Genomic DNA, 57,671 nt, shown 5'->3' with positions numbered 1-57,671 from the left:
CCGGGAATTCGCCGTGGATACGAAGTGCCACTACCTTGCGGAGTGTGATCCATATGTACAAAGATCGCTACATTATCCTGCAAGCATCCACCTTCACCGAAGAGAAAGTGGATCCCGACCTCTTTTTCGACCGTTTTCGCTGGGCCGAATTATCCCTGGGTTTTTCCTACACCGGCGATTCCGACGGAAAGGTAATCCCTCTTAGCCTTTGGGAAATTAATGATGCTACCCACGACACTATTGAAGATCTGCAGACTATTCGCGCACACTTAACCGTGCGATCGAAAGAGGATCGCTTCCCTCTTCGCCCGTTATTTGCCGTGTGGGACTCCGCATTGCCAAGTTCCGCGCTCTCAGCTCTCCACTCCATCAGTATGAGCGCGATTTCCGACTTCGGCATACCTTCAGTTTCCGATATCGAAGCTATCTCCGCTTGCGAGCGAAGCGTCAACGCATATGAACAGGACGAACCTTGGGCCAGCTCCGTCAAATCGCTCGAACAGACCATCTCTCGTCACCACATGAAGCAACGAGGGAAGATCACCGCATTCTCCGGTGGAAAAGAGGTTTCCAAGGAGGCGTACTACGCGGAAAGCTTTCGCCCCGCACTAATCTCCAGCGCCTTTGAAACCATCTTGCACGCCCTCCCCCAGGGAGAGGACTGGCGAATCACCGCCACTTCTTCAACGACGAACTCAGCTTAAACTGCTAACGGTTCCAGCGGGCACTGTGGCGTCTTAAAACCTCAATAATCCGATCCGCGTCGCGCGCGATCTGCTCGGTCGAGGCAATGACGGACACCGAGGCCACCGCCACCCCCTGGTTCTCGACACGCACGGCCACACCATCCGCACCGTTCAAAGCCACGCCGGGGGCCACGCATTCGCCGGTCGCGCGCATGTCTGGGTACCAGCGCTGGAACTTATTGATGGTCTCCTGCGAGCTCTCGGACGCCGCCAGAATCCCCCACACTTGCTCGTGCCCCAGCCCGGAGAGGATCGCCCATCCCGCCGACGTCTCGAGCGGCGGGCGCTGCAGCCGGTTTTGCGCCAGGTACTCGAACTCGGGATCCGACAGCGCATAGTCGAGGTAGTAGACATTATCGCCTACCAATGACGCCAACACGGCGATATAGCCTGTCTCTTCCACCACGTCTTCCAGCATCTCGTGGGTGACCTGATCCACAGGGCGGCTACCGGCGAGGGTGCTCAGCAGATACGGGGCCAGCCCCAGCCGGAAGGCTTTATCCCGTTCCTCCAGGTAGCCGGCCGCGACCAGGCCATTCACCAGGGATTGGGTGGAACTTACCGGCGCGCCGATGGCCTTGGAAATATCCGTGAGCCCGCGCGGCTGCGGGTTGCGCGCCACGAACTCCAGGATGTCCGCAATACGGTCTACGGTGCGGTGGTGGGACCTACCGGGCTGCTGGTCGATGGGAAAGGGGAACCGCGGCGCGGACTCGGGGTGGGGCGCGTCGGGCATTGGGGGTTCCTTTCGGCTTGGGGCGGCGGTTAATTATGACGATAGTAGAGGAATTTTTCGAAAAAGCCTTTCGGAACGAAACAACTTCCCCTACACTCAATACTACGCAAATCAGTATCCCGCTACCTATATACGTAAGGAAAAGACTGGCATGACTTCCTCCCCGCTTGACCTCACTTCCTTCAACAGCCTGCTCTCCGACGAAGAGCGCATGCTGCAAGAAGCCATGGCGGACTTCGCCAACAAATCCCTCAAGCCCAACGTGCAAGAGTGGTTCGAAAACGGCACCCTGCCCGCCAAGGAGCTCGGCCCGCAGTTCGGACAGCTCGGCGCACTGGGCATGCACCTGGAAGGCTACGAGTGCCCCGGAGCCTCCGCCGTCGCCTACGGCCTGGCCTGCATGGAGATCGAGGCCGTGGATTCCGGCCTGCGCTCCTTCGTCTCCGTCCAGGGCTCCCTGGCCATGTTCGCCATCCACCACTGGGGCTCCGAGGAGCAGAAGGAAAAGTACCTTCCGAAGATGGCCGCCGGTGAGTACCTGGGCTGCTTCGGCCTAACGGAGCCCGATGCCGGCTCCGACCCGGCGTCCATGAAGACGCGCGCAACCCGCGACGGCGACGAGTGGGTCCTCAACGGCACCAAGATGTGGATCACCAACTCCCCTGTCGCCGACGTGGCCGTCGTCTGGGCCCGCACCGAGGATGGCTTCGCCGGCTTCATCCTGGAGAAGGGCATGGAGGGCTTCACCGCCCCGGAGATCCACAAGAAGCTCTCGCTGCGCGCCTCCATCACCGGCGAGATCGTGCTGGATAACTGCCGCGTGCCGGATTCCCAGCGCCTACCGAAGATCGACACCCTCCGCGGTCCGCTGACCTGCCTAAACGAAGCCCGCTACGGCATCATCTGGGGTGCCCTGGGCGCTGCCCGCGACAGCCTGGAAACCGCCATCGAGTACACCGAGACCCGCGAGGTGTTCGGCAAGTCCCTATCCAGCTACCAGCTCACCCAGGCGAAGCTGGCCAACATGTCCGTCGAGCTCAACAAGTCCGTCCTGCTGGCCCTGCAGCTCGGCCGCCTGAAGGATAAGGGCGAGCTCGCCCCGCACCAGGTCTCCGTCGGCAAGCTGAACTCCACCCGCGTGGCCCTGGAAATCGCCCGTGAGTGCCGCACCCTCCTAGGCGCTTCCGGCATCACCCTGGAGTACTCGCCGCTGCGCCACGCCAACAACCTGGAGTCCGTGCTGACCTACGAGGGCACCGCCGAGATGCACCAGCTGATCATCGGCCAGGCCCTCACCGGCAAGGGCGCATTCCGCTAAGCCCCACGCACCCCAGCCCCCACCCACTCCTCCCCCACCCCAACCCAACCTTCCCCAACCAGAAAGGAACCTATGGGCCCCCTCGAAGGCATCGTCGTGGCCGATTTCTCCCGCGTCCTCGCCGGCCCCTACGCGACCATGATGCTGGCGGACATGGGCGCGCAGGTCATCAAGATCGAGCGTCCGGGTGTCGGCGACGACACTCGCTCGTGGGCGCCCCCCGTCAACGCGCAGGGCATGTCCACCTATTTCGCCGGAGTAAACCGCAACAAGAAGTCCGTGGAGATCGACCTCTCCACCGACGAGGGCCGCGAGCAGGCCCGCCGCATCGCCGCGGAAGCCGACATCCTGGTGGAGAACTTCCGCCCCGGCACGATGGAGCGCATGGGGCTGGACTACGAAACGCTCCGCCAGCACAACGAGGGCCTGATCTACGCCTCCCTCTCCGGCTTCGGCTCCGGCAAGGGCGCGGACATCGGCGGCTACGACCTGATGGTGCAGGCCGTCGGCGGCCTCATGTCCATCAACGGCGAGGAGGGCCACCCCGTCAAGGTCGGCGTGGCGCTGGTGGATGTCCTCACCGGCCTGCACATGGGCATGGGCATCCTCGCCGCCTTGCATTCCCGCACATCCTCCGGCAAGGGCCAGCACATCGAGATCAACCTGCTGCACACCCTGCTGTCCTCCCTGGCCAACCAGGCCAGCGCGTTCGTCGGCGCGGGCGTCATCGGCAAAGCGATGGGCAACACTCACCCTTCCATCGCCCCCTACCAGGTCTTTAAGACGCAGGAGGGCGACCTCGCCATCGCCGCGGGCAACGACTCGCTGTACCACCGGACCTGTCGAGTGCTGGGGCTCGAGGAGTTTATTGATGACGCCCGCTTCGCCACCAACAGCGACCGTGTCGCTCACCGTGCCGAGTTGGCGGAGATCATCGAAGGTGCGTTGTCTAAGTCCGGCGCCCAGGAGTGGTTCCAGAAGCTACGCGCTGCCGGGGTACCCGCCGGCCCGGTGAACAACATCAAGCAGGCCTTCGAGTTCGCAGAATCCTTAGGCCTGGATCCCATCGTCGAAGTCGAGGGCATGCGCAGCGTTCGCAACCCGATCAACTTCTCCGATACCCCAATCGAGTACCACACTGCCCCGCAACAGCTCGGCAATCCTGCTTTCCAATAGGGGAGTTCCAATTCACAGGTTCGGGTGCGACAATGAGGAACAACCGACCGGCCCCTCACCCCGGTTGCCTCAGCCCGCCCCTGTAGAACAAGGAGACTTCGAGTTCGTGGCACGCCACTCTTCGTCCGACGAATACACCTTCGCAGAGTTCCTCGCACTCATTGAAGAACACCGCCACGACCTGGTCCAGCTCACCCACGCAAAGCTGCACGCAATGGATCCCAAGCCCATGGCCGTGCACTTTCCGCACGTCGCGGGCGCCGAATACGCGAACCCCACCCCGGATTTCTCCCAGACGATGGCGCTGGACGAGGCCTACCTGGACCGCACCATCCGCTTCGTCCTGCGCGGCATCACCCACGGCGGCGAGTTCGCCTCCGACCAGGCCGAGTTCCTGGTCGCTACTGGCAGGGATTTCCGCAAGTTCGGCGTGGGTTCTCAGCATTATGAGGCGCTAGAGTCCGCGTTGGTGGAGGCTGTTGGGGAGCATATTGGCGTCACAAAAAAGCTCAGCAACACAATCAACCTCGGATGTAGCCTGCTTGCCTACGGTGCACTCGAGGACGAGGAGGCCGGCCTGCCTGCGACCTCGGCCGCGCAGGTGCTCGAGGTGCTTCATCCTTGTGACGCCATCGCCGTGATCCGCACGCAGATGGATCCGCCGTTGCCGTATTGGTCCGGCCAGCATGTGGAGGTCCGCACTCCGCATACTCCGCAGCTGTGGCGGGCGCTTTCCCCGGCGATTCCTTTCAACGAGGACGGTCTGGTGGAGTTTCACGTCCGCGCCGTCGGGCCGTTTTCGCGTGCGATCGTGGAGGGCTCCCAGCCCGGCGAGCAGTGGGTGGTAGCCAATCCATATGGCGACCTACAGATTTCGGGCGAGAAGCCGGTGGTGATGGTGGCTGGTTCCACGGGTCTGGCGCCGGTGCGGGCGATCCTGCTGGACCTCATCCAGTCAGAGGAGCGCCCGCCGATGGTGCAGCTGTTCTTCGGCGCGCAGAACCCGGACGAGCTCTACGAGTGGAAGGGCCTAGTGGGCTTCGAGGATGCCTTCGATTGGTTGGATTTGTACCTGGTGGTGCAGGAGGATACGCCCGCTCCGGAGGGCTTCGAGGCCTACACCGCCCGCGGCTTGGTGGGGGATGTGGCCGCCGAGCGCGGTTCGTGGCGCGATGCCGAGGTGCTGATCACGGGTGGTCCGGAGATGAAGCGCCACACCGTGGAGGCGTTCCTCCGCGCTGGCGCGAACCGCAAGCAGCTGCGTTTCGACGTGCCCTAGCTGCTTCGGCCGCTCCTGCTACTTCAGCGGCTGAGCTTCCTCCACGTCGCCGACCAGATCGACCCCCACGCCGAGCTCACGGTCGGTGTGGTGGCCTTCCAGTACGGGCAGGTTCTTGCGAACCTTGTCCACGTAGTTCGGGTCAATGTCGATGGTCAGCACCTGGGCTGCGTAGCCGGTCTCCGCCAGCCGGGCGCCGTTCGGACCAATCGCCACAGAGTGGCCGATTCCGGTGGGGCCATCCGCAGTACCGTAGCGCTCCGGCGAGCCCGGGCGTGCCATGCCCGCGGCGATCAGGTAGCTGGCGGAATCCAGCGCGCGGGCCGCGGTGAGCTCGCGCCACTGCTCCAGCTTGCCCGGACCATCAGCCCAGCTAGAAGGCACAACCATCACCTTCGCGCCCGCGGCAGCCATAGCCACGAAGTGGCCGGGGAAGCGGATGTCGTAGCAGGTGGCCAGGCCCACGCCCACGCCACCGACGTCGATGACTACCCGGCGCTTACCCGGCTTGACGGTATCGGACTCGCGGTAGCCGAAGGCATCGTAGGTATGAATCTTGTCGTAGTGCGTCACGTAGTCCGGCCCGGCGACCAGCAGGGTGTTGTTCACACGGCGGAACTGGTTGGCCTCCGGGGAGTCGCTGGGCTGTTCCTCCACCAGCTGCCCACTCGGGGTGCGGTAGACCGTGTCGGCCGGGGTGAACATGCCGACGACGGCGGTGGTGCCGTGCTTCTTGGCCGTGTCGATAATCGCCTGGGCAAACGGCCCATCCAGCGGTTGGGCGACGGTATCCAGCCGCCCGCTATCGAAGGGGAACATGGCCGCCTCGGGGAAAACGACCAGGTCGGCACCGTTTGCCGCGCCGGACGCGATGTACTTCAGGATGCGAGCCAGGTTGGCTTCCACGTCCGGTTCGGCCTTCATCTGGATGACAGCGATACGCATACAGTCCACCCTAGCGACATTGCCGACATCGCGCCCCCTTTTCATAAGGGCATATCGCTGGCCCTGTGGATAAAGCTGAGTTATCCACAGCCCCGAAGAATTTTTCTTTTTTGACGCCCCTAGCCTCCCTACACTCACTCCCAGAAAGCAGGTCGCGATCTCCAGGGGGTAAGCACGTGAACTATTCGACGATGGGATTTTTGGACTATTTGGACACGATGGCGCTGGATACAGCAGCAGTCCACGGGCGCTGCGAGGTGATTAACGAGGACGGAGTGCAGTGTGCCTCAGCTGGCTATTCGGTGGCCAACGCATCCGCACCGGACATTCCGGGCGGCGCCACCACGCGGGCCATCGATACGGCCGCCGACCGGCTCCACGCGGCCTTCACGGGGTTCGGCCGCCAGCTGTCGAACATGGGCCGCACCATCGGCGTGTATGCCGACAACGTAAACACCGCCGACACCGACGGCTCCGATGCCTTCGCGGGGGCCGGCCGATGATCAGTTCAGCAACCAGCACAGTCACCGTAGACGCCCTAAAGGCCGCAAACGTAGAGGCCCTGCGCTCCGCCGCCGACCTCTTCACCCGCAATGGCGACAAGACATCCCGCCACGCTGCGAACGCCCGGGAGCAGGCCAAGTGGGGCGCGGACTGGTCCGGCCAGGCCGCGGACGCCGCCGGCCACGCCACCGATTCTGCCGCGAACCAGCTGGATACCGCCGGCTTCAGTAGCAGCACCATCGGCCAGCTGGCGGGCACCCACGCCGACGTTCTGGGCCCCACCCGGTCTGTGGTGCGCATGACCGTGGGGCTGGCCCGAGGAGCATTGATGTCGGTGCACCAGGACGGGGAGGTTTCCGCCCGCCACCTGGCCTTGATCCCCGGCATTGGCGAGGCCGCGCAGAACCTGGCGCTGGTGCTGACCAATACTCTGCGCGGGGCTCTCCAGCTGGCCAGTGTGCTGGATCGGGTGTCCGGCACCGCAATCTCCGCGATCAGTGGCACGGTCGCGCCACCCCGAAGTGATGTTGGGGTCGGTGAGGTCGAGGGGGCGTCTTCAATAAAAGGTCCCCAGAACCTGCCTCCGGTGCAGAGGGTGGATACGCAGCACGGGCCGGTGGTGACCGTCGGTGATGCCGAGGGCGCCGACGAGGTGATTACGCTGGTCAGCGGCGTGGGGTCGAGCAATGCGGACGCGCTGTCACGCACCGAGGCGTGGGCGCGGGCGACGGCTGTGGATGCCGCGGCGCACGGCAGGAACGTGGCGGTGGTGGCATGGCATGGCTACTCGGCTCCGGGGGATCTGCCCGGCGCGATCTCCCGGGCGCCAGCGCAGGAGGGCGCCACCGCGCTGCGAGAGCACCAGCGCCAGCTACGTGAGCGGAACCCTCACGCAAAGCTGCAGGTGGTGGGCTATAGCTACGGTTCGGTCGTGGTCGGGGAGGCCGCGGCGAAAGGCAGCGAGGGGCTCACCGCCGACGAGGTGCGCTTCTGGGGCAGCCCCGGTGTGCACGCACAGCACGCCGAGGATCTGAAGCTGATTGCACCGCCGGATGAGTCGCCGGATGGGCACAGTAGCCACGGCCAGGTCATCAACGAGCACGTGCCCGGCGACATGATCCGGCTGACCACCACCCCGGGGTTTGGGGTGCACGGCAAGGATCCCGCTTCGCCAGACTTTGCCCCTAACTCCGGCGCTTCAGGATCCGGCGCTTCAGACTCCAACAGCTGGAGCAGCTACGGCTGGGGCCGAATCCTGGACCTCTACCTCATGAGCCGCGGGGAGACCGACGCCCACAGTTCCTACATGTGGTCCCCGGAGGTGAATGTGCGAAACTAACGCGCGAAGTTGCCGCGCGCAATTAACGCGCAAAATCAGAGAGCGCGCTCCATCTCCAGCAGCGCCCTCTTGGTCTCCGTGCCACCCCGGTACTCGCCGAGGCTCCCGTCGCTGCGGATAACCCGGTGGCAGGGGTACAGAATCGGCAGCGGGTTGCGTGCGCACGCCGAGGCGGCGGCACGCACGGCCCGTGGATTGCCCGCCAGAGCCGCCAGCTGGGCATATGTAATGGTCTCCCCGTACGGGATCTGCGCCAGGGCCTGTGTCGCCCGGCGCCGGAAGGGAGTAGTCACGCCACCGAGGTCAACGGGCACGGTGAAGTCCCGCCGCTCCCCCGCGAGGTACTCCCCCAGCTGCCTCACAGCCTCCTCCAGGTGCTGAGCGGCCGCACCCTCGGCAGGTGGCAATTCTCGCCCCTGCCACTCAGCCGCGCCACTGCCCTGCCGTAAGTGTGCAAACTCTATGGCCACCAAGCCCCGCTCCGTGGCCAGCGCCAACAGCTCACTTCTGGGGAAGACCTCAGACTTCAGGGCATCAAACTTCAGCACTACCCCGCCTACCCCGGTCTGTTCCTGACCTGTCAGATCTGCCACTAGCCTTCGCCACCCAGCTCGCCCGTCAGGCGCGTATGGAAGGCCGAGGAGAACTCGTTCATCCCCACAAACTCTACCGTCTTTCCACGCTGCCGGTACTTGTTCTCAATGGTGTCCAGCGCAGCCACCGAAGAAGCGTCCCAAATGTTGGACTTCGAGAAATCAATAACAACCCGATCTGGGTCCTGCGCGTACTCAAACTGCGTGGTGAGGTCGTTGCTAGATGCAAACAGCAGCTGTCCCTCGACCGTGTAGCGAACCAAAGCGGCGGCGTCATCAACCTCGCGACGCACATCAATCAGGTGAGCCACGCGGCGCACGAACATCACACTGGCCATCATCACGCCTACCACCACGCCGATCGCCAGGTTGTGGGTGGCCACAACCACCACAACGATGAGCACCATCACGAAGGTTTCGCTCTTCGGCATCCGCTTCAACGTCGACGGCTTAATCGAGTGCCAGTCGAAAGTGCCCACAGAAACCATCACCATCACCGCAACCAGCGCTGCCATCGGAATGATCGCCACAATGTCCCCCAGCACCAGCAGCAGGAAGAGCAAGAAAACGCCCGCCATGAAGGTAGAAATGCGAGTCCTCGCGCCCGACGCCTTCACGTTGATCATCGTCTGGCCGATCATCGCGCAACCGCCCATTCCACCGAACAGGCCGGAAGCAATGTTTGCTATACCCTGACCGAAGCTCTCGCGGGTCTTGTTGGAGTGGGTATCGGTGATCTCGTCCACCAGCTTCGCCGTCATCAGAGACTCCATCAGCCCCACCAGCGCCATCGCGAAAGCTACGGGCGCGATGATCTGCAGCGTCTCCCACGTCCACGGCACCTGGGGGATGAACAGCTCCGGCAGGTTGCGTGGCAGCTCACCCTTGTCGCCCACCGTCGGCACGGAAATGGAACAGGCCACCACCAGCACCGTGACGACCACGATGGAAACCAGCGGCGCCGGAATGGCCGTAGTTAACTTCGGGAAGAACACCAGCAGCAAGATCCCCAGCGCCACCAGCGGGTAGACCAGCCAAGGCACATCAATGAGCTCCGGGATCTGCGCCGAAAAGATAAGGATTGCCAGGGAGTTTACGAACCCGACCATCACGCTCCGCGGGATGAAACGCATCAGCTTCGCCACCCCCAGCACCGCCAGCACGATTTGGAACACGCCCGCCAACAGCACGGTGGCGATCAGGTAGTCCATGCCGTAGTTCCGGGCAATCGGCGCGACCACCAGCGCCACTGCACCCGTCGCTGCGGAGATCATCGCCGGGCGCCCGCCGACAAAGGCAATAGTTACCGCCATGATGAAAGCCGAGAAAAGCCCTACCTTCGGATCCACGCCCGCGATAACCGCAAAAGAGATCGCCTCCGGGATCAGCGCCAGCCCCACCACCAGCCCGGCGAGCATCTCCCGAACCAAGATCCGCGGGGTCGTCAGCGCAACCTTCACCGACGGGTCCGGCCGATAACGCTCCGGATCTTCTTTGCTCCCTATTACTGCAGCCGACAAACCAAGCACCCCTCTTAATCACGTCAGAACAATCATTGTTATACCGGCTGCGCTTTCCGCCCCGCCAGCCCAGCTCTGCCAATCCAACCCACCCCCCAACTAGTTGATACATCAACTATCTTGACGTACATTAGCACCATGAAAGCCTTCGGATTCCTCAGCTTCGGCCACTATTCCCTCAACCCCCAGCCCACGCATCCGCACATGCTCAGCGCGCGCGACATGCTGCACCAGTCGATCGAGCTCGCAGTAGAGGCCGACCGCCTGGGCGTGAACGGCGCCTACTTCCGCGTCCATCACTTCGCGCCCCAGCAGGCCGCCCCCCATGCCCCTGCTTTCCGCAATCGCCGCCCGCACTAAGAACATTGAGGTCGGCACCGGCGTGATCGACATGCGCTACGAAAACCCTCTTCACCTCGCCGAAGAGTCCGCTGCGCTGGACCTCATCGCCGACGGCCGCATCGCCCTCGGCGTTTCCCGCGGAGCCCCCGAGGCCGTCGAACGCGGCTGGGAAGCCTTCGGCCACACCGGCTCCACCGACCCCCGGGGCGCCGACATCGCCCGCGAGCACTTCCTGCGCTACCTTGCCGCCATCCGCGGGGTAGGCATGGCCACCGCCCCCTCGGCAGAGAAGCAATACCCGCACATGTACCAGCCCGGGGCCTCCATCCCCGTACTCCCGCACTCCCCCAACCTGGACCGCCGCGTCTGGTGGGGCGCGGGCACGCGCGAAACGGCCAAGTGGGCGGGGCAGGTGGGCGTCAACCTCATGAGCTCCACCCTCCTCACCGAGAGCAACGGCGACAGCTTCGGCGACCTGCAGGCACAGCAGCTCCAAGTCTTCAAGGAGTCCTTCGCCAGCAGCGGACACGGCTGGACCCCGCGCACCTCCGTATCCCGCAGCATCTTCCCCATCACCAGCGCCGAGGACCGGGCGATCGTCGGCACCCATGGCATGACTCGCGACCACTTCGGCGTGATCGATGGCTACCGCTCCACCTTCGGCCGAACCTATATTGGTGAACCCGACCAGCTCATCGAGGATCTTCTTAATGACGCCGCAGTGGCCGAGGCCGACACGTTAATGCTCACTATCCCGAATCAGCTGGGCGTAGAGGCCAATGTTCACCTACTGAAGAACTTCGCCACCCACGTCGCGCCTGCACTGGGTTGGGAGCCGAGCACAGCCGAGAACAACTAGCGAGAGCTAACGCCACAAAACCGCAGCAGGTTGGCCTAACCAACGAGCACGTTGTACGGTACTAACCGTGAATATCTCTAATAATGGGGGTACCCCATCTACTCAGGGGGCTGCCAAGGTTTATCACCCGCAGGCCTCCACTGCTGAAGTGCTGGTCAAGGACGACCCACGCACCGTCCACATGGGCACGCTCGTCAGCCTGATCATCGGCTCCACCGTCGGCGCCGGAATTTTCGCGCTGCCGCAGAACATCGCGTCTGTCGCCTCGCCGGGTGCTGCACTGATCGGCTGGGGCATCACCGGCGTGGGCATGCTGTGCATCGCCTACGTCTTCCAGGCCCTGGCGCTACGCAAGCCGCACCTGGATTCCGGCGTGTACTCCTACGTGCGCGCCGGCCTGGGCGACTTTGTGGGCTTCGCCTCCGCGTGGGGCTACTGGCTGGGCACCATCATCGCCCAGGTGGGCTACGCAACGCTGTTCTTCAGCTCCCTGGGCTTCTTCTTCCCCATTTTCGGCAGAGATCATCCTCTGGTGCAGTCGATCTGTGTATCGGCGCTTACCTGGGGAATCTTCCTGGTGCTTTCCCGCGGCGTGCGCCAAGCGGCGATCATGAACGTCATCACCACAGTGGCGAAGATCCTGCCGATCCTGGCGTTCCTGGTGCTGGTGGCCTTCGTCGGCTTCAACACGGACGTCTTCACCTCCGACTTCTGGGGCCGCGCCGCCACCTTCGGCGAGAACCAGGATCAGGCGCTTTCCCTCGGCGACCAGGTCAAGGGCATGATGCTGTTCACCGTGTGGGCCTTCATCGGCGTGGAGGGCGCCTCCACCTACTCGAAGCGCGCACGCCGCCGCAAGGACGTCTCCCTGGCCACCTTCCTGGGGTTCGTCTCCGTGTTCTTCCTGCTCACCGCCGTGAGCTTCCTGTCCTTCGGCGTGGTCTCCCGCGAGGAGCTCGCCGCGATGGGCGATAACTCCATGGGCACCGTCCTGGAGCACGTCGTCGGCCCGTGGGGCGCTGGCCTGATCTCCGTCGGCCTGTGCATCTCCGTGCTGGGCGCCTACGTCTCCTGGCAGATGCTGTGTGCCGAGCCGATCACCCTGATGGCTCAGGACGGGCTGCTGCCGAAGGCAGTGGGACGCACCAACGACATGGGCGCCCCGTACGTCTCGCAGTTCCTCTCCGCCGTGGTTATCCAGGCGTTCATCATCGTCTTCTACCTGAACGAATCCACCTACACCACGATGGTGCAGCTGGCCACGTCCCTGTACCTGGTGCCTTACGTGTTCTCCAGCCTGTACCTGCTGTTCCTGGCCACCCGTGGCCACGGATTCAAGCACCCGGACGCCGGCTCAAAGTTCGACATTTCCGGCCCGGAGGTCAGCAAGAAGACCAACCGCGGGCACCTGCTCATCAGTGCCGTGGCTTTCGGCTACTCCCTCTGGCTGCTGTACGCCGCCGAGCTGCAGTTCGTCCTGCTCGGCACGCTGCTGATCGTGCCCGGCCTGGTGGTCTACGTCGCCACCCGCATCAAGGCCGGTGGGCGCGTATTCAACACCTTCGAGTGGATCATCAGCGCCCTCGTCGTCGCCTCCGCCATCGGTGCTTTGTACCTGATCGTCACCGGGCAGATCAGCCTCTAGTTACCGCCGCTGCAGCTAGCACAAGCTACCGCCGCTTCTGCCGGTCCCACAGGACCACAGAGGTAGAGCGCGGGACGTGCACAATCTCACCGCGGGAGCGCCCGCCCGCGCCTGCGCCCTCGCCCCGCTCCACGCGAGCCTGCATCTCCGCCAGGCGGCGGCGCAGTGCCGCGTTTTCTTCTTCCAGCTCGTCCAGCCGGTTCTGTTGGGCGATGATCGTCTTGATGCCTGCCAGGTTCACGCCCTCCTCGTGGGAGAGGCGCTGGATCTCCTGCAGCTGCTCAATGTCCTCGCGCGAGTAGCGGCGGCCGCCGCCGCTGGTGCGTTGGGGCGTCACCAAACCCATCCGGTCGTAAGTGCGCAGCGTCTGGGCGTGCATTCCGGTGATCCGCGCGGCGACGGAAATCACGAAAACCTCGCGATCGCCGCCGTTCTTGCCGTTACTCATCAGTTACCCTCCCATCCTTCGCGGGGGTCGAATCCGGAGCGCTTTTCCTCTTCCGAGTACTTGCGCAGCGCGCTCATCGCACCCTCGTCCAGGTTCTTCGGCACGGCCACCTTCACGGTCACCAGCAGGTCGCCGCTAGCGCCGTTGCGCTTGTTCACACCGTGGCCGCGCACGCGCAGCGTGGTGCCGTCTTGCGTACCGGCGGGGATGCGCACCCGCACCTTGGAGGCCAGGGTCGGCACCGTCACCGCACCGCCGAGCACCAGCTCGGGGTAGCTCACCGGCACGGTCAGCTTCAGGTCGTCACCGTCGCGGCTGAACACCTTGTCGGGCTTCACGTGCACCGTCACGAACAGGTCGCCAGCCGGCTTGCCGCGCTGCCCCGCCGAGCCCTGCCCGGCCAGGCGCACCTTCTGCCCGTCGACCACGCCTGCAGGCACGCGCACGGTAATCGTGCGGGACTGAGTAGTCCGCCCCGTGCCGGAGCAATCCGGGCACTTGTCCTTAATCACCGAGCCAGTGCCGGAGCAGTCCGCGCACGGGCGGGAGAACCCGAAGGTTCCCCTGTTCTCGCTGACCATGCCACTGCCGCTACAGGTGCCGCAGTTCTGCGGCGAAGTACCCGCCTTAGCACCGGAGCCGTGGCAGCTTTCACACGGCTCGGGCTTGGTCAGACGGATCGGCACGGTCACGCCCTTGGTGGCCTCGCGGAATTCCAGGGTCAGCTCCGTCTCCACGTCCGCCCCGCGGCTGCGCTGGGTGCGGCGTCCAGCCCGACCACCCCGGCCACCGAAGCGGCTGCGGGAGGCGCCAGCGGTCGGATCATCGCCGAAGAGTCCGCCGAAGACATCACCGAATCCGCCACTGGTGGCGTCATTTCCAAAAAGATCAGAGACATTAAAGCCGCCAGTACTACCAAAGCCAGTACCGCCTGCACCGCCAAAGCTCGAGTAGGCTCCGCTAGCAAGCATCTGCTTCAGCTCGTCGTACTCCGCGCGCTTTTCCTTGTCCCCCACCACGCTGTACGCTTCGGAAGCCTTCTTGAACCGCTCCTCCGCCGCTGTGTCTCCCGGGTTCGCGTCCGGGTGATTCTCGCGGGCGATCTTGCGATAAGCTTTCTTGATCTCCTCTGCCGATGCGGTGGAGGACACGCCGAGGTCTTTGTAATAATCCTTCTCGGCCCATTCACTGTGCGCCATGTGTCGCTCCTTCCTTATTGCGCTGTGTTTACTGCGCTTAGTTACTGCGCTGTTCACGCGGGGTATCAATACTCAACCTTGAGTCTACCGCGCTGAACTTTCGTTATCTAATCTTCTTTAACGACGCCCCCACGTATTTATTCCCTCCCCACATCACTTCGGGCCTTGCAGCGTGCATTGCTGGAGACTTGCCAGCCCGAAACTAGCTAGGGTGGGGGTCATGGCACCTAAGAAGCGCAACTGGTTTAGCCGACTCTTCGGCTCGCATGACGCATCGCACGACACCCCACACGGCACCGCACCTGCGCCCAATTCGCCAGCAAGCCCCAGCGCGCCGCTTGCAGAGCCCGGCCCACAGGACCCTCCGGTGCCGCTGCCCCGCCTGGATCTGCACCAATCGACGGCGCTGATTCGGCAGATCGTGCAAGCGCTCAACGAATTGGGCTACGGCGCAACCCCCACGCCCGAGGTCGTGTACTACAGCAAGCCCGAACACATTCAGAAGCCGCTGAGCTACCCGGGCCCCACGCCCGGCCCCTATGGCGGGCGGCTCCCCGCGCCGGACTACGGCGAGGGTTCGCAACTGGGGCTCGAGAACATCACTAAGCAGTGCGCCAATGCCGAGGATTTCGGTCGGGATATGCCTGTGCTGGTAGAGCATTTCGTCAATAGTCTGCTCGGGCCGGCTGCCAGCTCGGAGCGGGATTTGCTTTCACTTCCGGATGCGGAGTTCTACTCCCGTTTGCGGGCGCGCCTAATGGCGATCGATCTTCTGCCGGAGCAGTCGCGGGCGGATGCGCTAGAGTTCAACCCGGATTCGCCAATTCGACCCTATTCGGATGACCTGTGCATCAACCTGGTTCTGGATACGCCAAACTCCGTTTTGGCGCTGAGCCCAGGTTCGCTGAACAATCGCGGTCCGATTGAGGACTTGTTCCGGATTGGCTACCGCAACCTGTGGCAGGAGCTGATCGATTCCGGCCTGGATGTGCAGCCTGTTCGAGCGAGCGAAGACCGCCCCAACGAGCGCTTCTGGGCGATCGAAAGCGGCTCTTACTATGCGGGATCAGTACCCCTGCTCATGAACGAGATCCTCGAGCGCTACCTGCCGCAGATCGATCCCAGCGAAGGACTTGTTTTTTCCACGCCGCATCGCCACATCACCCTGGTTCGAGAGATGAGCGAAGGCACCGACATGCTGGGCTCCGTCAAGATGATGGCGGCCGTGACCGCCCAGGAGTTCTCGCGGCAGGCGGGCGCGCTGAGCCCACGCCTGATGTTTTCGCACATGGCTGAGATCACCACGTTCACCGACATCAAGGCGAAAGGTGACGGCAGGGCGGAGATCGACATCCAGCCCCCGGCGTACCTCATGGAGAGGATCAACCAGGGCAAGCGCTAGGGCGGCGGCGCTAGAACGCTGTCGCTAGAACGGCGGTTGCGCTCCTAGAACGGCGGCTCGTCCTCCAGGTTGCGCTTCTGCTTCCGCTGGTTGTGCTCCACCACCTTCCGCGCTCGCTTCACTGCTCGGTGCCGGAAGGTGATTCTTCCCAGCGGGCCGTTTGGCGTGGTGATCACCGTGTGGCCGTCTCCGAAGCTAGTCCAGGTTTCCTCCCCGTCGGGGTTGATGGTCACGTCCCAGGCTCCCGTCGTTTTCGCATTGTGGTGTTTGGCGCAGAGGCAGTGGAGGTTTGAGGTGTCGGTTGGTCCGCCGTTCGGGGCGCCATGCACGAAGCGTTTGACGTGGTCTAGCTGGCATTTGTGCGCTGGGGTGTCGCAGCCCGGGAAGCGGCAGGTCCCATCCCGACCCTCCACGCTCGCGCGAATGAGGGGCGTCGGGGTATAGCCGGCGGTAGCGGCCTTCCCCGGGGCCTGCAGGTGGGTTATCCGCTCCATCCACTCCTTCGTGGCCAGCGGGTTGAGCCAGCTGCCGGCGGCCCAGATCTGCGCCTCCGGAGCATCCACCTGGCGGTACAGGTTGAGGTTCACCTCCGCAGTCACACTCCCCCGCACCAGACTCAAAAGCGCCCGCACCCTGGAACAATTCTGCTTGTTCCTCACGCTGTCGAGCGCCTGGATCAGCTCCAGCGCCTCCAGCTTCGGAAGGGTCAGGTAGAACTCGGTGTAGTCGGCCGACCGGTCGTCGATAGCTAGCCGCGTTGCGGCGCCGAGGACGGCCAGGTCTTCGGTACTGACGCCCTCTACGTCTGAACCCGTGCCGTCTGCGCCATCTGTACCGTCTGCCCCGGCTGCGCCATCCGTACCTTCGCCCGCTGGAGAGGTTAGTTCGGCGGGATCGATCGGGCAGGCCAAAGGCTCGTGATCCATGACGATCTTCTTCAGGCGTTGGCGGATCGTACTCTGCCCCAATATCGCCTGGTTAGGCCGAGTGGGTGAAAGTGCAGTGTAGACATCGGCTTCTACAGCGGAGATGTGGGCGTCACTAACAGCAACAAGGCTATGAGCGACGATCCGCCACAGCTCGATAGAGTAAGCCCCGGTTTCCGCCAGCTCCACCAGCGATGGGAAGCGGCGGAAGGTGGTTCCGACGTCGACGAGCTGGACCACTCGGAACTCCGGGAGACCCAGGCGCGCGCCCAGGCGGGTGGTCACGTCAGTGATGCATTCGTCGTCGTGCGGCGTGCACGCCAAGGCGAGGCGCGCGTGGTTGCGGTTGATGTCGCAGATCGCTGCGCTCATCGGGTCGGTGGGGTCGGTAACTTTCCAGAACGGCCCCTGTGGTTGGCCTTGTGGTTGGTTATGCGGTGGGTCTTGCGGTGGGTCTTGTGGTGGCCTGTCGGGTGGTGCGGGCTGGTCAAACATCATTCCCCTTCAATGATGGAAGTCCCCAGTGTGTCGTGGCTCGTGTGCCGTGGTTTTCCGTACGCGATTAGCATAGAAAACGCCCCGGACAACCCCTCCAAGAAAAACTCAATTAATCGAACACTTGTTCTAGTTTTTAGCTCCTACCTGCCCCTTCACAGATACCTCCCACAAATACACCCCACCACACAAAAAAGAGAGCCCCACAGCAAAAGCCGTGAAGCTCTCTGGATCTCACGCCACCCCTGGCGCTAACCCCTAATAACTACTGCGGATCGCCGATGATGACCATCGCGTTGCGCAGCACGCGGTCGCCCAGGCGATAGCCGCGGCGGAGGATGGTGGCCAGCACCTTGTCGTCGCCACTGCTCGTGTCCTGCACGGCCTCGTGGCAATTCGGGTCGAACTCGTCGCCTTCCTCGCCAAACTTCTCCACCTTCATGGATGCCATCACAGACTGCAGCTTGTCCGACATGGATTTCAGCGGCCCGGTAAGGTCGCCGTGCTGTTCTGCCATTTCCAGGTCGTCCAGGATCGGCAGCAGCTCGGCGGCCACCTCGGCCTTCGCGCCGGTGATCACGCTCGCGCGGTCACGCTCCACGCGGCGGCGGTAGTTGGTGTACTCCGCCGTCACGCGCTGCAGGTCCTCGGTGCGTTCGGCCAGCTCGGCTTCGATGCTGTTGTCTACCTCGGCCGTCACCTCGGCAGCTTCGGCCTCGTCGATATTGACGCCCTCAGCATCAGCAGCAGCGGCTTCAGCATCGGCCAGACCCTCGTCCACACCCTGCGCCTCCGCGGCTTCCGCAGCGGCAGCTTCGGCACTTTCGGCCGAGGTTGCCTCCGGGTCGGTGTTCTCCGGGGCGCCCGGGTCCTGATTCAGATCTTCAGCCATTACTTCTTATCATCCTCTGCGGAAGTGTCCTCGTCGACAACCTCGGCGTCCACAACGTTCGGGTCATCGTTTGCGGCGGAGCCTGCGTCCGCACCAGCACCAGCACCTTCAGCACCAGCGGCTGCCTCAGCCTCGTAGATGGCCTTGCCCATCTCCTGGGACTCGGCGTTCAGCTTCTCCACTGCATCCTTGATGGCCTCGATGTCGTCACCCTTCAGGGCCTCGTCAACAGCCTTGGCTGCTTCCTCGACCTTGTTCTGGGTGTCCTCGTTGACCTTTTCCTTGTTGTCCTCGACGAACTTGCGGGTCTGGTATGCCATGGACTCTGCGGAGTTGCGGACTTCCTGCTCCTCGCGGCGCTTCTTGTCCTCCTCCGCGTGGGTCTCGGCATCCTTGACCATGCGGTCGATCTCCTCCTGGGACAGGCCGGAGCCTTCCTGGATCTTGATCGTGTTCTCCTTGCCGGTCGCCTTGTCCTTTGCGGAGACGGAGACGATGCCGTTGGCGTCAATATCGAAGGTGACCTCGATCTGCGGAACGCCGCGCGGTGCCGGAGCGATGCCCGCCAGCTCGAAGGAGCCGAGCAGCTTGTTGTGCGCAGCCATCTCGCGTTCGCCCTGGAAGACCTGGATCTGCACGCTGGGCTGGCTGTCCTCAGCGGTGGTGAAGGTCTCGGAACGCTTGGTCGGGATGGTGGTGTTGCGCTCGATCAGCTTGGTCATCACGCCACCCTTTGTCTCGATGCCCAGGGACAGCGGGGTGACGTCCAGCAGCAGCACGTCCTTAACTTCGCCGCGCAGCACGCCGGCCTGCAGGGCAGCACCCACGGCCACAACCTCGTCCGGGTTTACACCCTTGTTGGGCTCCTTGCCGTTGGTCAGCTCGGTGACCAGCTCGGAGACGGCAACCATGCGGGTGGAGCCACCGACCAGCACGACGTGGTCGATCTCGTCCACGCTAATTTCCGCGTCCTTCAGCACTGCCTGGAACGGGGTCTTGGTGCGGTCCAGCAGATCCTGGGTGATCTTCTGGAACTCGGTGCGGGTCAGGGTCTCGTCCAGGAACAGCGGGTTCTTGTCCTCGTCCACCGTGATGTACGGCAGGTTGATGGAGGCCTGCTGGGAGCTGGACAGCTCGATCTTGGCCTTCTCCGCTGCCTCGCGCAGGCGCTGCAGGGCCATCTTGTCCTTGGTCAGGTCCACGCCGTGGCTTGCCTTGAACTTGTCGGCCAGCCAGTCGACGATGCGCTGATCCCAGTCGTCGCCGCCCAGCTCGTTGTCGCCGGCGGTTGCGCGAACCTCAACCACACCGTCGCCGATCTCCAGCAGGGAGACGTCGAAGGTACCGCCACCCAGGTCGAATACCAGGATGGTCTGCTCCTTGTCGCCCTTCTCCAGGCCGTAGGCCAGGGCGGCTGCGGTCGGCTCGTTGACGATGCGCAGGACGTTCAGGCCGGCGATCTGGCCGGCATCCTTGGTTGCCTGGCGCTGTGCGTCGTTGAAGTAGGCGGGGACGGTAATGACTGCGTCGGTTACGTCCTCACCCAGGTAGCTCTCCGCGTCCCTCTTCAGCTTCTGCAGGGTACGGGCGGAGATCTCCGGGGCGGTGTACTCCTTGTCGTCGATGGAGACCTTCCAGTCCGTGCCCATGTGGCGCTTGACGGAGCGGATGGTGCGATCCACGTTGGCTACCGCCTGGTTCTTAGCGGACTGGCCAACCAGCACCTCGCCGTTCTTGGCGAAAGCCACGATGGACGGGGTGGTACGGGATCCCTCGGAGTTGGCGATAACCTTTGCCTCGCCGCCTTCCAGTACAGACACCACAGAGTTGGTGGTGCCCAAGTCAATTCCTACTGCGCGTCCCATATCAGTTCCTCCTATTACTTCTGGGGCGAATAAAATCTATCGAGCCTTAGTCGAACGGACTCAACTTCACCCGTCTCTGCCAACCAGTATCCGCGTTTTTCGCGTCTAGTCAAGCTGACTTGAGCTTGTCTCGCTCAACTTACTCACACCCCTTCCAACTCATCCCTGCTCAAAGTTGTTCCCACTCGGCTCAACTTTTTTTAAAAAAGCTAGAATTGTGCCCATGTCTTTCCTCAAACGCCTGGTTGGCCGTTCTTCCGGAACGGGTAATGACGCCACCTCCTCCACCCCTCCCGCCCCAGCCGAACCGCCGCATTCCCTGCGCCAACACTTTGCCGTCAGCGAACGCACAGAGGGCGATTCCGGCGAATTCACCGTCTACTCGGTAGCACCCATGGAGTTTGGAGGCGCGGGCGACACGGGAGATTACGACCCGCACACCGCAGCGATTAAGGAGCTCTCCCCCGCGCAAGCGGCAACAAAGTCCGTGCTGTACGTACTGCCCGGCGGGTTCGTGAACCCGATCAAGCAACGCAACTGGGACTTCGTCGCCCAGCTGGCGGACGCGGGCGTGCGGGTGGACATCCCCCTCTACGGACTACTGCCCGAACACAACCACGCGGAGGCACTGCCGCTAATCCGCCGCTGCTACGAGCAACTGGTGACGGAACATGGTGCCAAAAGCATCACCATTATTGGGGATTCAGCGGGCGGCGGGCTGGCATTGTCCGCCCTCGCTACTACCCCCGAGCACACCCAACAACTAGAGCCACCGGCGCGCCTCATCTTGAATGCCCCGTGGCTGGACATGGACCTCGCCAACCCGCGCATCCCCGAGTTTGAGCCGAAAGATGCAATCCTCAACCCCGTGCAGCTGCGCCGCCAGGGCGCGCTGTGGGCGGGCGAGATCCCCACGGAGGATCCGCGGGTGAGCCCGCTGCACCTCACCGCCAACCAGCTCCGGGCAGCTTTCGGAGGTTCCGAAATCGCGCTCTACTGCGGCGACCGCGATATTTCACTGCCGGACATGGAGGAGTGGGCGTCAACAATAAAGGAACAAGGACTCACCGCTACCATCAACGTCGCGCGTGGCGAGCAACACATGTACCACCTCGGCAACACCCGCACGGGCAAGGCGGCGAGGCGCGAGCAGATCGGGATCGCCAGCCGCATTTAAGCAACACGAATGTTGCCTATTTCGGCAGGTCAACGCTAGGTCCACCCCAGGTTCGCGCCAGATCCGCCCGGAATTAGAAAAGTTCAAATAAAGCCCCACTCCCTGATAATCTGCCCCAGTAAGTAATTACTTCATACATAACTGGACTTGCGAGGAGCTTCACATGTACCTGCTGGCAGCAGGGCAGGCGACGTCATCCGATATCCCCTGGGGCATAACCGTCCCACTGGGCATAATTGGCGCACTGCTATCCCTCCCCGCCTGGGTGTTCTTCATCCGCGGCGCGGCGCAGATCTTTACCACGATCCGACTGGGCCAACCGGCACTGAAGAGGACAGATAACCCCGCCGGCCGACTGATGAACCTGATCAAGGAGATCATCGGTCACACCAAGATGGCCAAGAAGCCGGGCGTGGCAATCGCCCACTGGCTCGTCATGGTCGGCTTCCTGCTGGGAGCCATGGTGTGGTTCGAGGCCTACATTCAGATCTTCAACCCTGAAGGCGGCTGGCCCATCATCGGTGACTGGGCCGTGTACCACTTCGTGGACGAGCTGCTGGGCCTGGGCACCGTCATCGGTATTATCACGCTGATCATCATTCGCCAGAAGATCGGCGACAAGGACAAGAAGGCCCGCTTCTACGGCTCCAACTCCGGCGCGGCTTACTTCGTTGAGGCCGTCGTGCTGATCGAGGGCCTGGGCATGATGTTCGTGAAGGCATCCAAGATCGCCACTTTCGCCAGCTACGAGGGCGGCCATGCGGCCACCGACTTCTTCACCATGCAGCTGGCCAAGATCCTGCCGGAATCCCCGCTGCTGGTCTCCATCTTCGCGCTGATCAAGCTGCTGTCCGGCATGATCTGGCTGTTCATCGTCGGCATGAACATCAAGTGGGGCGTTGCCTGGCACCGCTTCATGGCGTTCTTCAACATCTTCCTGAAGCGCAACGCCGACGGCCGCAACGCACTGGGCGCAGCGAAGCCGCTGACCTCCGGTGGCCGCATGCTGACCATGGAAAACGCAGACCCGGAGGAAGACTCGATCGGCGTTGGCAAGATCGACGACTTCACCTGGAAGGGCTGGATGGACTTCACCTCGTGTACCGAGTGTGGCCGCTGCCAGGAGCAGTGCCCTGCTTGGAACACCGCGAAGCCGCTGAGCCCGAAGCTGCTGATCACCAACCTGCGCGACCACGCCATCGAGTCCGCACCGTACCTGAAGGCCGCCCGTAGGGACGAGGCTCACGCAGGTGGCATGTTCTCCGGCGAAGGCGCCACCGACACTGCCGTTCTGGACGATCCATCTGTTGACGCCCACGCGGACATGCCGTTGCTGCAGTTGGTTGCTGCGGGCGAGATGGGTGTTATCGACCCCGACGTGCTGTGGTCCTGCACCAACTGTGGTGCTTGTGTGGAACAGTGCCCGGTGGACATCGAGCACATCGACCACATTGTCGACATGCGCCGCTACCAGGTGCTGGTTGAGTCGGACTTCCCGACCGAGCTGGGTGGCCTGTTCAAGAACCTGGAGACCAAGGGCAACCCGTGGGGCCAAAACAACAACAAGCGCTCCGATTGGATCCAGAAGGCCAAGGAAGACGGCATCGAGGTGCCAGTCTTCGGCGAGGACATCGAGAACTTCGACGACACCGAGTACCTGTTCTGGGTCGGCTGTGCGGGCGTGTACGACGACAACGCTGTGAAGACCACCCGTGCTGTCGCTGACCTGCTGTACACCGCCGGCGTGAAGTTCGCCGTGCTGGGCGAGGGCGAGGGCTGCACTGGCGATTCCGCCCGCCGCGCCGGTAACGAGTTCCTCTTCCAGATGCTGGCAGAGCAGAATATCGAGATCCTGGACAACGCCTTCGAGGGTGTGCCGCCGAAGCAGCGCAAGATTGTTGTGACCTGTGCACACTGCTTCAACACCCTGCGCAACGAGTACCCAGATCTGGGCGGTAACTACCAGGTCGTCCACCACACTCAGCTGCTGAACAAGCTGATCCGCGAGGGTCGCCTGGAGCCAGTATCTGCACCGCAGAACGGCCGTCAGGTCACCTACCACGATCCGTGCTTCCTGGGTCGTCACAACAAGGTTTTCGAGGCCCCGCGTGAGCTGATCGGCGCTTCCGGCGCCAACCTGGTGGAGATGGAACGCAACCGCGATACCGGCTTCTGCTGTGGTGCTGGTGGTGCTCGCATGTGGATGGAAGAGCACCTGGGCGAGCGCATCAACCTGAACCGTACGGACGAGGCTCTGGCCACCGGCTCAGACGCCATCGCCATCGGCTGCCCGTTCTGTAAGACGATGATGACCGACGGTGTGAACAACCGTCAGTCCGAGATCGAGAACAAGGCAGACCGTACCCAGGTTCTGGATATCGCCCAGATGTTCCGCGAGTCCGTCCTGGTGGACGGCGAGCTGCCGGCACCGAAGTCTCCGGAGTTCCTGGTTGCGCCTGAGCGCGGCTGGGTAGACGAGGAGAAGCTGGCCCGCGAGGAAGCCGAGCGCAAGGCCGAGGAAGAAGCCAAGAAGAAGGCTGCCGAGGAAAAGAAGCGCAAGGCTGAAGAAGCCAAGAAGAAGAAGGAAGCTGCTGCCGCCGCTGGTGGCGCGGCTGCTGCTGGCGGCGCTGCCGCTGCGGGTGCTGCTGCGGGTGCTGCTGCGGCTGCCCCGAGTGCGCCAAGCGCTCCGGGTGCTCCGTCGGCACCTTCCGCACCGTCGGCACCTTCCGCTCCGTCCGCCCCGTCTGCACCTTCTGCTGGCGCGCCTGCCGCCCCGGGCGCTCCTGCAGCTCCGGGTGCACCGGCTGCACCAAAGTCTGACGACTCTCAGGAAGCACCGAAGGCTGGCGGCGCCCCGGCAGCTCCTGGTGCTCCGGCCGCTCCGGGTGCTCCTGCTGCCCCGGGCGCTCCGGCTGCTCCGTCGGCACCTTCCGCTGGCGCCCCGGCAGCTCCGGGCGCACCTGCTGCCCCGGGCGCTCCGGCAGCGCCTGCTGCTCCGGCTGCCGAGTCCAACAAGTCTGCAGAGGCTCCGAAGGCTGAGCAAGCAGCTCCGGCAACCCCGGCTGCACAGCCGGCTCAGGATGGTGGCCCGATCAAGCTGAACGCCACCGCTCCGGGCGCACCGGGTGCCCCGGGTGCTCCTGCAGCTCCGGCTGCCGCCGCTGGTGCAGGCGCCGCCGCAGCGGGCGCAGGCGCTGCTGCTGCCGCTGCTTCCGATGACTCGGACAAGGCAGAGGCACAGGAAGCCGCACCGACCGAGGCTGCAACCGAGTCCGCTGAAGCTGAGGCCCCGCAGGCAGCACCGGCCGCTCCTGCTCCGTCTGCACCGGCGGAGCAAGCAGCTCCGGCTGCTCAGCCCGCACAGGATGGCGGTCCGATCAAGCTGACAGCCACTACTCCGGGCGCACCGGGTGCCCCGGCTCCTGCAGCTCCGGCAGCTCCGGCAGCTCCGGCGGAGGATCAGCAGGCTGAGACTCCGGCCGAGACACCCGCTGAGGAAGAGGCTCCCGCCGAGGAGCCGCAGACCGAAGCCGAGGAGACTAAGGCCGAGCAGGCTGACACCGAGCAGGCCGAGGAAACTCCGGCAGAAGACACTCCGGCTCAGCCAGCACAACCGGCACAGCCGGCCAACGATGGCGGTCCGATCAAGCTGACCAACATCGTCCCCGGCGCTCCGGGTGCTCCCGGCGCACCAGGTGCACAGTAAAAGCGACTAGCTCGCACGCTGAATAGCGGCGGCGGATCCAGCAACACGCTGGATCTGCCGCCGCTATTGCTTTCGCCACCAGCGCGATGTCCCAAATCTTCCATTTTCGACGTTTTTCACTGAAATGACGGAACCGTCAAAGCTCTTTGACCTGCACACATGGAATAGTTATAAAAACAGCGTGGAAGATTTGAGACATCCGCCCTCCGGCCAATCCCGGGGCTGGGAATGTACCCAAGGCGCACAATATTCTAGAATGAAATCTCATAGAAAGAGCCCGCGCGCACAAGCCTCACGCCCACAGATAGAGGTAGGTTTCCATGACTGACGCTGATTCGAACGACAAGAACAACCCCCTCAACTCGGGGAAGCCCGTCAGCGACGCCGAAGAAACCTCCGTGATGAAGGCTGTCAGCGACTCTGACCTAAACGCTGGTGGCGCGGCTGCTGGCAAAACCTCGGGCACGGCCGCTAACCCCAATACCCCGGAAGCCCAGGAGAACCCCACCAACTCGGAAACCCAGGCAAACCCCGATACCTCAGCCGATAATTCGGCCAACCCTGGAGAAGACGAACAAGAGGAAGAAGAAAAGCCAAAGTCCGGCCTCCGGAAATTCTTCGGGATCATGCCTTTCTGGGCTTGGGTGCTCACCCTGGGCCTGATCGCCACCATCATCGTCGCCGTCGGCGCCTTCACCACCATGCGCTCCACGGAAACCGGCGCCCCCGGAAGCTCTAGCAACACTGAGCAGCTGAATCCCTCGTACCCCAAGCCCACCACCACCGGAAAGTACGATGACGACGAAACGCCGCCAACCCCGGACGCGGGTCCCGGCTACGGAGGCGGCAACCAGAACTACTACGCACCCCAAGAGCCCGTGCAGACGGAGGAAGAAGCCTCCACCGAATCCGAGTCCGAATCCGAGCCCTCTAGCAGCACGAAGCCCTCTCGCTCGCCACGCGATAACGAGCCCCGCCCTAGCCAGCCCAACCGAGGCACCCCTCGCCCCGGCGGCATCGGCGGAGATGCCGGCGGCAACCCCTCCCCCGGCACCGGCAACAACGGCAATGGCCCTGGCAACGGTGCTGGCAATGGCGCCACGGAGCCCGAGGACAACCCCGCCCCGGGCAACAACTAGCCCACCCGACAGCCACACCTCGACCGGTCGAACCGCGAGGGGGCGTCGTTAAAAAACTATAAAAATAGCAGCCACAATGGCACAATGGGGAGAATGAGTACCCCCAAACGCCCAAGCGAACTGCGCACGCTGGATCAATCGACGAAGCTGCAAAACGTCCTCTACGAAATTCGCGGCCCGGTGAACACCGAGGCGGAGCGGATGGAGGCCGACGGGCACCGCATCCTGAAGCTCAACACGGGCAACCCCGCGGTGTTCGGCTTCGAGGCGCCGGATGTGATCATGCGGGACATGATCACCGCGCTGCCGACGGCGCAGGGCTACTCCACGTCGAAGGGCATCATCAGCGCCCGCCGCGCGATCGTCTCCCGCTACGAGGTCATCCCCGGCTTCCCCCAGTTCGACGTCGAGGATGTCTACCTGGGCAACGGTGTATCCGAGCTGATCACCATGACGATGCAGGCGCTGCTCAACGACGGTGACGAGGTGCTGATCCCCTCCCCGGACTACCCACTGTGGACCGCCTCCACGTCGCTATCCGGTGGCCGCCCCGTGCACTACCTGTGCGACGAGGAGAACGACTGGATGCCCTCCATCGAGGACATCAAGGCGAAGGTCACGGAGCGCACGAAGGCCATTGTGGTCATTAACCCGAATAACCCGACGGGCGCGGTGTACTCCCGCGAGATCCTGCAGCAGATCGTGGACGTGGCGCGCGAGCACTCGCTGCTGATCCTGGCCGACGAGATCTACGACAAGATCCTGTACGACGGCGCCCAGCACATCAACATTGCTTCCCTGTGCCCGGACCTGCTGTGCATCACCTATAACGGCCTGTCGAAGGCGTACCGCGTGGCGGGTTACCGTTCCGGCTGGATGGTGGTTACCGGCCCGAAGGGGCATGCAAAGGGCTTCATCGAGGGCGTGAATGTGCTGGCGGGCACGCGCCTGTGCCCGAATGTACCGGCACAGCATGCGATCCAGGTGGCTATTTCCGGCCGCCAGTCCATCGACGATTTGGTGCTGCCGGGTGGGCGCCTGCTGGAGCAGCGCAACGCCGCCTACGAGGCGCTGAACGAGATCCCGGGCGTGAGCTGCGTGAAGCCGATGGGTGCGCTGTATGCCTTCCCGCGCCTGGATCCGAACGTGCACGAGATCCACGACGACGAGAAGTTCATGTTCGACCTTCTGCGCTCGGAGAAGATTCACCTGGTGCAGGGCACGGGCTTTAACTGGCCGACCCCGGACCACTTCCGCGTGGTCACGCTACCCTGGGCGCGGGATCTGCGTGCCGCGATCGAGCGCTTGGGGAACTTCCTGGCTAGCTACCGGCAGTAGCTGTTTTTCTTAGCGACGCCACCTCGCGCCCCAGCTAGTTCTGGAAGTTCAGGTAGGCCTTGGAGGGCGTCGGGCCGCGCTGCCCCTGGTACTTGGAGCCCAGGGCGCCGCTGCCGTAGGGGGCTTCCGCCGGGCTAGTCATGGTGAATAGTGCCAGCTGGCCGATCTTCATGCCCGGGTAGAGGGCGATGGGCAGGTTAGCGGTGTTGGAAAGCTCCAGGGTGATGTGCCCGGTGAAGCCCGGGTCGATGAACCCGGCTGTGGAGTGCGTCAGCAACCCCAGGCGCCCCAGGGAAGACTTTCCTTCTAGGCGGCCAGCCAGGTGGGCGGGGATGCCGAAGCATTCCAGGGTGGCGCCCAGGACGAACTCGCCGGGGTGCAGGATGAAGGCCTCGTCGTCGGGGACTTCCACCAGAGTGGTGAGTTCCTCTTGCGGCTGCTTCGGGTCGATGTGCGTGTACTTGGAGTTATTGAACACGCGGAACAGGCCGTCGAGGCGCACGTCGATGCTGGATGGCTGGACCATCTGATCGTCGTGGGGGTCGATCGTCAGCTCGCCGGAGTTGATGGCGGCGCGGATGTCTCGGTCTGAAAGTAACACGCTCTATAGCCTAGCGGGTGTGGGGCTGTGCGCAGCCAGCTAGCCGTGTACTAACCCCGCCCCAGCGCCAGGAAGTTCCAGCCCGCGGCCTCCCATTCCTTGCGCGGCAGGCAGTTGCGGCCGTCCAGCACGGTGGGGTTGTCCCCGGCCACCAGCTTGCGGGCGGCTACCGGGTCGAGCTCCTGGAACTGCTTCCACTCGGTTGCCACGATCACGATCTCCGCGCCTTCGAGCGCTTCCTCTACGTTCGGCGCGTAGGTCAGCGTGGGGAAGATCTTCGCGGCGTTGTCCATGCCCTGCGGGTCGTACACGGTGACGTTCGCACCGCTCAGGGACAGCGAACCGGCCACGGCCAAGGCCGGGGAATCGCGCACGTCGTCGCTGTTGGGCTTGAAGGCCGCGCCGAGGACCGTCACGTTCCGGCCGATCAGGGAACCGCCCAGCGTCTGCCGCGCCAGCTCTACTGTCTTCTCGCGGCGGCGCATGTTGATGGCGTCCACCTCACGAAGGAACGTCAGCGCCTGGTCAGCGCCGAGCTCACCTGCACGCGCCATGAACGCGCGAATATCCTTCGGCAGGCAACCGCCACCAAAGCCCAGGCCGGCGCCGAGGAACTTGCGCCCGATGCGGTCGTCCATGCCAATCGCGTCGGCGAGTGCGGTGACGTCCGCGCCGACGATCTCGCATAGCTCCGAGACCGCGTTGATGAAGGAAATCTTGGTGGCCAGGAAGGCGTTCGCAGAGACCTTGACCAGCTCCGCGGTCGGCAGGTCCATCACCAGGAAGGGCGTCCCCTCCTCGAGTGCGGGGGCGTAGATTTCGCGAGCGAGGTCCTCTACGCGCTGCTGCTCGGCGCGATCGTCGCTGTTGGAGCTATCGCCGCCGAGTCCGAGGACGATGCGGTCGGGGTGCAGCGTGTCTTTCACCGCGTGGCCTTCGCGCAGGAACTCGGGGTTCCACGCGATGGTGATTCGGGCTTCGTTTGGGGACGCCGCCACGATCTCATCCGCTTTCTGCTGCAGCTCGTGCGCAGTGCCGACTGGGACGGTGGACTTGCCGAAGATGGTGTGGTTGCCGCTGGCCAGTGGGGCGAGCGTTTCGATGACGGCATTTACATAGGTGGTGTCCGCGGCATAGGAGCCCTTGCGCTGCGGGGTGCCCACGCCGATGAAGTGGACGTCGGCGAACTCGGCGGCTTCGGCGTAGTCGGTAGTGAAGCGCAGGCGGCCGGCTTCGATGTTGCGAGTGAGGATCTCCGGCAGGCCGGGCTCGAAGAAGGGGACGCGCCCTGCGGAGAGAGCTTGGATTTTCTCCGGGTCGACATCGACCCCGAGCACGTCGTGGCCCATTTCGGCCATACAGGCGGCGTGGGTTGCGCCAAGGTATCCGGTTCCAAACACTGTCATACGCATAGCAGGCAAATTTACAATTGCCAGATGAACAGGAAGTGACCTTCAGGTGATCTTGCGGGCAGTTTTAGGTTAACGGGGCTTAAGTGCAGGTGAACAAAAACTAAGGCGCGACTATGCACCGAATAGTCAAGCCCTACCCTAATTCCTGGGCATCTCCGGGAGGCGCGACTTCTTACACCCCCTTAATTCACCCCCGAGGCGAAAGGGGTGCAAGAGGTTCATATCGACATAGTTTTATGCGTATACCTGGGGAAATGACGTGGAATTCAGGAAGCATTCCCTAGCGCTCGACCATGAGTAACCCATATCACCGAGAAAACCTCGTCTTCGCTTAGCGGAACATTAAAACCCCTGTTAAAGTAGCTATCCGTTAGGACTTGCCAGCGTTTCTACAGCTTCACAGCCGGAATCTCTTATGAAAGAGCTAGTGGCGATCAAGGAGCCAAGAGAAGCTTAAGCGAAGTCCTTGACTTCGAACCACTCACACTTACAGAAAGGCATTTCAGATGCGTAAGTTCCGTAACGCAGCTCTGGCTGTTGCTACCGCTACCACCGTTGCCATCTCCGGCGTTTCCGTTGCTTCTGCTCAGACCGAGGGCAACCAGGGCTCCCAGCAGCAGACTCAGGGCTCCGCTAAGACTGGCGAGAAGCCGAACCTCGCTGGCTCCCTGGGCAAGCTCCGCAAGACGATCGACCCGAACGACAAGCTGGAGTGGGATAAGCCGGCGAAGGGGCAGGACATCTTCGGCTCCCAAAGCTGGAAGAACAACGAGGAGATCAAGGCACGTACCCCGATGTGGGCCAAGGTTGCCGACAGCCTGCTCATCACCACCGCCGCAATCAGCGTCTTCGGCCTGATTGTTGCTCCGATCTACAACTTCCTGCGCTACGGCATCAACCGCTAAGCAAAAGTCAACACACGTCCACTTAAGATAGGAAAAGGAACCTCCATGAAAATTCGCAAGGCTGCTCTGGCTCTGGCCACCGCTTCTTCCGTTGCTCTGACCGGCACCGCTGTTGCAGGTGCTGAGACCGCCGGCACCGACGCTCCTAAGGGCGTTACCCTCAGCTCCAAGATCGGCGACTCCCTGAGCAAGGACAAGGAGAACTCCGCTGCTGAGATCTTCGGTTCTACCAAGGGCAAGGACCTCACCGGCTGGGGCGTACTTCTGTGGGCCGGCCTGGCTGCTGGTATCGCTGGCACCATTGCAAGCGCCATCATCGGTGTTGGCAACTACTTGAAGCACGAGGGCATCATTAACTAAGACCTGTTAGAGCTTTAAGCTCCAGGCTTTGATAGCCAGGGGGCGGAAACGAAACTTCGTTCTCGCCCCCTTTTCGCATGTATACAACACCTGTTGCGCTCGCATTCCTCGCACCCATAGACTGCTCTCCGCGCCCCCGCCTGAAGCAAAAGTATTCAGGTGGCTAGATAGTGGGCAAAGCTGCTTGTCCCTGCAGAGCCTATAGATCAAACAAAAGCGGGGAGCATGCCATCGTCCGCACTCCCCGCTGAGGCTCTCCCCTAACTGATCCCCTGCCCGGCGGCTCCCCCGGCTCTCAACCACAGGCCTGGGGCCAGCCGCCTAACCCCTACTTACAGCTCACGATCGGCTGCGGGTCGTAGACCGTGCGCTGGGTCTCGCGGGAAAGCTCCTTGCCCTTTAGGTCCTTCACCACGCGGGTATCGGTGATGGTGAAGCCCGGCGCGCCGGAAGACGGCGAGCAATCGTCACCGTCCAACTCCATCTTCTTCGGCGAGGTCGGGTTCGTGCGCTCACCCGGGATCGATTCCACATCCACCTGCTTCACACCGTGCAGACGCACGGTGACGGAATCGCCGCTCACCTCCGTGGTGATGCGCACGGGCGTATCAAAGGGGTTCTTGAACTTCAGGTCGATCGCGCCCTCGTACACCGTCGCCTCGCGGCCAGCCGGGTAGCGGGAAATGTAATAGGAGTGCGGGGTGTGCTCCACGTCCTCCATGCCCGCGAAGTACGAGGCGTTGTACAGCGTGGTTGCAAACTGCGAAATACCACCGCCGACTGCCTTTCCGGCGTGGCCATCGATAATAATGCCGGACTCCACAAAGCCCTGTGCAGTACCGCGTGGCCCGGTGTGACCGTTCAGAGAGAACGTCTCCCCCGGCAGCACAATCTCGCCATTCACCATCTCCGCCACACGGCGAATGTTAGTGCCCGAAGAGCCACTAAAGCCACCGGTGGTGAAGGTGCCCACCACATCGTCAAAGTGAGCCTTCTTAGCCTGCTCGGTGGTGTACTCGGCCTTCTTGTCCTCGTACACAACCTCGTGGTCGCGCTTCTTCTTATCTAGCGCCTTGCCCTGGAAGTCGCCCAGCGTTTCCTTCCACTTAATGATCACGCCATCCTTGGAAGGCACCACCGTGATGTCATCGCCGTGGAACTCGAAGCTGGCGTCGCGGTACTCCACCTCGGTGCTGGAAAGCTGCTCGCTCAGGATCTCCTGCGCCTTCTCCGTGTTCCACTCCGGCATGAACTCGCCGCCGTCCACCTTGAAAGTCAGGATCTCGTGCCAGTTCTGCGGGGTGATCACACCATCGACCTTGTCACGGCCATGGAACACCAAGTTCTTGGCCGTCGCCGGCTCCACGTACTGCTTGGCAGCCCGCTCGGCGGCGTCCTTGTCTGCATCCGCCAGAGTGATCGTGGCCTCCACATTCACTCGCCCGTCGGTATTCAGCCAGTTTTCCCGCACCTGGGTATCCAGCAGCTCGCGGTCCACGGTCTGCCCCGGCTTGTCTTCCTTAATATCCGCCTTGCCGTCAGCGCCGACGGACAGCTTGGCGTTCTCCGCGTCGCGGGTCAGCTCCCGCTCCACGCGGTTCAGGGATCGGTTCAGACCCTCGTCCGTAATCTTCGAGATAATGCCCACCTCGCGGGTCTCGAAGAAGGAACGGATGCGTGTGATCGGGTTCAGTGGCTGCTGGCCCGCCTGGTCCACCGTGGCGCCCCAGTCCACCTGCATGCCGGACTTGGCGGGCTCAATGGTGGAGCTCATGTTTCCCGCCATAACCGTCACCGGCTGGCGGGTGCGTTCGCCCAGGCCATTGCGCAAGCGCTGCTCCGCCTGGGACTTATCCACACCACTAATGTCCACACCGCCGACGGTCACGCCGCGCGGCACCTTGCCCTCACTCATGGCCAAGTCCACGCCGTAGAGCAGGCCCCCCAGGCCGATCAACCCGATGAAGAACCACGCCCACCACGGAATACCGCGGCGCTTGCGTGGCTTGACGGGCCGGCGGCTCCGGTTAGTCTGATCCTGAGAATTCACGCAGGTTAGTGTATCGCGAATCCCCCGATCAGGGAATTCTTTTACTCGGTTACACAGGTACGATTCACAGAATCGCGCACCTGATCCTCAGGGATCCGCCCGTCGTCGATCGCCACGCGGATGGCCTCCACCACATCGGGGATCTCCACTGCCCCCGCTGCGGCAAGCGCCACGTCCGCCCCGGCCGCCAGCGCCGCCACGGCTGCCTCCGGGCCGGGGTAGCGATCCGTCACGGCCTTCATGCCCGTCAGGTCGTCGGTGTAAATCACGCCGTCGAAACCTGGGGCGTCATGCCTCGGGCCATAACCGCCCTCCCGCAGCAGCTTGTAGGCCGCAGGGTTCACCGAGGATGGCAAAGGCTCACCCAACCCCGGCACCTCCACATGGCCGACCATCACGGCCATGCCTTCAACGTCGATAAGTTCGCGGAAAGGCAGCAGGTCGTTGGCTTGCATTTGCTCAAGCGGCGGGGTGGTCACGGATCCCATGTGCGAGTCACCCGTGGCATGCCCGTGGCCCGGGAAGTGCTTCAGCACCGGGGTCACGCCCGCCTGCTGCAAGCCCTCCGAGTAAGCGCGTGCGTAATCCGCTGCCACCTTCGGATCGGCGCTGAAGGAACGTGAGCCGATCGCGTTGTCAGAAACCTCCTGCCCGCCGGCCAGATCCACCACCGGCGCGAAGTCCACGGTAATTCCCAGGTCGCGGACTTTCTTGCCATGCTCGGCCATGAGGTCGCGCACCTGCTCAGGGCTCATCGTCTCCGCCATCTGCTTCGCACTCGGCAGCTCACCAATGATCTCGGAAAGGCGCTGCACCAGACCGCCTTCCTCGTCCACACTCACCGTCAGCGGTTCGCCCGCGCGCTTCTCGAGCGCCGCCAGGCTACGTGCGGGGTCTCCCTGACCATTCAAAATGGACTTGTCGGTCTGCGAGCCAATGAAGAGGTGGCGCACACCTTCGTCGACGGCTTGTTCTGCTGATTCGTAGGTTGTGACGCCCACAGCAAGCATCCGGCCAGCCATCTCCCTAGGTGTCTTACCCTCCACCCGGGCACAGACCTGCCGGTTCTCCGCTGGGGGTACGCTGGATTCGGCGGCACCGGAGCTTTCGGAGCTGGGCGCGGCGGAAGTGGCCGAGGATGCGGAGGTATCGGCTGGCTGGTCAGTGGGCGTCGATAAGGAACAAGCGCTAGAGGCAAAGACAAGAGCGAAACCTAAAGCGCCAGCGGCTACGTGTCTACGGGGCATAGTATTAACGTAGTAACAAACGCAACGAGCAGTGCACCAATCGTGCAGCGCCACCGAGGAGCGATAAACATGACCGAGCAGGCAGAACAAGCCCAGCAAGCACACCAGCCGGCTTTCGACGCGAGCGGCGATACCGTCCTGATCGCCTACGACGGCTCCGCCGAGGCCCGCGGCGCCGTGGAGCACGCCGGGCGCTTCCTGTCCGCGAAGAACGCCTACATCCTGACCGTGTGGGAGCCGATCCACCGCCAGGCTGCGCGCGCGGCGGGCATGAGCGGCATGATGCAGCACGACTGGTCCAACGAAACCGGCGAGCAGCCGGAGGACGACGATCCGGCGTACGCAGAGGCCGTGAACATCTGCAACGAGGGCGTGGATCTGGCCAACTCCCATGGTTTTGTTACCGAACCCTTTCTGGTAGAGTCCGGAACAGCTATTTGGAGCGCCATTGTCGACGCTGCCGATGAGCTGGACGTGGATCTGATCGTCACGGGCACCCGTGCCCTGTCGGGTTGGAAATCCTTCCTACAGTCCAGTGTGTCGGAGAGCATCATCAAGAACGCCGGTCGTCCCGTGCTCATCGTCCCGCCGATCGAAGATGAGGACTAGTTTTCCCAAACGAAGGTCTGTTGGCGTTTGATTGGGTACGATCTACAAGAAGCTAGTACGCTAAAACCACAACAATCCCACTAGGAACAGGAATTAACATGGCTAACGAAACCGCCTCTAACCGTCGCGGCCTGGGCGCACTGGTCGCCTCCGCAGTTGCAGGCCTGGTCCTGGGCGGCGCCGCAACTTTCGGCGCTGGCGCAATGGCCGATACCACTGAACTGCCCACCGACGAACAGATCGCCGTCAACCAGGACAACGCATTCCTGGGCGCCGTCCAGTACGGCGGCCGCATTTCCGAATAAAGGCGCACCATCACGTGCCAACCACGGCGCATCGCCCCCTTTCTCGCCGCGCTTGGGTGTATAGCACCCTCGCGTGGTTTCTTTTCGCATTCCTACAGTCCCCCGGGCTGACCTCGGCCGACACGAAGCTGGACCTGACGGCCAACCCCTGGGGATTCCTCCGCCAGGCGTCGTACCCCTGGACGGATACTTTTCCGCTCGGGCAGCTGCAGAACCAGGCCTACGGGTACCTGTTCCCGCACGGCCTGTTCTTCGCTGTGTTTTCGTTCCTGCCCGATTGGGTCACGCAGCGCCTGTGGTGGGGGCTGCTGCTGGCGCTCGCGTTCGCCGGCACGGTTCTGCTGCTGCAGCGGCTAGGCATCGGCAGCCGCGGCTCGCGGGTGATCGCGGGCATCCTCTTTGCGCTCTCCCCGCGGATCCTCACCACGCTTGGGGCTATTAGCGCCGAGGCGTGGGTGTGCGCGCTGGTGCCGTGGGTGCTTCTGCCCGTGGCGAGCGCGGCGATGCTGGGACGGGATGCCCAGCTAGACCGCCACACACGCTCCTACCTGGCGAAATACGCCCTGCTGAGCGCCCTGGCCGTGCTGTGTCTGGGCGCGGTGAACGCCGTGGCCACCGCGGTGGCCATCCTGCCCGCCGTGATCTTCTGGCTGGGCATGTGCATCCGCCGCCCGCGCGTGGGCCTGTACTTCGCGCTGTGGTGGATGCCCGCAGGGCTGCTGGCCACCTTCTGGTGGATCGGCCCACTGCTCCTGTTGGGCAAGTACTCCCCGCCATTCACGGATTACATCGAGTCCGCATCCCTGACCACCAACTGGATGAACCTCGCGGAGATCCTGCGCGGTACCACCAGCTGGACCCCCTTCCTCTCCGCCGAGCGCCAGGGCGGCTACGAGTTGGTCGGCGAGCCCGTCTTCGTCGCCGGAACCCTGCTGGTGGCGTTCCTGGGCTTATGGGGGCTCACCCGCCCGCAGCTGCCTTTCGCCCGCCGCTGGCTGGTGATCCTGCTGCTGGGCGTGGTTGCAATGGTCTTCGCCACCGCCCCGATCTCCCCGCTAGCCTCCTGGGGCCGGGTATTCCTGGACGGCGCGGGCGCCCCGCTGCGCAACCTGCACAAGTTCGACCCCCTGGTGCGGTTGGCGCTGGTTGTCGGCATCGCCCACGGCCTGGCGCGCCTGCCCTGGCCAGGCCTTAGCCGCGAACGCTGGGCGCGGTGGCTCCACCCGGAGAAGCACGCGGAGGTCCCCCGCGCCATCGCCATTTGCCTGCTAGTCGTCGTGGTCACCGCCACTGGTTGGTCGGGGCGCATCGCCGCCGCAGACGCCTACCGGAGCGTGCCCGACTATTGGACCGAGGCAGCGGACTGGCTGAACTCGGAAGTCACCAAGGAAGCCGGGGAGACCCACGCCCCCGCCCGCACCATGATCCTCCCCAAGGCGCGCTTTGCCCGTCAGACTTGGGGAAACACCCGCGACGAACCTGCTCAGCCTCTGTTGGACGTGCCGTGGGTCGTGCGCGACTCCGTTCCGCTCGTACAACCCGAGGCCATCCGCGGCCTCGACGGCATACAGCGGGAGCTGGAAGCCGGCACCGCCATCCCCTCCCTCGCCGCCGCACTGTGGCAGCAAGGCGTGGGGTACCTGGCACTGCGCTACGACCTGACCACCGCCGCCGACACCCCCGGCGCCAAGCGGATCGAGCGCACCCTCGAGCGCTCCGGAGGTTTCAGCAAGGCCGCCACCTTCGGTGACGACGAGGAGGTGCGGATCTATCGGGTGGATCCTGTTACTCCCGACACTGGGGGCACTGCGGGTGACCTGCGGATTATTGACGCCGAACGCCTCGACGTCTCCCATTCCAGCGCCGAATCCCTCCCCCGCCTGGCAGCGGCGGACGCGGCCCTGGGTAGGCAGGGTGCGGCTAGGGCGCGCGTGGGGGCGTCACAAGGCAAAGGACTAGAGCTACCCGCACAGACGGTGACGGACACGCCCGCGCTGCGCGACCACAACTACGGCAACGTGGTGAGCGCGGACAGCGAGATCCGCAGCGAAGACGACCCGGTGCAGGTGCTGAACCCGGTGCGCGACTACCCCGTGCGCGATGCGGACGGGCAGGAGGTCGCGCCGGAGCAGATGACGCGCGTAGAAGGCCGCGGCGAGGTGCGGGTCTCCTCTACTGCCGCAGATCCGACGAGCTTCGGCGGGGCGGAGACGTACTCTTCCGCAACCTCCGCGGTGGATGGTTCGCAGAGAACCGCGTGGCGGCCGACGGTCGGCAACGTGGCCGGGCAGTACATCGAGTTCCGCATGGACGAGGCATACAACAGGCTGGGCCTGCACCTAGACGTTCAAGGGCGCCCGGCGCGCGTGCAGGTGACGACGTACCTGCAGGGCAGAATCGTGTCGGGCACGTCAGCAACCCTGAAGACCGGCGAGACCAACAAGGTGAAGGTTCCAGCCGGGCGGGCCGATGCGATCCGCGTGACGATCGTGGGTTCCTTCGGCGACTTCGGCATATCCGAGGCGAAGGTGCTGGCCGATGGGGAGAAGGACGTCACGCCGCGGCGCGTGCCGACGGTGCCCCCAGTGGATGGCAGCGACGACTCACAGGGCAACGCGGGGGCAACAGGGGCAACACTGAACCGGTGGGTATTCGGCCAGGAAATCAACGAATCCGTCATGCTGCGCGGCTTCGAGGTACCGGAAGCAGTTGGCAACGGCGCGGGCGAGCTGCCGGTCGTTGTGCACACCTCCGAATGCGCCCGCGAGAACCCAGCACCCGTGACCATCGACGGCAAGGACTACACCTGCGGCGACACCTTGAACCTACCCGCGGGCAAGCACGTGCTGTCCACCACGGCGCGCTGGGTGGCGCTCTCCGTCGCCGAGCCGCTGTACGGCGCGGCGGTGCGGGAGACCCCGGCGGCACAGCCGGTGGAGCAGGCCAACCCGCGGGAGCAGCTGGCGCCCGGCGAGCAATCCACCCGCCTGGAGGCCTCGGATAAGAAGCGCGTGCTGTTCAGCCCCTCGCAGGCGAACCCCGGACGCATCGCCACGCTGGAAGATGGCGGCGAAACCACACAGCTCACGCCGATCACGGTGAATGGCTGGCAGCAGGGGTGGATCGTCCCGGAGGGCAAGTCCGGGCTGGTCAAGATCCACTTCGAGGGCACGAAACTATACCGCGCATGGCTGGCCATCGGCCTGGTGGCGGCGCTGGTGCTGGTGGGGCTGTGCATCTTCGTGGTGCAGCGAACCCGCCGGATGCCGGCGCTGCCGGAGAGGACGGCGGCAGTGGCAGCTGCGCCAGCGGCGGCAAGCAAGACCCAGCCCACGGAGCGCACCCCGCGTAGCCAGCGCTTCCGCCGCGCCATCCTGGCGGGCAAGGCCATCACCGGGGCGGCCGCATTCCTGGCGCTACTGCTCTGCATCCGCGGCGCTTGGGGCAGCGGAAACTACTACGCGGACGGGTTCGTGGTGAACGGCGCGCTCGCCGTCGTGCTGCTGGCCGCGGTGGTCTCTGCCTTGGCATCTGCAGCAACTGCAGCGCGTGCCTCGCGCTTGGCATCCCGCACCGAGCGCCACCAGGAATTAATGGACCGGCGCGCGGGCTCTTCCACCAAGGAGTAGCTCAGCGCGGCCACCGGCACGCTCAGCACGAACGTTGCCACCAGCACCAGGGCGGTGTGCCCGCTGAACAGTGGCACGCCCAGCAGCGGAAACACCAGCGATAGCAGCGACATGTGCCACAGGAAGATCGCATACGACCAGCGGCCCAGCGCCTGCATCGGTGCCGACTCCAGGAACTTCGACCGCGGCGCCAGCGTATAAGGAACGATCAGCGCGGCAGCGAACACCAGGCCATATAGCGTCCGGCGGGCGAACTCCGCCGGCGCCGCGTGCGTCAGCCCCTCCGGCCCGTCCGAGGCCGCGACCGCCAGCGCACCGATGGCCAGCAACCAGAACACCCAGCGAAACTTCGCTACGAATCGCACCTCCGGCAGCTGGTACCGGGCGTCAAGACCCTCGGCCCCATCCTTACCCGTGCGCGCGTAGGCACGATCCTGCAGGATAGACTCCAGCTCCGCACCGAGCAGCCCCACCCCGAACCATGCAATAAACGCAGGTGGCATGATGTGCGGGTTCAATCCACCCGGCGCCGGCGGCTCGGCGAACGCGGGGATGAAGGCCCAGCCGAAGCTCGCCGCGGCCACCACGACGATCCACACGATCCGCCATTTTCTTTCTCGACGCCCCCACGCCACCGCGATCACAGGCAGCACCAGGTAGAAAGCCATCTCTACACACAAGCTCCACAGGTGGGTCAGCCCGCCGATCAGCCCACCGTCGACGTAGATCTGCACCATGATGACGTTCGAGATCATCTGCCACGCCGTCGGCGAGCCCGCAACCGGGAAGAACAGCAGCACAACCGCGACGGTGACCAGGTAGGCCGGGAAGATGCGACCCAGGCGCTTCACGTAGTAACCCGCCAAGGTCAGCAGATTGTCCTGCGAGGTAGATACCGCAAAGTCCGCACGGTGGCGGCGCCACAGCAGAAACCCGGAAAGAGCGAAGAACACGGGCACAAAGAAATCCGTGCGCGCCATCATGCGGTTCAGCAGGTTCCCCGTATCCGCGCCGGTTTGGAACGCGACATGGGTGATGATGATGCCGGAGCAGGCAATCGCGCGGAGACCTTCCAGCGCAGGTAGGAAGGGCGCGGGGCGGGCGGAGGGAATCTTCGTGCTCATCGGGATCAGCTTAACCGACCGGCACGCGAAAACACCCCCGAAGACTTTTCTAGAGAAATATTTTAAATCTGCGAAGTATCTAGTTTTGATTGGCTAAAGTATTGGAAGCTTTACAGGCTAACTACAGTCACCGGATAGATATAGACAGATAGAGTCAGGAAACCCCATCCTATGAAGAGAATCCTCTCCTCCGTAGCGATCGTGCTCGGTGTAGCCATGCTGGTCTTTGCCATCGCACTGCCCACCTATGTCGTCCCGAAGGGCAAGGTGCTGCCGCTGGACCTCGTATCCACCACCATCACACCGAAGACACCCGGCAACCTGCTGGACTCTGGGGCGCTTGCGGCCGGCAAGCCGGTGAGCAACAACAAGGACAAGCCCGAGTGCAAGGGCGACAACCCGCAGGTGAGCTGCTTCATCAACAAGGACTTGGAGATGCAGTCCCAGCGATTCACCACCGCACAGGAACCTTCGGACGATGATGTCGTGACCCTCGAGTCCGGCCAGACCCTGTTCCGCACGGACCGGGAAGAGCCGAAGAACCTGATCAGCGCGTCGATCGACCACATCACCCTGGATCGCAAGACCCAGATGCCCGTGCCGGAGCCGACGTCCTCGATCGAGCTGAACGCACCGGCCCTGGATGCAGCTGCCAACGAGGGTAAGGACGAAGAGGTTGAGGCCTCTGTCGCTCCGTTCACCCGCCCCGGCATCACCTACCAGTTCCCGATGGGCACGGACCGCAAGTCCTACGACTACTTCGACATGCAGATCCTGAAGACCCAGCCGATCGACTACGTCGGTGAGGAAGAGCAGGACGGCGAGAAGGTCTACCGCTTCGAGCAGACTGTTCCCCCGACCGAGCTGTACCCGGCTCTGCGCGAGCGCCTGGAGGCCGACGGCGAGCTGTCCAAGGGCGACAAGGGCACCCTGGCCGCGCTGCGTCTGAAGTTCCCGGCGAAGGTCTGGGGCATCGACCCGGACGACATCAAGAACAAGGACGGCGAGCAGGCCGAGAAGAAGGATGAGAAGGCCAACGAGAAGAAGGAGGGCGAGGACGGCGAGAAGGAAGAGGACCTCGGCCCCGAGGTTGAGCTGTCCCGCTACTACACCGTCCACCGCGTGCTGCGCGTGCAGCCGGATACCGGCGTGATCGTCAACGGTTCCGAGGAAGTCTTCCAGTACTACGCGCAGGATGACGAAGAGGCGCAGGAGATCTTCGAGAACAAGGAAGAGGAGATCAACAACCCGACCCGTACCGCCGTGTACTTCCCGGGCGCGTGGGATGACGAGTCCCGCGACGGCCAGATGAAGAAGGCCACCGATGGCCTGCAGAAGATCAAGCTGATGGGCACCATCCTGCCGTGGATCCTGGGCGTGGTTGGCCTGATCCTGCTGGTAGTCGGCTGGATCGCTCACCGCTCCGCGCGCCTGGCGGCCAAGTAATTCCCGCAATTATTTCCGCTGAGCCACTAGACTATTGGCTGTGAAGCCGCAGCCGCCGAAGACCACCGCCAAGCGCGATCGCCGGATCGTGCTGGGGTGGTCTTTCCTCGTCTCTATCGTCACTTTGTGGCCGTTCTGGCTGGGTCTGCGCCCGGATTCCTCGAAGGCGTTTCTGCTGCGGGATATGTTGGTGCCGCATTCCCTGCCGGAAAATTCCAATAATCTGGGCATCAACGACGGCGCTCCGCGCGCCCTGCCGCAGGATGCGGTGTTGACGCTCTTCTCCCCCACCTTCCCCTCCACGTTCCTTGCCAGTGCGCTCGTTCTTTTTTCCTGCCTAATGGGTTGCTATTTCGCATCCGCGATGGTGCGGGACATGGCTGGCGGGCGGCTTTCCTCGCAGCTGGTTGCAGCTTTGTTTGTGGTGTGGAATCCGTTCGTCATCGAGCGTTTTCTGCAGGGCCAGTGGACCGTTGCGACCGCGGGAATGCTGCTGCCTGCGGTCGCTTTCCTGGCCGCCGCGCGTTCCCACGGTCTGTTGTATGTGGCGATCTGTTTGTGTGGCTTTGTGCCGACCGGTCTGATCCTGGCGCTGATCACGGCGCTGGTGTTCGCACCTTCGCACGGGGAGCGTCTGCGCAGCCTCGTTGCCAGCATCATCGCCGCGTTGCCGTGGTTGCTGCCGGCGATCTGGGTTTCTAACCCTTCGCAGACCCGCTCCGATGCCCTGTCCGCGGCTTTGTTTTCCGCCCGCGGCGAGACCTTCTTAGGCCCGCTTGCCTCCACGATGGGGCTTTCGGGGATTTGGAATGCGGAGGCCATCCCGCCGTCGCGCAACCTGTTTTCGGTGCTCGTGAGCGTGGCCCTGTGCGTGGTGCTGATGCTCGGCTTCAAGGAGCTGTGGCGTGTCTATCGCGGCGTTGCGGTGCTGACTGTTCTTGCCTTAGTGACGCCCCCTCTGCTGGCCACCAGCTGGGGCGTGGATCTTATGGGCTTTGCAATTAGCCACGTGCCCGGCGCGGGCATGTTCCGCGATACCTCGAAGTTCGTGTGCCTGGCGATTCCGGGGTTTGTGCTGCTGATTGCCGTGGCGGTGGAGCGGATGGACCCGCGCCGCCGCGCTGGGGACGTCCGAAAGGCCCCGGCTAAGGAGGACAGTCCCAGCCGTTCGCGGTGGGCGCCGCGTGCCGCGGCGGCCGGCCTGGCTGTGGCGTGCGTGCTGACCGTCCCCGCATATCCGGCGGATATGGCGCCATTGAAGCGGGTGCAGATCTCGGAGACGTGGAGCCAGATGTTCACCATCATCTCCGGCGCTCCGAACGGCAAGATTGTGCTGCTCCCGCCGGGCAACTACCGCACCCGCGGCGACCGGCCGCACGTGGATCCGGGGCTGAAGTTGCTGCCGGGGTCGCCGATGGATCCTGGGTTCCTGATCGTCGATGGCCAGGTGGTGGATGGCAACCCGGCCAGCATGAGGATCCTGTCGGATCTTATGAACGGCAAGAATACCCTCAAGCGCAATGGCGTGAGCTGGGTGCTGGTGGACTGGTATTCCATCACCGACGGCGTCGCGATGACCAAGGCGCTGCAGGTATTGAACTCCAAGGGCATTCGGCGCGTCCTCAGCGCCGATAACTACGACCTCTACCGGGTGCAGAGCCCCACCCTGCCGCGCTCGCCGGTCCAAGATCGCGCGCCGCTGTTCGTGGGCATGACGTTCTACTGGATGCTCATGATGTGGGGCATGTGCGTGTGGCTGTGGCGTGTGACCCGCCAGCTGCAGATGAACGGCCGCAGCCGGCCGCTGCCGGTCAAGACAGGCAAGGCCGACAGCGCTGACTAGCGCCCGCGCGCGACTTCCTGGCGCAGCAGCTTCTCCCATGCCGCGCCGGTGGCGTCCCAGGAGAACTCCTCGGCCCGGCGCTTCGCGGCCCGGCCCATTTCCCTGCGCTTCTCCGGGTTATCCAGCAGGTATTCGACCGCGTTCATTAGCCCACCGGGGGAAGAACACAGCAGGCCGGTCTCCCCGTCGATGACGGAATCCCGCAGCCCGGCGGAGGACTCATAGCCGACCGTCGGCACCCCGTGCTGCCCCGCCTCGATCACGGCCAGGCCCCACCCCTCCTTGCGCGAGGGCATCACGTGCACAGAGGCACGGTTGAGGATGCGGTGCTTCAGCTCCTCGGACACGAAGCCGTGGAACACCACCAGCGGCTCAATCCCCAGCTCGCGGGCGTAATCCCGCAGGCGATCGGCCCACCATCCGTCGCCGATCACATCCAGGCGCACGTTCGGGTGGGTGCGCGCCACGGCGGCCAGCGCGTCCAGCGCATGCTCGATCTGCTTGTGGGGGACCAGCCGGGACAGCGCCACCAGGTGAATCGTCTGCTCCTCGCTGGCATTGTCGGAGTTGGGGCTGGGGGCGTCCGGAATCAAAGAAGGAGCAACAGGATCGATGCCGTTACGAATGATCTCGATGTTGCCGCGCAGCACGCCAAGCTCCACCAGCTCCTCGGCGGAGGGGGCAGAGACGGTGACCCAGCGGCGGCGCCGGTGGATCCACGGCGAGATGGTGGACTCGATCAGCCAGCCGATGCGGGAGAGGATCGGCCCTGCGACGGACCACTGCTCGCGATGGCAGTGGTGGGTCAAGACGACGGTGGGCGCGCCGCTGACCAGGGAGGCGAAGAAGGGTACGCCGTTTTGGGTATCCACCACAACGTCCGGGCGGCCAATGTCCGCTAGGGCCCCACGCCCCCGGCGGGCGGCCAGGATCGCGGCCAGCGCGCGCGGGTAAACCGTAAGGTTGCCGCCGCCACGAGAGAAACGGAAATTGCGGCCGACCTGCTGTGATCGTGTGGAGCCGGGATAGTAGGCAGTGCGGAACACCACCTGGTGGCCCTGGTTGGCCAGGTACTCCCCCACGCGCTCCAAGTAACGTTCGCTGCCGCCACCTTCGGGGTGGTTTGTGTCGCGCCAGCAGAGAAGCAGTACTTTCATGATGGACACTATGTTAGTCGCCACCGCCTGCGACTTTGCAGGGTTTGGTGAATCTGCGTAAAGACTGCAGAAAGTCAGCACAACCTGAAAAGATAGACACTCGATGAGCCCGAACAACCACCCCGCCCGCCAGCGCCAGACGCTGAGCGTTTTCCGCCGCCGCGCTACCCTGCGCCGCTCCTTCGGTCTGCTCAACGACTTCAAGTACGAGCAGACCCGCCCCGACATCTTCTACGGCCACCTGGCCGAGGACACCGTCGAGCTGATCCGCGACATTTACGCGGGCGTGCGCGGTGTTGGGCAGGGTTCAGGGCAGAGTTCGGGGCAGGGGCCAGACCAGAGCGAGCCCCTACGCAACACGAAGATCCTGGACGTCGGCGGCGGGCCGGGTTACTTCGGAGTGGCCTTCGACAAGGCCGGCGCGGACTACTACACCTGCGAACCAGACGTCGGTGAGATGGCCGCCGCGGGCATCAAGCTGCAGACCTCGGTTCGGGGTTCGGGGCTGGACCTACCTTTTCTTGGTGACGCCTTCGACATCACCTACTCTTCCAATGTCGCCGAACACGTACCGGATCCGTGGCGGATGGCCGACGAGATGCTGCGGGTGACGAAGCCAGGCGGAGTGATGATCTACAGCTATACGGTGTGGCTGGGTCCATTCGGCGGGCACGAAACCGGGCTGTGGCAGCACTACGTGGGCGGGGAATTTGCCGCCCGGCGCTATGAGAAGAAGATGGGCAAGCCGCCGAAGAACCGCTGGGGTGAGAGCCTGTTCAACGTCTCCGCCGCCGAAGGTCTGAAATACGCGCGCAAGGTGCATGGCGAAAGCGCCAAGCTGGTGGCCGCGTTCCCGCGCTATCACCCCTGGTGGGCGTGGTGGATGGTGCGAGTGCCGGGGCTCCGCGAGTTCGCGGTATCCAACTTGGTGCTGGTGTTTCAGAAGCGCTAGGACTACCCCCAATTCAGCGGGGGCACCTTCTAGGGGCAGAAAAAGACATAAGACTACAACTATTTCCCCGAAGAACGGGTAATGTGGCGTGAGACACAAGTCTAGTGTTGCGACCTGCTAGGTCACTGGATTCATGAGCCGCTGGATTCATGAACCACAGGATTCATGGGCCACTGCCCTAGCCGATCGTTGCACTAAAGGATCACTGTCGAGAACGATAGGAAATAGGACTGACATGACCAGTAACACTGGCGCCCCTGAGGCATTCATTTACGACGCCGTCCGCACCCCCCGTGGAAAGGGCAAGCCGGGCGGTTCCCTGCACACCATAAAGCCCGTTGACCTGCTCTCCGGCCTGATCGAATCGATCATCGAGCGCAACCCGGGCATCGACCCCAACCGCATCAGCGACGTCATCGCTGGCTGTGTCACCCCCGTCGGCGACCAGGGCATGGATATCGCCCGCACCGCCGCGCTGAACGCCGGCCTGCCGTACACCGCCACCGGCTTCCAGGTGAACCGCTACTGCGCCTCCGGCCTGACCGCCGTGAACCTGGGCGCACAGAAGATCCGCTCCGGCTGGGACGACCTGGTCTTCGTCGGTGGCGTGGAGTCTATGTCCCGTGTCCCGATGGGCTCCGACGGCGGCGCCCTGGCAATGGACCCGGCATCCAACTTCTACAACGACTTCATCCCGCAGGGCATCTCCGCTGACATCATCGCCAGCCTGGACGGCCTGTCCCGCGAGGACCTCGACGCTTTCGCTGCCCGCTCCCACGAGCGCGCATCCAAGGCCTGGGAAGAGGGTCGCTTCGACCGCACCGTCGTTCCGGTGAAGGACCAGAACGGCATCACCCTGCTGGACCGCGACGAGACCATCCGCCCTGGCACCACCGTCGAGGGCCTGTCCGGCCTGAAGCCCGCCTTCGCCATGATCGGTGACCAGGGTGGCTTCGACGCTGTCGCGCAGACCAAGTACCCGCAGCTGGAGCGCATCAACCACCTGCACCACGCCGGTAACTCCTCCGGCATCGTCGACGGCGCAGCCCTGCTGGCCATCGGTTCCGAGCAGGCCGGTAAGGACTTCGACCTGACCCCGCGCGCCCGCGTTGTCTCCGTCGCCACCTCCGGTGTGGAGCCGACCATCATGCTGACCGCCCCGGCACCGGCCTCCCGCGCAGCTCTGGCCAAGGCTGGCCTGAAGCCCGAGGACATCGACATCTGGGAGATCAACGAGGCATTCTCCTCCGTCGTTCTGCGTGCACAACGCGAGCTGGACATCCCGGACGAGAAGCTGAACGTCTCCGGTGGCGCCATCGCTATGGGTCACCCGCTGGGCGCAACCGGCGCGATCATCACCGGCACCGCCGTCGACGAGCTGCACCGCACCGGCGGCCGCTACGCCCTGATCACCCTCTGTGTCGCAGCCGGCATGGGTGTGGCCACGATCATCGAGCGCGTCTAACCGACCTTCCCGCAGACCAAAACACAAGAAACACTCAATTTTCCTCTGACAACCTCCCGCGAACGCGAGCGTGAGGGCGTTAATAAATAAAACAAGGAGCATCACACATGAGCATGTTCAAGTGGGACCAGGATGGCGACGGCATCGTAACCATCACCATGGACGACCCGAACCAGCCGGTCAACACCATGAACGACACCTTCCAGGGCGAGCTGCCTGAGCTGGTGGAGAAGCTGCAGGGCGCAGTGGAATCCGGCGAGGCCAAGGGCGTGGTCATCACCTCCGCGAAGAAGACCTTCTTCGCCGGCGGCGACATCAAGTCGATGATCAAGTCCACCCCGGAAGACGCAGAAGCAATCACGAAACAGATCAACGGTATGAAGGCCGGCCTGCGCGCAATCGAGACCCTCGGCGTGCCGGTCGTCGCCGCCATCAACGGTGCGGCGCTCGGCGGTGGCCTGGAGATCGCTCTGGCCACGCACCACCGCATTGCTTCGGACGCCAAGGGCCTGAAGGTTGGCCTGCCAGAGGTCACCCTGGGTCTGCTGCCGGGTGGCGGCGGCGTGACCCGCGTGGTCCGCATGCTGGGCATTCAGGACGCACTGATGAAGGTCCTGACCACTGGCCGCCAGTTCCGTGCGGAGGACGCACTGAAGACCGGCCTGATCGACGAAGTCGTCCCGGCAGACCAGCTGATCGACGCTGCCAAGAAGTGGATCAAGGAGAACCCGGAAGCATCCCAGCCGTGGGACCAGAAGGGCTTCAAGATCCCGGGCGGCACCCCGACCAGCCCGCAGCTGGCACAGTTCCTGCCCTCCTTCCCGGCTAACGTGACCAAGCAGATCAAGGGCGCGCCGATGCCGGCTCCGAAGGCCATCCTGAAGGCCGCCGTTGAGGGCGCACAGCTGAAGAACATCGAAGAGGCTCTGGCCGTGGAGACCCGCTACTTCGTGGAGCTGGTCACCGGCACGACCTCCAAGAACATGATGCAGGCATTCTTCTTCGACCTGCAGTACTGCAACGGTGGCGGCTCCCGCCCGAAGGACGTTGAGAAGAAGCAGTTCAAGAAGCTGGGCATGGTTGGTGCCGGCATGATGGGCGCAGCGATCGCCTACGTGGCAGCGAAGGCTGGCATGGAGGTCGTGCTGAAGGACATCAAGATGGAGGCTGCCGAGAAGGGCAAGTCCTACTCCGAGGGTCTGGAGGCCAAGGCACTGAAGCGCGGCAAGACAACCGAGGAGAAGTCCAAGGCTCTGCTGGACCGCATCAAGCCTTCCGTCGACTACTCCGACCTGTCCGACTGTGACATCGTGATCGAGGCCGTGTTTGAGAACACCGAGCTGAAGCACAAGGTCTGGGCAGAGATCGAGGCAGCCGTGCCGGAGGATTGCGTGCTGGGCTCCAACACCTCCACCCTGCCGATCACCGAGCTGGCTACCGGCGTGAAGCGCCCGAAGGACTTCATCGGTATCCACTTCTTCTCCCCGGTAGACAAGATGCCGCTGGTGGAGATCATCAAGGGCGAGGAGACCTCCGACGAGACCCTGGCTGCGGCCCTGGACTTCACCGGCCAGATCCGCAAGACCCCGATCGTCGTGAACGACTCCCGCGGCTTCTACACCTCCCGCGTCATCGGCTTCTTCCTGAACGAGGCTATGCGCATGCTGGCTGAGGGCATCGATCCGGCCGTCATCGAGGCCGCTGGTCGCCAGGCTGGCTACCCGGCACCGCCGCTGCAGCTGCAGGACGAGCTGAACCTGAAGCTGGCCCGCAAGATCGGCGCCGAGACCAAGGCAGCTCAGGAGGCCGCTGGCCTGACCGTCGACGACGGTGGCGTGACCGAGATCGTGGACAAGATGTTGGACGTCTACGACCGTCCGGGCAAGCTCGAGGGCAAGGGCTTCTACGAGTACAACGAGGAAGGCCGCCGCACCGGCCTGTGGCGCGGCCTGTGGGACGAGCTGGGCGCCGGCAAGGTGAAGGTCGCCGACGGCGAGTCCACCGTTGCAGGCACCGGCCTGGATACCGCCGCTGCCGGCGCAGCCCAGAAGGCTGCTGCTGACCCGAGCGGCGTGGCTGCTGGCTCCAACGTTCCGGCTGACGCTCCGGCCTTCATCGACCTGGTGGAGCGCCCGCTGTTCGCCGAGGCTCTGGAGACCCAGAAGTGCATCGACGAGGGCGTGCTGACCTCCGATGCGGATGCCAACATCGGCTCCATCATGGGCATCGGCTTCCCGGCCTGGACCGGCGGTACCCGCCAGTACATCAAGAACTACGACCGCCCGGCCGCCGCTACCCTGCCGGAGGGCAAGGTCGCGGACCGCGACGGTGGCGACTACCCGACCCGCGGTGTTGCAGGCTTCGTTGCCCGCGCTGAGGAGCTGGCCGCTAAGTACGGCGAGCGCTTCACCCCGCTGGAGTCCCTGAAGGGCTAGTTCTCAACTGGTTTCGCCTCCTTTAGTTAGCTGGCAGTCTGCCTGATCACCCCAAGTGGGGTTTTCAGGTGGCTGCCAGCTGTTCTTTTTACTTCTGTGACCATTTTGCGGGTAGTTGATAGGTCATTCACCACGCGTTTCCCACTTCCCTACCGAGAGACCAGTATCTACTCGCGACTCAAACCGCAGCGGCACCTCACGTCCATACAAGCTTCGCCCCCTAGCTTCGGTTCATAGATCAGCCAAAGGCCTCGATGGACGAAGACAGACGAACTTTAGAGGTCACAAGGAAGGGAAGGAAACCACCATGGGCTTACACATCCGCACCTACGAAGGGCGTGTCCTCGACCGGCAAGACGAGGACCTGGAGGACCAAGGACTGCACTTCGACATCGGCACGATCCGCAACCGTGTTTCTCGCCGCAAGTTCTTCGGACTACTTGGGGTTGGCGCCGGGACAGCAGCTATCGCAGCTTGCTCGCCTGGATCTGATCCTTCAGCCGCATCAAGTGCAACATCGAGCTCTGCAGGCACCACCAGCGGTGCAGCTGCCAGCACCGCGAACTCGGACGTTGACCTGACAGAAATGAACACTGAAACCGCAGGCCCTTATCCCGGCGATGGATCAAATGGGCCTGACGTATTGGAAAAGGTGGGCGTCGAAAGATCCGACATCCGATCCAGCATCGGCGGCGGGGCAACAGCTTCCGGTGTGCCGATGAAGCTCAAGCTGAACATCATCGACATGGTCAACAGCAACTCCGCAATGACTGGCGCGGCCGTATACGTCTGGCACTGCGATGCAGAGGGCGGCTACTCCATGTACGGCGACGGGCTGGAGAATGAAACCTATCTGCGCGGAGTGCAAGTCACCAGCGACGATGGCACCGTCGAATTCACAACCATCGTTCCGGGTTGCTACTCCGGGCGATACCCGCACATTCACTTCGAGGTTTTCCCGGATAAGGATTCTATTTCGGACGCCACGAATGCGATCCTCACATCTCAAATCGCAATCCCCGGCGACGTCTGCGAGGCGGTTTACGAGACCGATAACTACGAAGCCTCAATCAAGAATTACAAGAACACGTCGCTCGACAAAGACGGCATATTCAGCGACGGCTGGGATGCGCAGATGCCGGATTTCACCGGCGATGTGAAGTCCGGCTACACGCTGACTTTGGACGTTCCGATTGATACCACCACCGAGAATAAGATGAGCGGCCCCGTAGGCGGTCAAGGTGGGCCGGGCGGTCCGGGTGGTCAAGGTGGTCAGGGTGGCCCAGGGGGTCAGCCGCCGGCGGGCGAGCCACCGGCGGGGCAGCCTGGGGCAGAGAGCGGCTCCTCGAACGCTTAGCGCTTGCGGCTGTAGGCGAGGGCCACACCGCCCAGGGCTACCAGCACGCCCACGACGACGCTGTACCAGATCAGGTTGTTGCTCGAGCCGGACTCTTCGCTGTCCTTTTCCTCGGATTCGTCGGCCCGCTTGGAGTTGTCTTCACTTTCCTCGTCCTGCGGATGCGAAGCCTCCGAGAACTTCGGGCCGGGAATCTTCTCCCCCGTGAGCTCTGTGGTGAGCTCATAGGTGGCGGCCTCGTTCTTCACCTCTGAAACGTCCCGGTGTTCGCCGCCACCCCAGCTGTTGTTGAAGAAAACCACGATGTACTGGTCCCCATCCAGCCAAGATTTCCGCGCCGCAACATCGCTCGGTTGTTCCTCACCATCGCCCACCATGTTGCGATAGTTCAGCCTGGCGGCGTGGCCGAAGGCAACGGACTGGCCCTCGGTGTGCGGGTTGACGGATTGGCTTTCCTGCGAAGAAGCTGCTTGCCGCACAGAGTTTAGGGTTCGTACCTGCAATTGAGAGATGCGCGCCAGCTCCTTGTCAGGAGCCGCGACCAGCTTCATCCCACCCCGCAGCTTCTGCCCATACTCAGCCTTGATCTTGTACACGTGAGTTTCGCCCGGCACGATGTCGGCCTTCACCGTAGACTTGCCGTCCGCCTTGAGCTCCGTGGCGTCGTGGAACCACGCCCCCGGCTTCACCGTCTCCACGTCTTCGGCAGCTTGCGGGGAATCCTCATGGGAGAAGCTCTCCTCCTCGAAAGGCTCCGGCACGCCATTGAGGTCTTCGTTCGCGAAGCGCTTGATGGTGACCTCCGCGGGGATCTCCTGCCCCTCGTACGGGCCACTCTTGCGCACTACCTTGAACTTGAAGTCACCTGCTGGGCAGTCTTCGCCTGCTCGCTTCGTTGTGTAGGAGGAGAAGAACGGTCCGTTGGAATCGATGATCCCGGTATCTCCACTGTTGTCCAGGTAGCAATCTAGCTCCTCTGCGTCCAACTTGAGCGCGAAGTTGGATCTCCCCAGCCCATCGCCCTGGGAGGGCGGAGGCATCGTGGCCACGCTGAGCGCCAGGCGCTCGCCTTCGGCGATGGGGGTGCTGAAGTACTCGGCGCCGTCCTCGTCCTCCCGGTCGCCATCGGACTTTTCACGCAGCTTCGTGGAGAAAGTCTCCACATCGGCCGGCACCTTAGCCGCCGATGAGTAATCATCGCCTCCACTGATCTCCTCCGCTTCAGTCTCAGTGGTCTGGGCCGTGCGAGTGGTCAGCCGCTTCATGGAATCAGCCAAACTCACGGTGTCCTTGGCATCCATGTACTCGCCGCCGCCTGCCTCGGCGATGCACTCCAGCTCCTTGCGGGCCTTGGCGTCCACCAAAAAGCCGACGGTGTTGATGGTGAGGTCAATGCCTTCCTTCTTCAGGTCCTTGGCGACCTCGCACACAGGCGGTGGGGCGCAGGTGTCCTCGCCGTCGGATACCAGCACGATCGAGCGCTCGCCATCCTTGGGCAGTTCCTTGGCGGCTTGCCTCAGGGCCGGCCCCATCGGCGTGTGACCGGAAGCCTCCACCTTGCCGACTTCTTCAGGAATCTTGGTCACGTTTCCCTTTTCCACTGGCAGCAGGGTTTTAACGTCCTTGCAGCCAGCCTCGCGCTCTTCCGGCGAGTTGCCGACCTCCGTGCCGTAGACCATGAATCCCAACTCCGCGTCGCTGGGCACGGCCACAGAAAACATCTGCGCCGCGTCCTTTGCAGCGGCCAGGCGCGTCTGCCCGTCGGCGTCCGGGGTCTTCATCGACCCGGAGGCGTCCAGAATCAGCATCGTCGGCGGGATGTTCTTACCTTCATCCTCCGCCTGGGCTTCCTGTGCCGGTGGTACGACGATTGTCACCAGTGCTGCGATCAGCGCAATTGCGAACAGCAGCGAGCTTCTTCTAGCCATTGATTAACACCCTTCAGTTATCGCTGTGGATCACCTTATATCGAAGGGAAAACCATGGCAGGCTTTTTCAGGTTAGCTAGTCCTTGACTTCCGTCTTGTGCAGCTGCGCGTCCAGGTCCTCCGGGTCCAGGTTCGCCTCAGAGAACGCACTGGTCAGCGGCAGGCGCAGCTCCAGGTCGGTGCCGGGACACAGCTCGATCTTGCCTTCTTCCAGGGTGAAGTCCAGCACGTGCCCGCCAACGGTGCGCGAATCGTCGATGAAGTGCACGTGGCAGCCGGGGACGGAAATCCCCTTCTCGTAGACAGGCGTGCGGAAGCCCGCGATAATTCCCGTCACGTCGGTGAAACGCTGCTCGGCGTCATCATCCGTCGCCTCAACCATCGGCCGATACGGCGGCTTCTGCTTCACGACCGTGCGGGTGACCACGCTGCTGAAGTGCCCGGTAATGCGGACGGCGTACATGTAGTTCGAGGAGGGCGTCATGCCGTCGATGAACTTCGACAGCTCCGCGCGTCGAATGTTCTGCGGGGCGCGGCGGCGGATGCGCGGCACGAAGTTGGTGGCCACGGCATAGGGGCTGCGGGTTTCCAGATCGGCGCGGGTGGCGCTGCCATCGTGGCGCAGCTGGTAGCAAACGCCGTCGATGATGACCATCTCGCCGTCCAGCGCGTCGAACGTCCCCAGCCCGAAGTTGCCCTTGCCCAGCAGCTCGCCGACGGTCATCTCGCCGTCGTAAATGCCGTCCAGCAGGGCGGTCATCAGGGAGTTCTGGAAGATTGTGTGCCTAGTTACCGGTGAGTCGCTCATGTGCCCCATTGTTGCCGTGCTCGCCCATTGCTCGCTTTTCTTAGTGACGCCCCTCTCGCCCCAACCACCCCCAATGCGGGGCGGTGGGGGCCGAATAGGCTGCTGGCAGCCTAGCTGCCCTTCTTAACGGTGATGGTCCAACCAGCGTCGGCGGTCTGCTCGAAGTTCGTGACTTCGTGGCCATCGGTGGCAGCCCACCGCGGGATGGCATCGGTAGCTTGGGTGCAGTCAAAGTCGATCTGCAGCGAATCCCCGACGGAAAGGTCAGCCATCGCCGCCTTGGCGTCGATCAGAGGGAACGGGCATACCGCGCCGAGAGTGTCGAGCTTATAAGTCCGGTCGCCGACCAATTTGAGGTCGCTATCTCCGCTGGCTCCACTCGATTCAACGCTCTCCGCAGCCGTGGCCTTGCGATCCAGCAGCAGGGTGCCTGTGGTTTGGAAGCCCAGCTGGGCAGCCATGGCCTTCTGCTCTGCAGCGGACTGTACGGACTGTGCAGGCTGTGCGGACTGTGCGGCGCGCGGGGAGGACTGCGTCTGGCTTGGCTGGTTGGCCGTCGGGTTGGATGCCTGGCCCGGCACCGCATCGGTGGGCTTGAGCCACAGCTTTGCGGCAACGCCGATTCCGATGGCGATGAACAGCAGTGCAACCCAACCCTGGTAGCTGAACAGGGAGGTCTGCACCATGCCGTTACCCACGGTGCAGCCGCCGGCAGCGGAGGCGCCCACACCCATCAGCACGCCACCGATGACGGAGCGAACAGCCTGCTCAGCGGAGGGAACGCGCAGACGGAATTCGCCGGACGCCTTGGCAGCGAAGAAGGCGCCCACCAGCAGGCCGAGCACCAGCATGACTCCCCAGTCAACTGTGTCTTCGCCACTGATGAGGAACTTAGAGAGGTTGGACGATGGGCTGGTGATGCCGAGTCCGTCGTTGCGACCCGTCGCCGCCGACAGCGGCCATGCGAGTACGCCCAGCGCACCGATGATGGCCGCGGTCGGGTAAAAGTGCCAGGGCTTTTCCGCCAGCAGGTGTGCGAGGCCGGTCTTCTTCGGCTTCAGGGTCGCCATCTTCGGCGCTTGAGCTTCCTGCGCCAGGAAGCGACGGGTCAGGAAGGCAACTCCCAGCGCAAATGGGATGACAAGCCACCACACGGAGATCCCCAGAGACCCGTGGATGGTGGTGATGGGCAGCGTCCAGCTGCGCAGTCCCTCGTTGAGGGCGTTCAGCGAGCCACCCTTCATAACGGCGGCACTGCCTGCGTAGAAGACCAGCGCCAGCCACGAACCGATAAGCCCCTCGGCAGAGCGGTACCACGTGCCGGATGCGCAGCCACCCGCCAGCACGATGCCCATGCCGAAAAGCAGACCACCCAGCACGACGGCGAGCGGTGCGAACTGCTTGTACTCGGGCGTAATCACTCCCGCAGTCGTCAGGGCGGCAAGGCCGACCGCGTGCACTGCGATGACGATAAGCAAGGCGGTGAAGCCCCGCCAGGTCTTGTTCAAGAAAATATCGCGGATCATGCCGGTTACGCAGAACCTGCCGCGTTGCATAACCCAGCCAAGGACAGCACCTAATGCCAATCCGGTGACAATCATGAGTTCCCCTACTCCAAACTAAAAATGAACCGATCTGTCTGTCTGTTTGAATGCGTCATACTAGCCCCCAGTCAACTCTCCCTCAAGCCCTAAGAGAGGTTCATCACATACGAAGCCTCGCAAACCACACGCAAGGTCCCATAAATCAGCATTGATAGCGACCTCCGATTTAAACCCATAACCCGCCACCAATGTAAACCTATCAATCCTTGACTTTTACAAAGTCATCGCTATAATGGGTGGTGAATCGCAATCAAGCAGCCCACATTGCCGCCCCCGATGATCCACTTCAACTTCAAAACAGGACTGAAGAAAATCGGTAGGCTTTGTAGCGACAGTTGCGTATAACTGCCAACTAAGAACCTGAAACCAAGCCCCCAAGGAGGCACAGCATGTCCCTCATCAACACCGAGATTCTGGATTTCAAGAACCCCGCTTTCTTCAACGGTGAGTTCACCGAGGTATCCAAGGACGACGTCCTGGGCAAGTGGTCCATCTTCTTCTTCTACCCCGGCGACTTCACCTTCGTCTGCCCCACCGAGCTGGGCGACCTGGCTGACCACTACGAAGAGCTGAAGGGCATGGACGTAGAGGTTTACGCCGTATCCACTGACTCCCACTTCGTGCACAAGGCATGGCACGCAGAGTCCGATCAGGTCGGCAAGGTTAACTACTACATGCTGGGCGACTCCACCGGTCAGCTGACCAACAACTTCCAGAACATGCGCCCGGGCGCCGGCCAGGCAGACCGCGCAACCTTCCTGGTAGACCCGGAGGGCAAGATCCAGTACATCGAGCAGACCGCCGAGGGCATCGGTCGCGACGCTTCCGAGCTGGTTCGCAAGGTCAAGGCCGCTCAGTACGTCGCAGCTCACCCGGGCGAGGTTTGCCCCGCCAAGTGGGAAGAGGGCGAAGAGACCCTGACCCCGGGCATCGACCTGGTTGGCAAGATCTAACTTCCCCTTCCACTCCCCCCGCCGCACCCAGGCGGGAAACCCACGGCGGGCCGGGCTTTCCACTTACGGATCCTGCCCGCCGTTTTTAGTGCCTTTAATCCACCAATAAATCCCCATCCCCCGAAGAATCCATGTGTGGCGCGCATCCCCTCAGGGTGGCGTCAATAAACGAAGAAAGAGAGCACCCAATGGCTAAGCAATTACTGGACGACAACCTGCGCAAGCAGCTCGGCCAGCTCGTCCCCCGCATCACCAAGGACATCGAGCTGGTGTACAGCCTGGACGACCGTTCGGCTTCCGAGGACCTGGAGAAGCTGCTGCAGGACATCGCCGGGCTGTCCGACAAGATCACTGCCCGTCGCGACGACGACGCGCACGAGCGCAAGCCCTCCTTCAGCATCGTCCGCACTGGTAGCGACATTTCCGTGGCCTTCGCGGGCATCCCGATGGGCCACGAGTTCAGCTCCCTGGTGCTGGCGCTGCTGCAGGTCGGCGGCAACCCGATCAAGGAAGACAAGGACCTGATCGAGCAGGTAGAAAACCTGGACGGCGACTACGAGTTCGTCACCTACATGTCTCTGACCTGCCAGAACTGCCCGACCGTCGTGCAGGCGCTGAACACCATGGCAGTGCTGAATCCGCGCATCAAGCACACCGCGGTGGAGGGCTCGCTGTTCCAGGACGAGGTCAACGAGAACAACGTTCTGGCCGTGCCAACCATCTACCTGAACGGCGAGGAGTTCGGCCAGGGCCGCACCACCATCGAAGACTTCGTGCGCAAGCTGGACAGCGGTTCCGCCGCGCGCGAGGCAAAGAAGCTGAATGAGAAGAAGCTCTACGAGGTGCTGGTGGTTGGCCAGGGTCCGGCGGGTGCAGCGGCCTCCATCTACGTTGCCCGCAAGGGCCTGAGCGTAGGCCTGATTGGCGAGCGCTTCGGCGGCCAGGTGCTGGACACGAACTCCATCGAGAACTTCATCTCCGTGCCCGCCACCGAGGGTCCGAAGCTGGCGGCGGAGTTCGAAGAGCACGTCGGCCAGTACGACATTGACGTGGTGAAGGCCCAGGCCGCGACGGGTCTGACCCCTGCCACCGAGGAGGGTGGCCTACACACGGTGCACTTTGGGGATGACGCCACCCTGCGCGCCCGTGCCCTCGTTATCGCCACGGGCGCACAGTGGCGAACCCTGGGCGTTCCAGGCGAGGAGGAGTACCGCAACAAGGGCGTGACCTTCTGCCCGCACTGCGACGGCCCGCTGTTCAAGGGGAAGTCCGTGGCCGTGATCGGCGGCGGAAACTCGGGCATCGAGGCTGCGCTGGACCTGGCAGGCGTGGTGAAGCACGTGACGGTTCTGGAGTTCGGCGAGGCCTGCCGCGCGGATGACATCCTGATGCAGCGCGTGGAGGAAACCGCGAACATCGACGTGATTACGTCGGCAGCTACGACGGAGATCGTGGGCGACGGCAAGAACGTCACCGGCCTGAACTACACGGACCGCACTAACGACAAGTCGAAGTCTCTGGACGTCGCGGGCGTGTTCATCCAGATCGGCCTGGTGCCGAACACCCAGTGGCTGGGCGAATCCGGCGTGGAGCTGAACAAGATGGGCGAAATTGTGGTGGACGAGCACAATGCCACCAACATCCCGGGCGTGTACGCCGCCGGCGACTGCACTGCAGTGCCGTTCAAGCAGATAGTGATTGCCCAGGGCGCCGGCGCAAACGCTGCGCTGGGCGCGTGGCAGTACACGGTGACTGCGCCGAAGGCCTAGGGACTAACTGGTTTGGCAGCCTGGCCGCGCTGGCTGAGCGGTAGCCGTCATGCGGTAACCACCGTACGCACCACACCAGCCCCACCAGCCCCACTGGGCTATCTGCACCCCTCTAATAATGGA

Annotated in this window: 42 protein-coding genes and 2 pseudogenes; 26 read left to right on the top strand and 18 right to left on the bottom strand. The window is 63.4% G+C overall.

Going from position 1 to position 57,671, the window contains the following annotated elements:
- The first annotated feature begins 44 nt into the window (after positions 1–44).
- Positions 45–704, top strand: coding sequence for a hypothetical protein (locus QKE30_RS06460; RefSeq protein WP_347934374.1), 660 nt, complete (start codon positions 45–47; stop codon positions 702–704).
- Positions 705–708: 4 nt separating this feature from the next.
- Here the strand turns inward: QKE30_RS06460 and QKE30_RS06455 are convergent, their stop codons facing one another.
- Positions 709–1,482 (bottom strand): helix-turn-helix domain-containing protein, encoded by a 774-nt coding sequence (locus QKE30_RS06455; RefSeq protein WP_239200758.1) that lies wholly within the window; start codon positions 1,480–1,482, stop codon positions 709–711.
- 151 nt (positions 1,483–1,633) lie between these two features.
- Here QKE30_RS06455 and QKE30_RS06450 point away from each other — a divergent pair, with 151 nt between their 5' ends.
- From QKE30_RS06450 to QKE30_RS06440, 3 genes are all read left to right on the top strand, one after another.
- Positions 1,634–2,800: an acyl-CoA dehydrogenase family protein gene (locus tag QKE30_RS06450; RefSeq protein WP_298074533.1), complete on the top strand. Its 1,167-nt coding sequence runs from the start codon at positions 1,634–1,636 to the stop codon at positions 2,798–2,800.
- Between the two features lie 72 nt (positions 2,801–2,872).
- A complete protein-coding gene (locus QKE30_RS06445; RefSeq protein WP_239200770.1) occupies positions 2,873–3,976 on the top strand; it encodes a CoA transferase in 1,104 nt (367 codons plus the stop codon).
- 106 nt (positions 3,977–4,082) lie between these two features.
- Positions 4,083–5,255, top strand: a complete 1,173-nt coding sequence (locus tag QKE30_RS06440; RefSeq protein WP_347934373.1) for an FAD-binding oxidoreductase — start codon at positions 4,083–4,085, stop codon at positions 5,253–5,255.
- Between the two features lie 18 nt (positions 5,256–5,273).
- On the opposite strand, the gene QKE30_RS06435 is transcribed toward QKE30_RS06440, so the two are convergent.
- Positions 5,274–6,200: a carbon-nitrogen hydrolase family protein gene (locus QKE30_RS06435; protein WP_347934372.1), complete on the bottom strand. Its 927-nt coding sequence runs from the start codon at positions 6,198–6,200 to the stop codon at positions 5,274–5,276.
- A 176-nt stretch (positions 6,201–6,376) separates the two neighbouring features.
- Here QKE30_RS06435 and QKE30_RS06430 point away from each other — a divergent pair, with 176 nt between their 5' ends.
- Complete coding sequence (locus QKE30_RS06430; RefSeq protein ID WP_297667869.1) at positions 6,377–6,703, top strand: hypothetical protein; 327 nt, start codon at positions 6,377–6,379, stop codon at positions 6,701–6,703.
- Positions 6,700–8,043, top strand: coding sequence for an alpha/beta hydrolase (locus tag QKE30_RS06425; protein WP_347934371.1), 1,344 nt, complete (start codon positions 6,700–6,702; stop codon positions 8,041–8,043). The genes QKE30_RS06430 and QKE30_RS06425 overlap by 4 nt, the downstream gene beginning before the upstream one ends.
- Positions 8,044–8,078: 35 nt before the next feature.
- Here the strand turns inward: QKE30_RS06425 and QKE30_RS06420 are convergent, their stop codons facing one another.
- Both QKE30_RS06420 and QKE30_RS06415 read right to left on the bottom strand, forming a co-directional pair.
- On the bottom strand, positions 8,079–8,636 hold the full coding sequence (locus QKE30_RS06420; RefSeq protein WP_239200780.1) for a methylated-DNA--[protein]-cysteine S-methyltransferase: 558 nt from the start codon (positions 8,634–8,636) through the stop codon (positions 8,079–8,081).
- Complete coding sequence (locus QKE30_RS06415; RefSeq protein ID WP_347934402.1) at positions 8,636–10,054, bottom strand: SulP family inorganic anion transporter; 1,419 nt, start codon at positions 10,052–10,054, stop codon at positions 8,636–8,638. Before QKE30_RS06415 ends, QKE30_RS06420 begins: the two co-directional genes overlap by 1 nt.
- A 240-nt stretch (positions 10,055–10,294) precedes the next feature.
- Between QKE30_RS06415 and QKE30_RS06410 the strand changes: the two are divergent.
- Positions 10,295–11,357, top strand: a pseudogene (locus QKE30_RS06410) (LLM class flavin-dependent oxidoreductase).
- 148 nt (positions 11,358–11,505) lie between these two features.
- Positions 11,506–13,002, top strand: coding sequence for an amino acid permease (locus QKE30_RS06405; protein ID WP_297667879.1), 1,497 nt, complete (start codon positions 11,506–11,508; stop codon positions 13,000–13,002).
- A 25-nt stretch (positions 13,003–13,027) separates the two neighbouring features.
- On the opposite strand, the gene QKE30_RS06400 is transcribed toward QKE30_RS06405, so the two are convergent.
- Both QKE30_RS06400 and dnaJ read right to left on the bottom strand, forming a co-directional pair.
- On the bottom strand, positions 13,028–13,450 hold the full coding sequence (locus QKE30_RS06400; protein WP_239316246.1) for a helix-turn-helix transcriptional regulator: 423 nt from the start codon (positions 13,448–13,450) through the stop codon (positions 13,028–13,030).
- Entirely contained in the window at positions 13,450–14,649 is a 1,200-nt protein-coding gene (gene dnaJ / locus QKE30_RS06395; protein WP_347934370.1) for a molecular chaperone DnaJ, read from the bottom strand. The genes QKE30_RS06400 and dnaJ overlap by 1 nt, the downstream gene beginning before the upstream one ends.
- Before the next feature lie 220 nt (positions 14,650–14,869).
- Here dnaJ and QKE30_RS06390 point away from each other — a divergent pair, with 220 nt between their 5' ends.
- Positions 14,870–16,051 carry a hypothetical protein gene (locus tag QKE30_RS06390; RefSeq protein WP_239316242.1) on the top strand — a complete coding sequence of 394 codons (1,182 nt, stop codon included), beginning with the start codon at positions 14,870–14,872 and terminating at the stop codon, positions 16,049–16,051.
- A gap of 44 nt (positions 16,052–16,095) precedes the next feature.
- Here the strand turns inward: QKE30_RS06390 and QKE30_RS06385 are convergent, their stop codons facing one another.
- The 3 genes from QKE30_RS06385 to dnaK form a co-directional block, all read right to left on the bottom strand.
- Positions 16,096–17,349, bottom strand: a complete 1,254-nt coding sequence (locus QKE30_RS06385; protein WP_347934369.1) for an HNH endonuclease signature motif containing protein — start codon at positions 17,347–17,349, stop codon at positions 16,096–16,098.
- A gap of 388 nt (positions 17,350–17,737) precedes the next feature.
- Positions 17,738–18,364: a nucleotide exchange factor GrpE gene (gene grpE, locus QKE30_RS06380; RefSeq protein ID WP_347934368.1), complete on the bottom strand. Its 627-nt coding sequence runs from the start codon at positions 18,362–18,364 to the stop codon at positions 17,738–17,740.
- Entirely contained in the window at positions 18,364–20,229 is a 1,866-nt protein-coding gene (gene dnaK / locus QKE30_RS06375) for a molecular chaperone DnaK (RefSeq protein ID WP_296107675.1), read from the bottom strand. The genes grpE and dnaK overlap by 1 nt, the downstream gene beginning before the upstream one ends.
- 223 nt (positions 20,230–20,452) lie before the next feature.
- Between dnaK and QKE30_RS06370 the strand changes: the two genes are divergently transcribed.
- The 4 genes from QKE30_RS06370 to QKE30_RS06355 all read left to right on the top strand — a co-directional run bounded on the left by QKE30_RS06370 (position 20,453) and on the right by QKE30_RS06355 (position 27,589).
- Entirely contained in the window at positions 20,453–21,406 is a 954-nt protein-coding gene (locus tag QKE30_RS06370) for an alpha/beta hydrolase (RefSeq protein WP_347934367.1), read from the top strand.
- 163 nt (positions 21,407–21,569) lie between these two features.
- Entirely contained in the window at positions 21,570–25,112 is a 3,543-nt protein-coding gene (locus tag QKE30_RS06365) for a (Fe-S)-binding protein (RefSeq protein WP_347934366.1), read from the top strand.
- 320 nt (positions 25,113–25,432) lie between these two features.
- Complete coding sequence (locus tag QKE30_RS06360) at positions 25,433–26,251, top strand: hypothetical protein (RefSeq protein ID WP_347934365.1); 819 nt, start codon at positions 25,433–25,435, stop codon at positions 26,249–26,251.
- A 93-nt stretch (positions 26,252–26,344) separates the two neighbouring features.
- Positions 26,345–27,589: a pyridoxal phosphate-dependent aminotransferase gene (locus QKE30_RS06355; protein WP_347934364.1), complete on the top strand. Its 1,245-nt coding sequence runs from the start codon at positions 26,345–26,347 to the stop codon at positions 27,587–27,589.
- A gap of 34 nt (positions 27,590–27,623) precedes the next feature.
- On the opposite strand, the gene dcd is transcribed toward QKE30_RS06355, so the two are convergent.
- Both dcd and QKE30_RS06345 read right to left on the bottom strand, forming a co-directional pair.
- Positions 27,624–28,190, bottom strand: coding sequence for a dCTP deaminase (dcd, locus tag QKE30_RS06350; protein ID WP_034984458.1), 567 nt, complete (start codon positions 28,188–28,190; stop codon positions 27,624–27,626).
- Positions 28,191–28,240: 50 nt separating this feature from the next.
- Positions 28,241–29,602 carry a UDP-glucose/GDP-mannose dehydrogenase family protein gene (locus QKE30_RS06345; RefSeq protein WP_347934363.1) on the bottom strand — a complete coding sequence of 454 codons (1,362 nt, stop codon included), beginning with the start codon at positions 29,600–29,602 and terminating at the stop codon, positions 28,241–28,243.
- Positions 29,603–30,108: 506 nt separating this feature from the next.
- Between QKE30_RS06345 and QKE30_RS06340 the strand changes: the two genes are divergently transcribed.
- Together QKE30_RS06340 and QKE30_RS06335 are read left to right on the top strand one after the other, a co-directional pair.
- Positions 30,109–30,507 (top strand): hypothetical protein, encoded by a 399-nt coding sequence (locus tag QKE30_RS06340; protein ID WP_239202438.1) that lies wholly within the window; start codon positions 30,109–30,111, stop codon positions 30,505–30,507.
- Between the two features lie 45 nt (positions 30,508–30,552).
- A complete protein-coding gene (locus QKE30_RS06335) occupies positions 30,553–30,867 on the top strand; it encodes a hypothetical protein (RefSeq protein ID WP_239202440.1) in 315 nt (104 codons plus the stop codon).
- 328 nt (positions 30,868–31,195) lie between these two features.
- Here QKE30_RS06335 and QKE30_RS06330 read toward each other — a convergent pair whose 3' ends face one another.
- Both QKE30_RS06330 and QKE30_RS06325 read right to left on the bottom strand, forming a co-directional pair.
- Positions 31,196–32,917, bottom strand: coding sequence for a VanW family protein (locus QKE30_RS06330; RefSeq protein ID WP_239202442.1), 1,722 nt, complete (start codon positions 32,915–32,917; stop codon positions 31,196–31,198).
- A gap of 41 nt (positions 32,918–32,958) precedes the next feature.
- Entirely contained in the window at positions 32,959–34,164 is a 1,206-nt protein-coding gene (locus tag QKE30_RS06325; protein ID WP_347934362.1) for a glycoside hydrolase family 3 N-terminal domain-containing protein, read from the bottom strand.
- 69 nt (positions 34,165–34,233) lie between these two features.
- Between QKE30_RS06325 and QKE30_RS06320 the strand changes: the two genes are divergently transcribed.
- From QKE30_RS06320 to QKE30_RS06310, 3 genes and pseudogenes are all read left to right on the top strand, one after another.
- The gene (locus tag QKE30_RS06320; protein WP_239202446.1) at positions 34,234–34,773 is read left to right on the top strand and encodes a universal stress protein; all 540 of its coding nucleotides are present in this window, start codon (positions 34,234–34,236) and stop codon (positions 34,771–34,773) included.
- Positions 34,774–34,871: 98 nt separating this feature from the next.
- Positions 34,872–35,078, top strand: a complete 207-nt coding sequence (locus QKE30_RS06315; RefSeq protein WP_005297166.1) for a DUF2613 domain-containing protein — start codon at positions 34,872–34,874, stop codon at positions 35,076–35,078.
- 14 nt (positions 35,079–35,092) lie between these two features.
- Positions 35,093–37,147, top strand: a pseudogene (locus tag QKE30_RS06310) (DUF3367 domain-containing protein); the annotation flags it as partial.
- Between the two features lie 1,388 nt (positions 37,148–38,535).
- Here the strand turns inward: QKE30_RS06310 and QKE30_RS06305 are convergent.
- Positions 38,536–39,831, bottom strand: a complete 1,296-nt coding sequence (locus QKE30_RS06305) for an acyltransferase (protein ID WP_347934361.1) — start codon at positions 39,829–39,831, stop codon at positions 38,536–38,538.
- 171 nt (positions 39,832–40,002) lie between these two features.
- On the opposite strand from QKE30_RS06305, the gene QKE30_RS06300 reads away from it, so the two are divergent.
- Together QKE30_RS06300 and QKE30_RS06295 are read left to right on the top strand one after the other, a co-directional pair.
- Entirely contained in the window at positions 40,003–41,277 is a 1,275-nt protein-coding gene (locus QKE30_RS06300) for a DUF3068 domain-containing protein (protein WP_347934360.1), read from the top strand.
- A 40-nt stretch (positions 41,278–41,317) separates the two neighbouring features.
- Entirely contained in the window at positions 41,318–43,120 is a 1,803-nt protein-coding gene (locus tag QKE30_RS06295) for a hypothetical protein (protein WP_239202452.1), read from the top strand.
- On the opposite strand, the gene QKE30_RS06290 is transcribed toward QKE30_RS06295, so the two are convergent.
- Positions 43,117–44,277: a glycosyltransferase family 4 protein gene (locus QKE30_RS06290; protein WP_239202453.1), complete on the bottom strand. Its 1,161-nt coding sequence runs from the start codon at positions 44,275–44,277 to the stop codon at positions 43,117–43,119. The two genes, QKE30_RS06295 and QKE30_RS06290, sit on opposite strands and share 4 nt — an antisense overlap.
- A 103-nt stretch (positions 44,278–44,380) precedes the next feature.
- On the opposite strand from QKE30_RS06290, the gene QKE30_RS06285 reads away from it, so the two are divergent.
- From QKE30_RS06285 to QKE30_RS06270, 4 genes are all read left to right on the top strand, one after another.
- Positions 44,381–45,229, top strand: a complete 849-nt coding sequence (locus QKE30_RS06285; protein WP_239202454.1) for a class I SAM-dependent methyltransferase — start codon at positions 44,381–44,383, stop codon at positions 45,227–45,229.
- Between the two features lie 235 nt (positions 45,230–45,464).
- Positions 45,465–46,694 (top strand): acetyl-CoA C-acetyltransferase, encoded by a 1,230-nt coding sequence (locus tag QKE30_RS06280; protein WP_347934359.1) that lies wholly within the window; start codon positions 45,465–45,467, stop codon positions 46,692–46,694.
- Between the two features lie 107 nt (positions 46,695–46,801).
- The gene (locus QKE30_RS06275) at positions 46,802–49,129 is read left to right on the top strand and encodes a 3-hydroxyacyl-CoA dehydrogenase NAD-binding domain-containing protein (protein ID WP_347934358.1); all 2,328 of its coding nucleotides are present in this window, start codon (positions 46,802–46,804) and stop codon (positions 49,127–49,129) included.
- 307 nt (positions 49,130–49,436) lie between these two features.
- On the top strand, positions 49,437–50,486 hold the full coding sequence (locus tag QKE30_RS06270) for an intradiol ring-cleavage dioxygenase (protein WP_347934357.1): 1,050 nt from the start codon (positions 49,437–49,439) through the stop codon (positions 50,484–50,486).
- Here the strand turns inward: QKE30_RS06270 and QKE30_RS06265 are convergent.
- The 3 genes from QKE30_RS06265 to QKE30_RS06255 all read right to left on the bottom strand — a co-directional run bounded on the left by QKE30_RS06265 (position 50,483) and on the right by QKE30_RS06255 (position 54,823).
- Positions 50,483–52,414, bottom strand: coding sequence for a VWA domain-containing protein (locus QKE30_RS06265; RefSeq protein WP_239202458.1), 1,932 nt, complete (start codon positions 52,412–52,414; stop codon positions 50,483–50,485). The genes QKE30_RS06270 and QKE30_RS06265 overlap by 4 nt on opposite strands.
- A 76-nt stretch (positions 52,415–52,490) precedes the next feature.
- Positions 52,491–53,222 (bottom strand): acetolactate decarboxylase, encoded by a 732-nt coding sequence (gene budA / locus QKE30_RS06260; protein ID WP_239202459.1) that lies wholly within the window; start codon positions 53,220–53,222, stop codon positions 52,491–52,493.
- A gap of 110 nt (positions 53,223–53,332) precedes the next feature.
- Positions 53,333–54,823 carry a YeeE/YedE thiosulfate transporter family protein gene (locus tag QKE30_RS06255; RefSeq protein ID WP_347934356.1) on the bottom strand — a complete coding sequence of 497 codons (1,491 nt, stop codon included), beginning with the start codon at positions 54,821–54,823 and terminating at the stop codon, positions 53,333–53,335.
- Positions 54,824–55,215: 392 nt separating this feature from the next.
- Here QKE30_RS06255 and ahpC point away from each other — a divergent pair, with 392 nt between their 5' ends.
- Positions 55,216–55,779: an alkyl hydroperoxide reductase subunit C gene (gene ahpC / locus QKE30_RS06250; protein WP_239202462.1), complete on the top strand. Its 564-nt coding sequence runs from the start codon at positions 55,216–55,218 to the stop codon at positions 55,777–55,779.
- 188 nt (positions 55,780–55,967) lie between these two features.
- On the top strand, positions 55,968–57,548 hold the full coding sequence (gene ahpF / locus QKE30_RS06245; RefSeq protein WP_347934355.1) for an alkyl hydroperoxide reductase subunit F: 1,581 nt from the start codon (positions 55,968–55,970) through the stop codon (positions 57,546–57,548).
- Positions 57,549–57,671: the final 123 nt, after the last annotated feature.

It is taken from the genome of Corynebacterium sp. c24Ua_83 (genome assembly GCF_039907245.1).
Lineage (GTDB): Bacteria > Actinomycetota > Actinomycetes > Mycobacteriales > Mycobacteriaceae > Corynebacterium.
Note: the sequence above shows the minus strand (reverse complement) of the source record. Positions and strands in the feature narration are given on the sequence as shown.

Excerpts from the sequence above, each read along its gene's own strand:
- QKE30_RS06385 (WP_347934369.1), bottom strand. The coding sequence starts at position 17,349 with ATGAGCGCAGCGATCTGCGACATCAACCGCAACCACGCGCGCCTCGCC.
- QKE30_RS06290 (WP_239202453.1), bottom strand. The coding sequence starts at position 44,277 with ATGAAAGTACTGCTTCTCTGCTGGCGCGACACAAACCACCCCGAAGGT.
- ahpF (WP_347934355.1), top strand. The coding sequence starts at position 55,968 with ATGGCTAAGCAATTACTGGACGACAACCTGCGCAAGCAGCTCGGCCAG.
- QKE30_RS06320 (WP_239202446.1), top strand. The coding sequence starts at position 34,234 with ATGACCGAGCAGGCAGAACAAGCCCAGCAAGCACACCAGCCGGCTTTC.
- grpE (WP_347934368.1), bottom strand. The coding sequence starts at position 18,364 with ATGGCTGAAGATCTGAATCAGGACCCGGGCGCCCCGGAGAACACCGAC.
- QKE30_RS06305 (WP_347934361.1), bottom strand. The coding sequence starts at position 39,831 with ATGAGCACGAAGATTCCCTCCGCCCGCCCCGCGCCCTTCCTACCTGCG.
- QKE30_RS06335 (WP_239202440.1), top strand. The coding sequence starts at position 30,553 with ATGAAAATTCGCAAGGCTGCTCTGGCTCTGGCCACCGCTTCTTCCGTT.
- QKE30_RS06360 (WP_347934365.1), top strand. The coding sequence starts at position 25,433 with ATGACTGACGCTGATTCGAACGACAAGAACAACCCCCTCAACTCGGGG.
- QKE30_RS06450 (WP_298074533.1), top strand. The coding sequence starts at position 1,634 with ATGACTTCCTCCCCGCTTGACCTCACTTCCTTCAACAGCCTGCTCTCC.
- QKE30_RS06270 (WP_347934357.1), top strand. The coding sequence starts at position 49,437 with ATGGGCTTACACATCCGCACCTACGAAGGGCGTGTCCTCGACCGGCAA.
- QKE30_RS06400 (WP_239316246.1), bottom strand. The coding sequence starts at position 13,450 with ATGAGTAACGGCAAGAACGGCGGCGATCGCGAGGTTTTCGTGATTTCC.
- dnaK (WP_296107675.1), bottom strand. The coding sequence starts at position 20,229 with ATGGGACGCGCAGTAGGAATTGACTTGGGCACCACCAACTCTGTGGTG.
- QKE30_RS06370 (WP_347934367.1), top strand. The coding sequence starts at position 20,453 with ATGTCTTTCCTCAAACGCCTGGTTGGCCGTTCTTCCGGAACGGGTAAT.
- QKE30_RS06325 (WP_347934362.1), bottom strand. The coding sequence starts at position 34,164 with ATGCCCCGTAGACACGTAGCCGCTGGCGCTTTAGGTTTCGCTCTTGTC.
- QKE30_RS06265 (WP_239202458.1), bottom strand. The coding sequence starts at position 52,414 with ATGGCTAGAAGAAGCTCGCTGCTGTTCGCAATTGCGCTGATCGCAGCA.
- QKE30_RS06455 (WP_239200758.1), bottom strand. The coding sequence starts at position 1,482 with ATGCCCGACGCGCCCCACCCCGAGTCCGCGCCGCGGTTCCCCTTTCCC.
- QKE30_RS06255 (WP_347934356.1), bottom strand. The coding sequence starts at position 54,823 with ATGATTGTCACCGGATTGGCATTAGGTGCTGTCCTTGGCTGGGTTATG.
- ahpC (WP_239202462.1), top strand. The coding sequence starts at position 55,216 with ATGTCCCTCATCAACACCGAGATTCTGGATTTCAAGAACCCCGCTTTC.
- QKE30_RS06365 (WP_347934366.1), top strand. The coding sequence starts at position 21,570 with ATGTACCTGCTGGCAGCAGGGCAGGCGACGTCATCCGATATCCCCTGG.
- QKE30_RS06345 (WP_347934363.1), bottom strand. The coding sequence starts at position 29,602 with ATGCGTATGACAGTGTTTGGAACCGGATACCTTGGCGCAACCCACGCC.
- budA (WP_239202459.1), bottom strand. The coding sequence starts at position 53,222 with ATGAGCGACTCACCGGTAACTAGGCACACAATCTTCCAGAACTCCCTG.
- QKE30_RS06280 (WP_347934359.1), top strand. The coding sequence starts at position 45,465 with ATGACCAGTAACACTGGCGCCCCTGAGGCATTCATTTACGACGCCGTC.
- QKE30_RS06355 (WP_347934364.1), top strand. The coding sequence starts at position 26,345 with ATGAGTACCCCCAAACGCCCAAGCGAACTGCGCACGCTGGATCAATCG.
- QKE30_RS06275 (WP_347934358.1), top strand. The coding sequence starts at position 46,802 with ATGAGCATGTTCAAGTGGGACCAGGATGGCGACGGCATCGTAACCATC.
- QKE30_RS06390 (WP_239316242.1), top strand. The coding sequence starts at position 14,870 with ATGGCACCTAAGAAGCGCAACTGGTTTAGCCGACTCTTCGGCTCGCAT.
- QKE30_RS06425 (WP_347934371.1), top strand. The coding sequence starts at position 6,700 with ATGATCAGTTCAGCAACCAGCACAGTCACCGTAGACGCCCTAAAGGCC.
- QKE30_RS06415 (WP_347934402.1), bottom strand. The coding sequence starts at position 10,054 with ATGCTCGCCGGGCTGGTGGTGGGGCTGGCGCTGATCCCGGAGGCGATC.
- QKE30_RS06285 (WP_239202454.1), top strand. The coding sequence starts at position 44,381 with ATGAGCCCGAACAACCACCCCGCCCGCCAGCGCCAGACGCTGAGCGTT.
- QKE30_RS06445 (WP_239200770.1), top strand. The coding sequence starts at position 2,873 with ATGGGCCCCCTCGAAGGCATCGTCGTGGCCGATTTCTCCCGCGTCCTC.
- QKE30_RS06315 (WP_005297166.1), top strand. The coding sequence starts at position 34,872 with ATGGCTAACGAAACCGCCTCTAACCGTCGCGGCCTGGGCGCACTGGTC.
- QKE30_RS06340 (WP_239202438.1), top strand. The coding sequence starts at position 30,109 with ATGCGTAAGTTCCGTAACGCAGCTCTGGCTGTTGCTACCGCTACCACC.
- QKE30_RS06300 (WP_347934360.1), top strand. The coding sequence starts at position 40,003 with ATGAAGAGAATCCTCTCCTCCGTAGCGATCGTGCTCGGTGTAGCCATG.
- dnaJ (WP_347934370.1), bottom strand. The coding sequence starts at position 14,649 with ATGGCGCACAGTGAATGGGCCGAGAAGGATTATTACAAAGACCTCGGC.
- QKE30_RS06435 (WP_347934372.1), bottom strand. The coding sequence starts at position 6,200 with ATGCGTATCGCTGTCATCCAGATGAAGGCCGAACCGGACGTGGAAGCC.